This window comes from Rhizobium sp. AN80A (assembly GCF_030053015.1).
GTDB lineage: Bacteria > Pseudomonadota > Alphaproteobacteria > Rhizobiales > Rhizobiaceae > Rhizobium > Rhizobium metallidurans.
In genome coordinates, this window is the sequence record NZ_JASJPX010000002.1 from 627793 (window position 1) to 684350 (window position 56558).

A 56558-nucleotide genomic window follows, 5' to 3' on the forward strand; every position below is an offset into this window, starting at 1 on the left:
CCCGCGATGCGAAGGAGGGCAGCGACTGGCGGATGCCCGCGCAGGCGAGTGAACGATGCGAAAGTAGCGGTTGGTGAGCGGGGAACCCCGTGGTGGACCGATGGCGCTCCCGATTACAATCGCCACCTCGCACGCAACACTCCCTATGCAGACTGGCATCCCGACTGTGAGGATCGCGCACTTATCGCGAAGGAATCCTCGAATGTGAAACGCTAAGTAGTGCGGCCGGTGAGCGATACAGAATGCGGGTTAGCTGACGATCGGGGCGAAGAGAGCGCTTGATCAACGAGCACACATCCTTGTTTGGAGCGGTGTTCCAGCGAAGGGCCGTCGTTTCCAATTAAAGGAAAGAACTTCTAGCCACGAGCAGTCCGAGGCGGTGTTGCCTCCACTTGTCTGAAAATCTGTACGGCGCACTGCCCATGTTCGAGATAATCGCGAGAATCGAGCAAGCGGAGGGGTGGCCCCCGCCTGCTCTTGGTGATTACCGGGCGGCGGTAAGCTTGAGACGGGACACGCCCGCGGCCACGTTCAGACCAGTGTTCGCCTCGCCGCTCAATGGCTGCAACGCATAGTTCTTGGAATTTCCGCCCACGAGCGCATTGGCGCCCAAGCCCACGCCTACCGAGGCCGCGGCAGATGCGCCGACATAAGTTCCAGCCAGCGCTCTATCGCCAACTCGCGTTGGGGCAGTGTTGACAACGATCCAGCTAAGATACGACTTTCCGGTGATGCCGACATCGACGCCGAGCTTGCCGATCGTGCCGGTGTAGCGCTCGATTTTGCCAGTCCGCTGCTTGAAGTTGCAAGTCACGGCTTTGCTCGATCCAATGATCATTCCCATCCCACCCGCGACTTCGCATGAAAGGGTACCCAACCGTTCCCGTGGCTCGGTCGCGGCAATGTGCTGTGGAGAGTGCTTGGACTGTTTATGCATCGACGCGGCGTTCGCCTGCGGAACGAGCGCGAGCGATGCTAATGTGGTGATCAGGAGTGCGTTTCTCATCTTGGGGTCCTCTTGTTCAGCCCTCTCGATAAACGCCATCCCCGGCAATTCGTTCAAACGGCTCGTCGCTTTCCGGCATGATCGACGGCGATCAACTACACTCTGTGGATCTGTCACGATACCTTCAGTATTCATTCAACAATCCGATGAGTACGGAAATTAGAAGCTCGAAGCTTTCGAGTCGCACCGGCTGCGCAAGATCGGCAGCGGAGACGTGTTGTTTCTCGACCCGCACACGACTTTCAAACCGCAAGTGATGTCCCCGTGACCGGCAGCGATGAAAAGCCGCGACTCGCCAAATTAAGCTGGAGGTTTACTGCACCGGTGGCATCGAACCCAGTGATCAAATCGAGTGGGTAGCGGAGACACCAAGCAGACTGAATTAGGGTTCTAGCAGACGGTACGCTGTGACCTTCAAAATGATCGATGGTCTGAATCTTGCTATCCGGATGTAGGTCCGTTCGGATTTTGTGACGAGACGAACACGTTGAACCAGTCCGAGATTGGTGCGTCCATCTTCCTGTCTCACGATCAGACGAAACACAAGTCCGGACTATGACGTCCTTCAAGCCGAACAAGCGTGCATGGTCGTAGGGATGCGATTTTCCGGAGCTTCGAACCCTGGCTGCCGACACGTTGCGATGCGCGCGCCGTAGTCAGGTTTCGCCGCTTGATTAATCCCAAGACGTTCCGCCAGGGATAGAGTTTGGCGCGCAACTTCCCATCCCATCCCATCCCTCCATCCACGAGGAACGCAACCACACTCGCGAGCCGGCGGGACGCCCTTCGCGCGCCTACTCCATCGTATGGCCCGATATGACCCCATACCAACCCAAGACGGCACCATCCGCGCCAAGATGGGCGCGAGCACGGCTCAAGACTGGGCGGTATGTTCCATCGGGCCGGGCAATCCTAAACTGGATCTCCCACGGCTTTCCCGTCGGGATCCATTCCAACCAGGTTGATCGTACCCGCGCCCGGTCCTCCGGATGCATCTTTCCCATCCACCGATCAATGCGGTCCTGCATCGTATCGTTCGGGAGATCCTCGAATGTTGGGCTGATGTAATAAACAACGCCTTCTACCGTGGCAGCCCAGGCGATATCCGGATTGAGTTCAACGGCGCGACGAAAGTGCTCTTCGCTTTGCTGGAGCGTTTGGATGACGAGGTTCTGCTCAGTCACATCTATGGCGACGACCGAAAACCCTAGGTTCTCGCCGCCGATGTCACAAACCTTCTGCGCAAAGACGCGAAACTCCTTGCTGCCCATGCGATAGTCTTGAGGTGGAAGTGGATCCGTGCCCAGCGACCTGCTCAGGACGGTTTCCACGCGCTTGAGGATCTCACCCTCCATGACATCGTAGATCGTCTTGCCTTCCAGTTCGCGTCCGGTGAGCCCGTGCATTGCCGCAAAGATGTCATTCGCCCGCACGTGCCGGAAATGAAGGTCAAGGAAGCAGAGGCCGACGGGAGCCTGTTCATATAGAGTCTCCAGCTGATGGAGTTGCTGGAACGGAGACGTGTCAAGCAAGGAGGTTGGGGCAGGCATCTGTGGAAGACGCTGAAAAACGTCGAATGCCTGGGACGCGGGCACGCCTTTTCCAAAAAGCCAGCCTTGTGCCAAAGGACAGCCAAGCGCTCGCAGTATAGCCGCCTCGGTCTCCGTCTCGACGCCCTCGGCGACAACCGTTATGTCGAGACTCTGGCCCAAACCGACGACTGACGACACAATCCTGCGCTTACGGTTATCATGCTCCAGGCCGCGCACGAACTGAGCGTCGATCTTGAGCTTACGGAAAGGGAGGGACTCTAGTCGCGCAAGGCTGGAATAACCTGTTCCGAAATCGTCAAGCGAGATTGCGACTCCGATCTCATTGAGCCGGTTGAGTGTCCGGTAGGCAACCGCACTATCGGAAATCAAGGAGCTCTCCGTGATTTCCATCTGGACACGGCCGAGCGGGAACCCCGTTCGCGAAGCTATGGCGCTTAGCCAATCCGGCAAGTCATCGCGGAGAAGCTGATCGGGGGTAACGTTGAACGCAAGAAAAAACCGACCCTGCCATCTCGCCGCCGCCGCGCACGCCGATTGCAGTAAAGCCTCCAAAAGAATGTCAACGAGCTGATGTTTGTCGAGAAGGGGAATAAACTGCGCTGGGCTGATGTCCCCGAGTTCGGGATCGCTCCACCGAGCGAGGATCTCAAATCCAGCGAGAGATCCAGAGCGAAGGTCAACGATTGGCTGGAAGGCCGGCCAAATATCCTCGCGCATCAGCGCGATTTCGAGCCGGGACCGTAGCTCCCCGGGGGGCATCGTCATGTTGAAGTAAGAAACTTCCATCCCCCCGTCCCCATGAATTCAAAGCTCCCAAACATCTTGCGACAGTGACCTAGTGCAAGATCGTAGTCCACTCTAGTAAAATCGTCGAACCCGCATACAAGATCGCGAACGTCGATCCGATCTTTTATGTAACATGCCAGCGCTATCCGCCACGATAGCATTCGTGAAAATGGTTTGACATACAAGCCGACGCATTTGCGCACACCTGGTGCGGCTTTCATTATCTCGCTCCGTGGCGAGCTGGACAAAGTCTTTTAATCCCGTGGCCGCATCGCTTGTCTCCTCGATTTTACGCCGTGGGTGCCCCCGTGCACGGTTGACAAGAACAATTCGACTGGGACACGTCGTGCTGATCTCCCTTAGTGTAACGCGGTCGTTCATGTAGGTTGCCACGGCGCTAACGGCAGCGCAAAGTCTGGGCAGCCAGCACGTCAATGGGAGACGAGCTCGGCGAACTGACTGTCAGGCGCGCAAGTATCGGAGACATGGGATGAAAAGGTCGATCGACATCACCGCCTCGGGTGGCAAGGTTCCGTCATGGACCTACACCCCGGATACGGGCAACTTCGTGAAAGGTGCTGTCCTCTTCTTCATGGACGCCATGGGGCCTCGCCCCGCAATGGATGAGATGGCTCAAAAGCTGGCCAACGCCGGCTACTTCGTGCTACTGCCCGACCTATTTTATCGGTTCGGGGCGTACGGCCCTTTTAGTGGCTCCTCTTTCGGCGACCCTCAATCCCGCGAAAAACTTGTCAAGATGATCAACGAAACGACAACGGCGATGACGGTGGAGGATACATCCGCGTTTATCGCCGCTCTCGAGGGAGAAGGTCACTCAGGGCCGTATGGGGTGGTGGGGTATTGCATGGCTGGGCGACGCGCGCTCTCGGTAGCCGCCAAATACCCAGAAAGTTTCGCTGCCGTCGCCAGTTTCCATGGCGCGGGTCTAGCCGCTGATACACCGGACAGCCCTCACCTCTTGGCTTCGGACATCAAGGCGCGAATATATGTCGGTACCGCGTCGGAAGACGCCAGCTTCCCGCCGGAGCAATCGACACGTTTCGTCGACGCTTTCCGACGCTCGGGCGCGGATTTTGCGCTCGAAAGCTATGTTGGCGTTCATCATGGGTGGACAGTACCTGATCGTGACGGCGTCTATGACGAGTCAGGCGCCGACCGACACTGGCGGCGCTTACTACAGCTGTTTGATGAAACAATCCGGTAGGTGGGAGGAGGTTTAGATGCCAAGGATCCCGCCGCCCCCTAGCATTGTCGATCCGAAGCCTCACGTGGCCGGATAGTCATGACACGGCCCCGTTGGATGATGCGGTTTCGGACATTTGAAGTGTCGACGCGCCGCGCGTTTCCTCCTCAGACGTGCCGGAGTTGTGCCAGGCAATTCAACGATCGAAACCCAGGGGCGGCGACGCATGAGTTTGGCGGCACGGCCGCACCGTCCCGCCGCGCGAAAATAGGTCGACAGGAAGGACGGCAGTTGGACTAGTCGGGATTTGATCGTCGGAAGTTGGTCAAACCCGCGAGGTCTTGCCGTCCCGTCTCATTAGACGGAAATGGGCCGATGAAGACGTTAACGGGCGGTCGCGATCTCAACTCGCGAGGCATTCTTCGCAAATCCCGCACCCATCATCGTCGATCCAGGAGCGTGAACGCGGCTTGAGGCAGCACAGGCAGACCACTAAGTCCCCTTCTTGAACATCTTCCTTTTCAGGTGGCAGGATCTCAATCGGAATTTCACTGACTTGAACAACCGCGGGCTCCATCTCGGGTCTCCACTTCGAGGAACTTCACCTAAAATAGTTAGGCTTCGGCCCCCCAACAAGATCGAGGCCCCCCGACCGCACCGATCTTGGAACACCTCCTATTCTCCTCATCAGTCTCGTTTAGGGAGTGGGCGGGTTACGCTCCCATCTCATCGTCCCGACCTTAATTGTCGATCCGTGGCCGGTCCATCAAGTCATCTTCGCGCGTTAGTCGCGGCCCTCAAGCTGTGCTTGCGTGTTGGAGACTTCGTGTAAATTCTCGTGCGCGCCCGCGTTGAGGCCTTACTCGGAGTTTCGGTTTTTGGCGTCGCTTCCACTGACGCCCCCTCGCCTCGGTGGCGCGCTTCGCACTTTTCAAATGAATGAACGCCCGCGTTCGCCGGCTGAAGGTCCATCCCCCAGCTTATGCCATCGTTCAGGATGTTCGACCGACCGGGTTTTCAAGTCGGGAGCTTCCGTTCCCGCCAGCCGACATTTCGCGAGGCTATGTTGCATTCTGGCACTCGACTCTTGAACGAAAGCGCGATTTCCTGCGTTCGGATAGGAGATACTAATGTATTATGAGTGGAACGAGTTACGGTTTCGGCGCCAGTATCTCATCAAATTTGTTTCGGCATGGGCCATCGCGATAATCGTCGCCTTCCTGCCTGTCTGGTGGCTAGTCCAAGAGGCAACCTTCCCTTGACGCTGGAGATCCTTCATCGCCCTTAGTAAGGGCGAGGATCGCATGAATTTATTCCGTCAGACCATGCAAGCGGATGGTGCGAATCCGTCGTCCGCGGGACATAATCTTCTTGGATGTGGCAAATCTCCCTGGAGCGTGACCAATCACCGACTGGTCTTGGGCATCTCCTCGTCGAACCTGGTATTTTCACGGCCCGGATCCTCGGACAGGATTTCTTCCTCGACGTCCTCTGGCAGCGGCTCGTCCGGGTTCACGTTCGCCTCGTCGCGACTGGGAATCGCTGGGACAACACCCCCTGAGTGGTGGTGAGCGCCGCCGCCCAGCGGCGCGCTGTCAGTCGGCTCTGGCGCTTGGACTGGCTCGAGGTCCATTTCCGGAGGTCTGGGCTTCCAGGTTGGCGTGGGAATCGGTTCATTTTCTCGCTTGTTATTCGTATCGCTTGTCATTTTTTTACCTCGATCTTTCCAGGTAGGAACCTGTCTTAGCCCACAAGGTTCCGACGTGGCTCATGTCCGGATATATCGCGACGCTTGGAACCAATGTGTGCCGGCCGGTTTGAAATGTCGCGGTCATCTCGGCGGGACCGGGTCCGACGCTCCCGTGCGCCGCTGGTTGAAACGAGGTGCTGGGGACAGAGCCCGCTCGAAAAGCCTCGAACGGGCACGCAATCATACCGCGCAGTCGAGCGCCTATGAACCCACGTTACGATCGGACCGACGTTTCGCGACCAATGGAACTTCCTCGATGTTGGCAAGCAAGTGTCGCCTTATGAGGAACCGGCGGACGCCTTCCCGGATCGCGGGGAGCGGCACAATGCCTCGCGCGGCCATGCGACAGGCCTTATCGAGTAATTCATATCTTGTATCCCTGGCCTCTTCTGGAAACTCCTCCAAAAAATCGAAGACGTCCTCAAGACTGGCCAGTTCTTGAATGTAGTGGCGTTTCCTCAGAAAAAGTGGTGCGTCAAACAATGTGTTTGCCATCGTCTTCTCCTTTCTCAGACGCGTTCGGCGGCGCACGATTTGGGGACGGAAGCTTGAATTTCAACCCCCCCACTTTTTAGCGCAATCGGCTGGGATTCAAAAGCAAAAGGCGCCGCAGCGCGGCAATCATTTCGTCGCGCGCGCTTACCGCGCGCCGTCGCGCGAAGACCATCGGGGGCCGAATTAATGCAAGCGTGCGGGGAAAGGCCGAAGCCAATCCTTGTCGCGAGCGGAAGTAGGACTTCGGTCCGATAGCGGAACGAGCTCGAGCCAAATGCATTTTCCCTTTCAGGTACGAAAAGGAGTTATGATGAGCGAAGATCTTTGGGACAAGCCGGTCGAACTTATGGTCGATAGTGCCGATCACTTCCGTTGTGTCGCATGTAGCCGCGACGCGGTGGCATTTCTGATGACGTCTTGGCCGACCAAAGGTGGCAAATCCTTCTCGGCGGCCAGGCGGGCGTGTCTACAGGCGCTTGACGGACGGATCGCCACCGCCACGGCGAAGCTTGCCTTTGTTCAAGCGGCTGAGGAGGCGGGGATTCTCAGGCATTGATGTTCGTCAGTTCCCTTGCCCGTTTTGGCGGGTCCCAAGTGTCAAGCGTTTTTGTGGAACGTCGTGATGACAGCCGAAGGACGAGGAACTCGTCATAACACGACAGCTCTTCGGCGCGGGCTAAATGCTCAGGCCGCGTAACCATTGCCGCGATCGCAGGCTCTCGGGCGTGGGCGATGCGAAAAGCGTACGTTAGCGTACGAAAAGCTTTTTTTTCGCCCGACGCGCTATATCCCGTGAGTATGTTGATATTTCGCAATCGCTTGCTGAGCGTTCTGTCTCCCGAGGTCAGGCAGTCGTTGCAGCCTTTCTTGAAGCGACGACCGTTCCAACGCGGAGAGAAAGTCGAGAAGCCTCCTCACGCGGTTCAAAGCGCCCTTTTTGTTGAAGAGGGCGTGATTTCCGTTATTTTCCCCTTGTCGCCAACGGTGAATGTCGAGGTGGGCATGATCGGGCGAGAAGGAATGACCGGCACAAGTCTTTTCACTGGGGTCTCGCCAGCGCTTTTCATCGCTGAGGCGCGCTCCGCCGGCTGGGCGTTCGAACTTCAACCGGATGCGCTGATGGCGCTTGTGCGGCGAGACGAAGAGTTCGCGACAAGGCTTGAACGGTATCGCGCATGGCGAAATGTTCAGTCCGCAATGATCGCCGCCAGCGGCCGCGCGGGAAACATAGAGCAGAATCTCGCCCGCGAGCTGCTTATGCTGCATGATCGGATTGACGGCGATAAGATCGTCGCGACGCACGAGGAACTTGGCGCCTACATCAACGTCAGGCGCGCCAGCGTCACGGAATGGCTTCATGTCTTCGAAGGCGAGCACTGGATCAAATCAAGGCGGGGATATGTTGAAATAACCGATCGCCCTGGCCTCGAAAACGCGGCGGGAGACTTCTACGGCCCCGCCGAAAACGCGTGGTTCGATATGCTGGCGAAGCTGCCACCCGACGCGATGGCCGCGCAATAGGGGACGTTAAGAGGAACCCCTCGTGGATGTCGATGTTTGGGGTTGTCGCCTTAACGGCCACGCAGCTCCAATTTGCCGATAGGGCGAAGGGCTTTTCGTTTCTGGCGACCCTTCGCCACTCCCTCGTGATTGCGGCGGAACATGCCGCCTCATGGCGAGTTATTCCCCCGCCGAGCAGGTCTTCCATGCTTCCTCGGCGGGTGGAGGGCCAAAGTCCCTCAACGCTTGTCGGCTCTCCACATCCCCTTTCGATGGAACTCGCGGCCGCCGGCCGGACCACGCAACGACGAGCGGTCGCCGGTTACGTGGCGGGCTGTCCGCCCATTGGAGAGACGACAGGATCCAGCATGACCGTTTACGGCCCAAGCCTTCGCCTCGCGCTACTGCTTCAACACCTGACGACCGACCAGTTCAAGCCACTTCCGGTGGGTGTTGGTCGAAAGACGGTCAACTTGGCGGAAGAAGCAGGATTGGTTGAGGTCAGCGATCGGTCAGCGGCACCCAGGTGTCGCCTCACGGATGCTGGTCTTGCGCATAGAAGAGCGAACCCCTACCGCTTCGACGGATAGAGCGCGCCAATAGCTGGAAGACAATGCGCGAGGTCGCGGCTTGCGCGGTTGGCGAAACAGTCTTTCGGTCTCATCGTAAGCCGTCTTAAGATGATCGCGATCAACGCGGCTCGCCTTGGATGATCTCTCGACGGACAAGCCTTGGCCCGTGAGGCGGCAAGAAGCGTCATCATGTTGCGCATTGGCCGCACTCGCTAGGGAAATACCGTGGCAAGGTAAAACGGTTGCTTTCTCGGGGCCTTGCCGGTGCTATGTGTGCATGCACGTGTCGTGATTCGCCGACATCGAGCTTAGGGAATGGGTTTGAATATGAAAGCATTGGCGGGTCGCGTCTTGCTGTTCGCCGTGGCGGCTGTCAACATTTCGCTTTCGCCATTATTGGCCCACGCGGATGAAAAGATCTTCGACGAATTGCGCTTTGGTGCCTCGGCGTCGATCCAGGACGGCCACAGCCACGAAGATGGCGTCTTCCCCGAAGTCACGGTCTTCTTCGACCCGTTCGGCCAGGATACGGCAACGGACTGGAAGCAGACGCTCGCGCGTCCCCGCCTGAACCTAGGCACCTCGATCGGCACCTCGGGCGAAGCGACGCAAATCTTCGGCGGCTTGGCCTGGACCGTGAACTTCAATGAGACGGTTTTCGCCGAAGCCGGGTTCGGTGGCGTCTGGCACAATGGCGATCTCGATAACAGCGCCGATGGTCCCGATCTCGGCTGTCGTTTCCTCTTCCACGAATATGTCGGCGCCGGTTATCGCTTCGACGCGCACTGGAATGTCATGGCGCAAGTCGCGCATTCCTCGCACGCCAATCTCTGCGACGGACCGAACAACGGCATGACGCGCGCTGGCGTACAGATCGGTTACAAATTCTAAACGCCGATGGTGCTCGGCCCCGCTTGCCCGTGCGAGCGGTTCATGCCGCGCGCCGTTTGGACGTGTGCGATTGTCGTTGTCGTGAGAGCCAATACGCTCATTGACGGTTTGCGATTATCACCGCCACCGAACGCGCGGACTGACGAGCATCCGACGGCGGTTGGACCCGCGGGTTGCTCGATCGGCCCGCATCAGCTCCTCGCGGAGAAGAGCGCGTCGCCGTTGCAGGATCTGGTGCCTACTCCCTTCGGCCGGGGTGTCAATCTTGGGCGCTTGTGATTTACCTGATCGAGAACTGAACGGTCCCTGTCATGCCAAAGGCCCGCCAACGCCCCGGCGGGCTTTTTTCCTGTTGATATTAATCTCCCGCTAACCACGCCCGGCGTGCGTGCTCGACCGCCTACGTGGCCGGTGCTGAATGTTGCTTGCGCCGCACACCCCTCAATGCTTGCGACGCGAGAGATCCGGTGAGTGACTCACGAGGACAATGACCGGATCTCAATCCCCTCTCGCGGTTTCCTCCGTCGCGAATGATAGTCGCCGGGCGCCGCTCGTGTGCTCGTGTTCCGTTGAGCGCCTCGTTGTGGATGACCACGCTCCGGCACGCTGAAGGGCCCCAACGATATCGGATAATTGACTCGTCATATCGTGCATGGATTTTGCTATTTTGTCGCATCGGGGGCTCTGGCGGTGTCACGCGGCGGGGAAGCGGTGCGCTTATGCGAAGTTGGCCTCCGAATATCTGCTCCGATCGCCCAGGTAGCGCGCATCGCGACGCGTACATACCGAAACATTGCTTGGACGCATCCTTGTAGTCATCATAAGATGGACACGCAGGGCGCCCACACACTTCATTGATATCATGGAATTTTTCCTGAGGTAGGGAACTTTATGGTTGATCGTTCGTCTACCGATGGGGCCACTCCTATGCTTGTCCTCGTGGCTCTCTTCCCCAATTAGCCCCTGGCCTATGCCGGGGTTTTTTTTAGCATCGTTTCGAACGCTCTGTTGGAGGGGTATCCGCTCGAAAACTCATCTGGTCGCACCGCGGAGAGGACTGAAAGGTGAAGGAAATCGACGAGCAGGTCGAGAATTCATGGCGCGGATCGGCGTGAACCGATGTCAGGCCGCGGACAAACCATTTCTACAGCAGCAATTTCTTCAAAAACGGCGATCGAGAACGACTTGAAACCTAGAAAATCACATATTAGATTTTCGACATTGATCACAACTTGGCGCAGCGATGGAGGATGTTATGAGCCCCGTTGATGTTCTGTGGGCAAACCCTGTGACGATCAGGCTGACAAATGGCCTCGAGAGGTCGTTCAGCAGCATTTCGGATGCCCTGGATTTTCTGGAGTCCGAATGGCCATCTAGGCGTGGCGCATATCACGATGCAGCAGTTGTTACCTGCCGTAACGCGCTAAAGAAAATGACGCCTCCGACCGTGGCGCGTGAGTACTTTTCCGCAGCCTGCCTTGAGGCAGGCTTTGGACCGAAGACAGGTACGCGCGTGGGGCATGCAGCGACGGGTAGTTTCCATGCAAAGGCTCACAGCTCCCATCCGTGATCTGTTGGCGTCGTAAAAGTCTGCCTCAGCTGCTTTGGGAATTGGATGCGCGCACGTCCAATCCCTTGCATCAACCGTGTGTTGTCGGTGCGGAGAAGCTCGGGAAGGGTTTTCCGGGCTTCTTTTTCCCGACGGATGAAGTGGCTCAGACCGCACCATGGTCCTGCACCTCGTGCAGCCCCTTATACAAGGCATGGCGCAGCTGTCCGTCCCTCGTCAAGGACAACGCGGGTGCACCAGCCTATTTGATAGGATGACCACCGCGCCCCTCGCCGGTACATTGGCCAGGCAATCAGAGGTCACTTTGCTATGGCACTCGAAAACTCAACAATCAGAGACCATATCCAGCGAACGCTGGACACCATCAATCGCCTTGATACGTCTGCCGACATAAGCCTACGACATCAGTTCTCCCAGATGGTGGGAGATCAATATGAGGCGCTTATCGGCCTCAGCGTGGTCGAGTTGCGGCAGTTGGCTGCCGTAAGGGAAAGCAAGCAATAGACGGTGATTAGATCGCCTTCCGGATGTAGGCCATATCGTCGGGCAGGATGTGCATGCCAGCCGCGTGGGCGGCATCGACGAACGCAGGGCGGGCAGCGGCGGATCGGCGGCGCCATCACCATGGCGTCGATCGATCTCGCCAGCGCGCTATGAAATCCCGGCTTTGTCTTATCCGGCTGTTCCGATGTCAAGTAGCTGATCATTTCCTCGACGGTCTCGGCGGGAGCATACTGCCCAACGCGGCGGATCTCGACTTCGAGCGGCTCGATCGAGGTAACGGAAAAGCTGGCCATGACGCGTTACCTTCGACTGACGGGTTGATGCGCACGACTGACAGGTGATGCTCATGAACTGACCCCGAGGTGATTCGTTTCGCGTCAAATCAATGGCTTGCAGATATTGGCTTGAAAGCCTCGTCGGCGGCTATATGTAACCACTTGCTCTTCGAAGAATGGTTGTCACCTATCTTCTCTCAGTTTTCGGACAGCGCACCCAAAAGGAGCGATGAATGTCTGGACTGACCCACTTTTCCAAAATGTCGATAGCGCAGCGCGAGCTCTATGTTGAGACGTTGGCCAGGAGACTTCGTGTCTCTGCCTCAATCGCCAAACGTGATGGCGATGAGCTGTGGTGGATGCTGGATGAACTCGCGGACCAGCTAGACACGGACCATCTGGGTATGGCTGAGGACTATTCGGCAGCTGCCAATGATGTGATCGAAAAAGCGACCCTGTTACTCGCAAAGTTTGAGTGGGACCTTCTGAACGGTACGATTCATTAATCCATGGAACCAGTGGGCGCGATCGAAGTTGGCCGAAGCCGCGTCAACAGCCTTTCCGTTGCGGCTAATCTGGATACTCCTTGACCCCGGCTAAGAACGCGCCGCAACTACATTAACGATCTGCGCTGCAACGAGGAACTGTTTGCGAACGCGAAGCCCAGCAAGAAAATCATCGGACCCGGGAACGTTCCCTTCGATCACGTGTCTTAGCGACAGCCGCGTTTGTCCCCCGATTCCCGCGCGGCTACCCTCGCTCCAGTTAACCCCGCTTTGTGCGGGGTTTCTTTTATCACCGACACAGGCTCAATCTTGCTCTCGCTAGCAGATCGGCTACCATGGCCTGGTCGCTTGGGAGTGCCCTGACACGCTTGAGTGACAGGCGAAGGGCTTGTTGCCCCCTAAAACTCGAAGCCCTTCGCCTTTCCCAGCCGTCGTTACCGGCTGGCGCTGAAGGCTGAGGATCGGCTGGCGTGACCGTGGATTTGATCGGCGGCGAGGCGACGTGGGCCGGGCCTATCCACCCCTGTAGCGGATTACATATGTAGTCTAGCGTCACCTTGTACGTGCCGGACCAGGTGTAGCGGCCGCCGGCACTATGATTGCCCGCTCAAAGGGGCCATTGCTACCTTCAAAGATGGCCGAACTTGCTCTGCAGGTTGTCGTGGAAATCGGCGCACCGATCGGTTCGAGCATTTTGGCGATCGAGAGCGCCCCTCTCTCGCTTATGAGCCGAAGCCAGCTCGCCGTTATCCGGTAAACGCGCGTGCGCTTCCTTCTTGCGGCAGTCAGCCGGGTAGTCCGGCAGTGGGACGTTTGCCCGCGCCTGGCCCTTGATCTCGGCGCGGCGCTCGTCCTGTCACTTGGACTGTAACCACTCACGAAGACCGGGAGTAGCGGCAGCGGTTAGCGTCAGCCAGTTTTGCTTCATAATCCGCGATCTGCTGTTCCATGCGGTCATTGTCGGATTGTTCCGCGCTGAGAGCGGCTTCGGCGCGCCTCCGGTACTCGTCAAGGGCCTGAGAGCCTTTGGGACGAAGATCGCGCTCCTTGTTGAGCTGAGCTTGCAGGGCGTCGTGTCCGTAGGCTGAAACCATGGTGGCTATGGTGATGCGCACCTGCTCGGCCGCATACGATTCGACCTTGCCCGGCGGCTTTAACCGTCTGTTGCAGATCGCGAAATACAGGATGTTTCATGGCAAGGAAGCAGTAACTGCTGCTTGCCAAAGCGCCGTAGCAAAATTACAACCGTGATAATTGAAGTGTGTGAGACCTGCCTCTGTGGATCCTACCGTTAGAGTGTCTGTACCAGCGCCTGCGAAGACGTCGACACCACTACCTGGTCACACGCGGCTCGTATCGCGGGGGCTACCACACCCCTTGATATGTGCTTTTCCCGATGAACCATGGCGCCAGGCAATCTGCGTCACGAGATTTGGCAATGATGACCCTTAGGCAAGTGCTCGCCGATCCTAGTCACCGCTTCTTTCTCTTTTTCTTAACGGGTTTATCGCTGAGTTCGATCCAGACGGGAGCATGGTCGCTGGTGTGTTCCCAGCCGCGCACATGCTTATCTACCTCCGCCTTCGCCAATCTCTCGGCCGCCTCCGAACTCAGCAGCAAATGATCTATCCGAAGCCCGGCATCGCGGGCATACGCGTTCCTGAAGTAATCCCAGAACGTATAGATGCGTTTGTCTGGATGCAGATGACGAAGGGCGTCCGTCCACCCTTGGCCGACGAGGTTCTTGTACGCCTGCCGCACCTCGATGCGGAAAAGGGCATCGTCTGTCCAGCGCTGCGGCTTGTAGACGTCTAGCTCGGTCGGCATGACGTTGTAGTCCCCCGCGAGCACGACCGGCACTTCGAGTTCCAGCAGCTCGGCCGCGTAATCTTGGAGACGCTTGAACCAGCGAAGCTTGTAGTCAAACTTCGCGCTTGGATAAGGATTGCCGTTTGGAAGGTATAGGCCACCAATAACAATCCCATCGACGATCGCCTCGATATAGCGGCTTTGCTCGTCCTCCGGTTCGCCCGGAAGCCCCATCCTTGTGAGATGAGGTTCCAGTCCCTTGGCGAGGATCGCGACGCCGTTCCACGCTTTTTGGCCTTGCCAGACCGCGCCGTATCCGGCTGCCTCGATTGCCTTGATTGGAAACTTCTCCCGCGGCGCCTTCAATTCCTGCAGGCAGCAGACGTCCGGCTCGGCCTCTCCCAGCCATCTCAGGAGGATCTCGAGCCGGCCGTTTATGCCGTTCACGTTATAGGTCGCGAGCTTCACCGGCTAATGTCGGATTTCCGCTTCGACTTTCTTTCGGGAATTTCCAGCGTTCTTCACGGCCTTCTTGACCGTTTCCTTCGATACGCCTTGCTTCTTCGCTTCGTACTTGACTTCGTGATCCTGACCGCCGGCGACTTTCGCACGGTCCTGGGAGCGGCCTCTCGATGTGGTTGTCATGACAGCCTCCTAAGTTTCGACATCGAGAAAACGGGCATGGAATCAGGAAGTTCCACCGCCTAGGTCGAAAGTCACTCCCCGCATGCCGCGGCCATTGTCGCGCGCCGGGCAGGAGAGCCCCCGAGGAAAGCAAGGCGTGGTTTCCTGAGCCTCGCAGCCCGGGATACGCCACAGTTGCGAAACGCTTCGGAACTGGCGCTGAGTTGCCTTTGTCCCGAGCCGAGGCAAAATGTTGCTGGTCGGCGCGAATAAAAATTCATCCTTCAAGGAACGAGGAAACCGATCGCTGACCTAGCGCGGAGGATTGGTCGAGCATGGCTCGCGTCCAGTGGGGACACGAAGCCCAATCAGACGGGCGCCCAAGCACGCGCGCGAAGCGACAACAGTTCGAATTGCACGCTCTCCACACGAAGCGATTGGAAACCATGCGGTCGCGCGAAAGGCGTCGAAACTCGATTTTCTAATCTCATGTTCCGATTTTCGACCGGTCCACCGAATCCGGGATTACACGGCGACAATCATGGATTATTTATATCCACGATTGGGAGATGCAACATGAAACTGAGCGAAGGCGTTGAACAGGCCATTCATTGCACGGCATTCCTGGCGGGGTTGTCCGAGGAGGGCGTGCTATCGGCGGCGGCACTGGCCGAGCTCCACGGCATCTCGACAAGCTATCTGCTCAAGCACCTGCAGGCGCTGTCCGGCGCCGGCATGGTCGCGACCACACCTGGACCGAAGGGTGGCTATCGACTGGCCAAGGCGCCAAAGGACATCAGCCTGCTCGACATCGTCCTCGCGGTCGAGGGGCCGGCGCCCGCCTTCCGCTGCGCCGAAATCCGCCAGCGGGGGCCGAACCCTCTGCCGCGGCGCTACTTCACCAAGCCCTGCCAGATCAACGCCGCGATGCTGAAGGCCGAGAAGGCCTATCGCGCGGAACTCGCCAAGGTGTCCGTCGCGGACCTTCTGGCGGATCTCGGCGCGGACGACGACGGCGGTATCGCCGCGCGCGGATGCGCCTTCCTTGAACTCCACGAACGCAAGACGGGCAATCGCGCCTCGTCATAGGAGAAAGCACCATGACCAAGATGAAGAAGGTCGTCGTCATCGGCGGCACGGGCCTGATTGGCTCGAAGGCGGTGAAGCTGCTGCGGGACGCCGGCCACGAGGCCGTCGTCGCGAGCTCCCGTAATGGCATCAACGCCTACACGGGAGAAGGACTGGCCGATATGCTCGCGGGCGCCGACGCCGTCATCGATGTTTCGAACATGATGTCGTTCGACAAGGACGTGATAACCGACTTCTTTGGAACATCGAGCCGCAACCTAACGAGCGCGGAAAAGGCCGCCGGCGTGCGCCACCACGTCGTCCTTTCCATTGTAAACGCCGAGAAGCTCGCGGCCAATCCATACATGGCCGGCAAGTTGGCGCAGGAAGAGACCGTCGCGGCGTCGGGCCAAGGGTACACCATCGTCCGGGCAACGCAGTTCCACGAGTTCCTCGAGACCCTGGCTGGCGCTTATACGGCCGACGGCGCGGTGAAAGTTCCGAGTATCGACTTCCAGCCGATCGTCGGCCAGCGACGTCGCCGCCGCACTGGTGGAAATCGCATTAGGGCGTAGACTTATAACGACCTGATCCAGATGCGGGTGGCGAGTAGTTTTACGGCTGCTAGGAAGTTTTGAGGGTCCTTGTCATATCGAGTGGCAATCCCTCTGAACTGCTTGAGCTTGTTGAAGAATCGCTCGACGAGGTTTCGCTGCCTATAGACCCATGAGCTGAACGGAAAGCTCTCCTTGCGGTTTCGCTTTGCTGGAATATTGGCCCACGCCCGTTTTGTTTTTGCCAAGGTTCGAAGGGCGTTTGTATCATAAGCCCTGTCTGCCAAGCCGCCGCGGGAACGTCCCATGCAGCCATCGTCTTGATCCCCCTTTTTCCCGTGGCCGCATGTTGATGAACGCGGACACAGGAACTGTCGATCATGACAATATCGCCGTCGAAGGCCCTTGAGACCTCCTCCAGAACATGGTCCCAGACACCAGCCTTTCTCCAACGGACAAAACGATTGTAGCAGGTTGTGTAGGGGCCATAGCGCTCAGGAACATCCGCCCAGGGCGAGCCGGTCCGAAATCGCCGCAAGATGCCGTTGATTACGCGCCGGTCGTCAACTCGCGGGACGCCGCGAGGCTTGTTAGGAAGAAGCGGTTGGATAATGCTCCATTCGAAATCAGTCAGGTCGAACCGGCGACGGGTCATCTGAGGCCTCCAAATCAAAGCCTCATTGAATCAAAGCCATGCCCGCGTGTGAACCCCGTTTATGAGTGTAGGGCCTAGGTGACCCGAAGAACGGAACGGTCGACGATGCCGGACCTGAACGGGCGCCCTTCGGGTCCTTTATTCATGCGTATCTCGATGCGAAGGGCGACGGCAGGCCGGTGACCGCGGACGCCGGGGTTGACTACTTCGGAGCCCCTGTCGCCAGAGGCTCACTGGTTCCCGGTGGAGAGTACAGTGAAGGCCGGATCACCATTGCTGAATGGCTGAAGGCTTAAGAGGAGCGCACGATCATGAAGACCATTCTCCATGCTGCCGCGGCACTCGCGGCCTCCCTTGCCACCGCGTCCGGTCATGATATCGCAAGCCCGGACTCGCGTACGACACGAAGGACGCCAAGGTGACACTCGTCTACGAGCATCCCCTGCCCGACGTTCCCGGCAAGAGCATCAAGGGTGTCCTCGTCGAGTATGGACCAGGAGGCTACAGCTCCGCCCATACGCATGCGAAGTCCGCGCTGATCTACGCCACGGTCATCGAGGGAGCGATCCAGAGCGCCCTGAACGGTGGCGAGACCAAGACCTTTACCGCGGGCCAGAACTTCACCGAGCTGCCGGGAGATCGCCACGACGTCAGCGCCAATGCCAGCAAGACCGAACCGGCGAAGCTGCTTGCCGTCTTCGTCGTCGATACCGACGACACCGTCCTGACGACGCCGCGCAAGCCGTAGAGCGTCCTCCGAAAACCATTCGCTAAACCACAGATCACCTGACGACGGTTCTCCGGCGAACGGAAAACCGCGTCCTCAACAAAGGAGAACGAACATGTCCCGCATGAACTGGTCCGAGGTCGCGCCCGATGGTGCCAAGGCGCTCTATGCAGTCCACCATTACGTCACCGCCAAGACGAACCTGCCGGACGAGCTGATCCACTTGGTCTTCCTGCGCGTGTCGCAGATCAACGGCTGCGCCCACTGCATCGACATGCACAGCCGCGACCTGCGCAAGACGATGTCCGTCGACAAGATCACACTGGTTCCGGTGTGGAACGAGGTGCCTCACCTCTTCAACGACCAGGAACGCGCCGCTCTCGCCTGGGCGGAGGAAGTGACCAACGTGAGCCAGACCCATGCGTCGGACGAGGCTTATGCCGCTGCCGCTGCAGCTTTCGAACCGAAGGATCTGGTCGATCTGACGATCACCATCGCCGCGATGAACGCCTTCAACCGACTTGGTGCGCCGTTCCGTCTTCCGGTGGCGGCAAAGGTTTGAACAGGCCCGGAACACTCGAGAAGGAGGTAGCCTGCCGCCTCCCCGCAAAGGTTCGGCGGGCCACGCCAACTACAGCGGCGACGAGACCATCCGCGTCGCCATCTCCCAAAGACGGAAAGCGTTCTCCGGATCGACCGCGTATCTTGCCACGCCCTTGAACGGCCCGGCTCCGCGCTCGTCGACGACAGGGGATTCCTGGCAGTCGTCGAAATACCTGCCTGACATTCCCTCGACCAGAGGCGATCCCGCAAGTAACACCGACGTGGCCGCACCCTGCTCTCTTGTTTTGCGCAGATGCTCGGGCGTTCTAAGCCCCCCGGTGTGTTTCTGAAGTCCAGTCGCAATCGCTCCGGGGTTGAGAGCATTCGACGTGATGCCGTCGCATGCCCAATTCCTCGCTATCCCCACGGACATCAGAATGCAGGCCGTCTTTGACTGCCCATAGGCTAGCAGAGGATCGTATGGAATGAAGCGGAAGTCCGGATCGTCGAAGAACACCGGCGCAAACAGGTTGCCAGTTGAGGCGACGGATACGACGCGGGCGCCGTTCGCGCTGGCCAGATGCTTCCGCAGGCCGAGTGCGAGCGCGAAGTGGCCTACGTAGTTCGTGGCGAACTGCATCTCCCGTCCCTCCGCCGTTCTCCGCAGTTCCGGAATGGCCATCACGCCCGCGTTGTTGACGAGGACGTGCAGAGGCTCGTTCCAGCTCCTTGTGAATTCCCTCACGGAAGAAAGATCGGAGAGGTCGAGCCGGCGAACGCGCAGCCGAGCCCGAGGTGTTGTTCGCATCAACTCGGCGACAGCTCTCTCGGCCTCCTCCGGACGGCGGGCCGCGATCGTCACGGCCGCGCCCGCGGCGACCAGGGCGCGGCTCGTTTCCAGACCGATGCCGCCAGCCCCTCCGGTCACGATGATATTGCGGTCTGCAAGATCCACGCCTTCCAGAACGTCGGCGGCGGTTGACGAAAACCCAAACGGGATGGATGAAGTCATGGTCGTGCTCCTTAAGACATTCGACTTGCCGGGAAGATAAGCGCGTGGCATTCGTGAACTAGATGACCAACGGCACACGCAATGATGAGATAATTCGTACAGTTGGTTCGCTTCCGCCGGGCGAGCTGGCGGCCTTTCTCGCCGTGGCCGAACATGGCGGGTTTCGTGCCGCGTCGAGGACGCTCGGCCAGACGGCGTCCGCGTTGAGCCACGCGGTCGCTGGACTAGAGAGGCGTCTCAAGGTGAAGCTCTTCCACAGGTCCACCCGAAACGTTTCGCTGACGGAGCCGGGCCGTAGACTTGCCGAGCGGCTCATGCCAGCACTGGCGGAGATCGGTCTGGCCGTCGAGGAACTGCACGAACAAGCTACCTCGCTGTCGGGGCTCGTGCGGATAAACTGCGACGCCAACGCCGCCGAGCAAGTCCTCATGCCACTGCTGACCCGCTTCATGAAGCTTCAGCCGGAGATGCGATTTGAAATCCGGTCGGAGGGAAGAATGGTCGACATCGCCGAGGGCGGATTCGACTGTGGCGTGCGGGCGGCTGAACTCGTCCCGGACGATATGGTCGCGATCCCGATCGGTCCAGATCAGCAGCACATCGTGGTGGCGTCGCCCGCCTATCTCGCCAGCGCGCCGCCCATCGATAGCCCTTCGGATCTCGCTCTGCATCAGTGTATCCAGCTTCGCATGGCGGGCGGGTCGATCTATCGCTGGGAGTTTCAGCGCCGCGGCGAGGACGTTGTCATGGCCACGAGCGGCAAGCTCATCGTCGACCACTCCAGACTTCTGCTGGCCGCGGCACTCGACGACGGCGGGCTAGCATATGTGACGCGGTGGATGGCGGCGGACGCACTCGCCGACGGAAGCCTTCGGCAGGTACTTGACGACTGCACCCCACCTTATCCTGGCCTTTGCCTGTACTACCCGCGGCATCGCCACCTCGGTTTGGGCATGCGAGCCTTCCTCGACTTCCTGAGAGCCGAAGGATCGAGCCGTCGGACGCCCTGACGCCGGCCGGCGCCGCGTCAGTTCCTCGACATGCAAGCTGTGCGCGCTCTATCCCGACGTTCACTCAGGATCGCGTACCCGGTACCCGCGAGCGGTGTCGATGGACTATCGACGGTATCCGGCATTCCGACTGGCTGGCTTTCGAGGAAGTGGCCGCTGGGTCGACGAACCGAGGGGAACGCCATGCTCGCGGTCCTCGCCCCCCAAGACCTCGAACACCCCCCCCGTGTTCGGGAGACGATTACGCGCATGGCCGGAAGTGGCTTGGCCATATCTCATCACCTGGATGTTTCTAGAGCCGATCGTACGAAACGAAGGCTCCAGGCCGGGTACAGAAGAACTCGCCGAGACGCTCGGCACGGTCATGATGATCACCTGCATGAAAATACAGAGTAAGCGGATCAATGAAGCGAGACGTTAACGCCCCCTCGAAGCGGCGGGCTTGCGAAACTAAGAAGCCTCAAGCAGATTCCATTGATGATCGATACCGATGTACGATCCTCTTCTAAGGCTGCTGAAGGAAATGGTGCTTGAAACAGGCGTGACCCTCAGCCTCAATCAGGTCGGGCCGCCCCACGTCGGTCCGGGCGCGGCCAGGACATCATCGTCAACGCTCTGTACCGCTTAAGAATGAGAGATCGAACTGCCGGGCAACAGGTTCATGTTGTTGAATTGTTATAGGGGTCAGGGCCGCGGATGGTGGACAGGGAAGAGGAAAGAGAGCGTGAGCTTGGCCGCAAGAAGTTGATGTTGCGGATGCCGGCCTTCCGAGATCAGCTTCGCCACGCTTCGGGTGAACGCATGGAAGCGCTCTTCCTGGCCTACGAGAGGGCCTCCGTTCATCAGGATAGGATCTGATCTCAAAAACACGCTCCCGCGCAGTGGAAAGCTTATTACGAAGAGGTTTCGGGGGAGATAGAGGAAAGCGTTGGAAGATTTCTGAGCGACCAAAAATGACGGGACTTCAGCTAGGTCCAGGGAACGGAGCGCCGTTACGCACGTTGACCGACAGGTTGCGCGATGGTTCATCGCAGAGCCATCCTCAGCACAGCGGCCGAAGGTGGAGAGATTCCAGCGAGGTTCTCCCCACCGAAGCATTTAGCGAAGGCGACAGATATGCGGAAACAGAGGTTTAGGGTCAGCACTTCCGTGACAGTTGACGCCGAGACGCCCCAAGCAGCCGCGCAACGAGCATTAGAGCTGTTTTCGAAATCTCCGCCTGAACGGTTCGACGTCTTGGATGAGAGTGGATCGACATTCCACATCACCCGTGACCATCCGCAAAGGTCTGTTGACACGATCGAGAAAGAGGTCGTTCAGTATCCGGAGTTCATGGAGAATGACGCCCCTCCCGGTGCGGGCGGCTAACTCGATAGGGCCGATGGCCTTTTCTCGGTCCTTGCAAGGCAGGACAAGAACGTCGAGTAAACAGAACTAGGTCCGCCCCGGGAAGTGCATCGGAACTAATTGCGCTCATCCTTGTTCTTCCCCGCCGAGACGGTCTCCTACAGCAGCTTCCTCGGCACGTGGAGGGCCCGCGAGGCTCTGCGCTCCTGGCTCTCCACACCCCTTTCATCTACTCCGTTTAACGTTTCGACCGCGCTGCTGGCTTTGCCGACTTTGCCTGCGTGGTTAAAGGGGGGGAGCCCTCCCTCCCCACCGCTGTTCGGGGCGTACCAATAGGGGGCGAGGCGTGAGTAGTGCCAAGCGCACCGAGCAACCTTCTGGTTTAGACGCTTCATCAAGCGCGTCCCGAGCTCCCGGAAATCGCGTATCGGTGCAGGGTCATCATCTGCATTCGCTTTTCAGCAGTGAACGCCAAGACCTATCGTTTGTGCTTTAAATACTGCCGCTAACTCGAGGAACAGAACGACGTCCTCGATGTTTAAGGATATCGTCATGAAGAGTTAGACGTATTACATGGCGATAAGGTGAAGAGCTGGTTCCCCTCAAAGCGATCGGCTCTTCGCCGCTTATCATTCCGAAACCTCGCCAACGCGGTCGAAGGGTCAGAAAATGGCTACGAACAGTCGAAACCACACTGCGATTTACGTGGGTGGCTTGCTACTCACTGGGTTAATCATTGCTGCCGGGGCGCTCTTTTCTGGACATCCGCAGCCAAGTCCAGCGACCCGAACCGTCATCATGCAGCGATGAGCAATCGAAATGGGTTGTCCCGCTATCTCACTGCCGGAACATTTCGTCGCGGCCTGAATTTTGCCCCCCGAGATAGTGTCCCAACGTCTTGCTCGGCAAGTGGAGAGCCAAAAGGTCTCTACGCTCAGTCGGCTCTCCACACCACATTTGAAAGAGATAATGGACTGATCCGTCTCCAGTCCGGCTGTGGGGCGTTCTCGTTTACGTCCACCCAGTAGCTGGAGCGGAGAAGCACTCCGTTGCAAACGAACGAGCCGGACCCACGCATTTTTGTATGCGTCGGAGCGAAAATCTGTTTACGGCGCGCACGTGTGACAACGATTCTTTCGTGTCGTATTGTTATAGTCGCCGTCTGCTAGGCGAAATCGTTTTTCCGCGATGTTGCTGATATCGGTCGCGACATAACCGCTGTCCTACCTGGTGGCGGATATCTCATCGGTGATGCCGATCTGTCTCGCGAAGGATATGAGATTCCCGCGCCGAGGCTGCTCGAGATCTGCGACCGACATTGCCTTCGCGATCACCTCGTTCGCGAGATCGCGAAATCGGCCGATTCTATTTCAAAGAGACGGGTCGCCCCAGGTGCCGTCACCCCGTGGAACGCTAGATGGTTGCAAGTAAAGGGAAGATGCGCCACCAGGCGCGGGCATTGATACTTGCGTGAATTGCGCTATCTTCAACATGCTATTCGAAGGATGGTTGTCACCTCTCTTCTCGGTCAGTTTTCGGACAGCGCACCCCCAGGGAGCGAACCGATGTCTGGAATCAGCCAGTTTTCACAAATGTCCATCGAACAACGCGAATTGCACCTTGAAACGCTAGCAAAAAGGCTGCACTTACTGGCGTCCATTGCTCAGCATGACGGGGATAAGCTATGGACTATGCTTGAGGAATTAGCCAACCAGCTTGACCTGAATCAATTAGCTATCGCGGAGGACTACTCACCCTCCTCGAGCGCTGTCGTTGAAGAGGCCACACTGCTTCTCGGCAAATTTGAACTGGACATTCCTAACGCCACGCTTCATTGATTCTTAAGAACCTTTGCTACCTATCGGCGTGCATTGGCCTGTTCTCTAGATCGGCTAACATAGGTTGTCGCTCGAGAGTTCCAAGCTCGAGAGTTCGAAGCTCGAGGGACAGGCAAAGCGGATTTTCCCAAAGAGCCCTTCGCCATCAACTTTCTCGTATCCCAACGAGTGTAGCGAATATGACCGACATCGACCACGTTGCCCATGGTTGGACCTTACTCGCCTTGCGAAGACCCGAAATTATTTTGGAGCGCTTTCGAAGCGTCGCCAATCGATTGGCGATGACCTGAGACCCAAAACTCCCTCCAAATCTTGGGAGAGTCCGTCATTCTGAGGAGGCGGACAGCATGAAACATTCACGGTTCACGGATGAGCAGATCATCGGGATATTGAAAGAGCAGGAGAACGGCCCGAGGACGGGCGCAAGCACGGGATATCCGAAGAGGCTTTCTACAAATACAAGGCGAAGTTCGGTGGCATGGAGATTTCCAATGCCCGCAAGCTGAAGGCTTTGGAAGACGAGACCGCCAAGCTTAAGAAGCTGCTGGCCAGGCGGCGGCCATGGCGCGGCGCTGAGTTGACAGGGAACATTCTGGCGCGCGGGGAGTTCATCGACAGCCGCAGTTATACCCCATGCCCGCGCGGCTACCCTCTCTCCAATTCACCCCGCCCCGCGCGGGGTTTCTTTTTAGCCGTCGCGCTTGACGATTTCGATGGCGTCGTTTCGCTCGGCGTGATCGTGCACTTTATTGCCGGCGAGATGATGTGGGTCGGGCCTATCAGTTCCGCGAAGGGTTGCATATACAATCGAGGGTTACCTCATTCCGCGCTGGATCTCGCATGACGCCGTCGGCACCATGACGGGGCGCTTGTATGTTCGCCCGCCCGCCGGCAGCCTGAGACCGGTCGTGGACTGCGGGGATGGAGTGACGCTCGCGGGCAGCGTCATGGAGCCACCGCTTGGCGAAGAGCGGGTCGAGCCTTTTTGGAAAAGAGAGACCTCGATCTCAAGCCCCCGACGTCGCGGCACCGGCGGCCACAACGCGACGGCTCTCTCGCACTCGGCGGCGGAAGACTGTCAGCACCCCATGGCCCAAGGTTAACCGTGCCGAGGATGGCAAGTGAAGAGGCCACGACCTGGACGAATTTCCATGAAGGCCGCCTATCGGGCTGGATCTCCACGGATGTATCCGATGACCTTGAGATATTCTCGTGGAGCACCACGTTTCTAAAAAGACGCCTGTGATCCGCGCTTGTTTCGTCATGGACCAGGGCCTGCCGACCGTCGTACGTTGTTACATCGCAGCTTCCGAGGTGCGCCGCGGGAGGTGCTCCACGACCGAATGAAGACCGCTGTTGTCGGCGAGGGTCAAACGCAGGACATTATCCACAGCCCTGCTCTCATTGACGTGGTTCGCGATTATGGATTTCATCCCAACGCGTGCAAAGCCTCCGAGCCAGGGCAAAAGGCAAGGTCGAGCGGCCTTTTCGGCATGTTCACGAGGATCTCGTTGGTGGCAGCCTCGACGACATGAACGCCCAGTTCTGGCACTGGCTCGACACCGTCGCCAATCCAAGCAAGCACGCGATGACCGGCTTACGGGTTCCTCATCCGTCTTTCAGCCAGCACCTTTCATCTCTCGGAGGGGCTGCCCCACAGAAGAGGTCAGAGAAGTGGTCGGCTTGCACTGATATCCCTCATGGCATGCTTGACCGATGACACCCGATCGACTAGATGCGCCACCGTCCACTTCCTGGGACATGCGGCAAAGAGAGAATTCGGCCTCGCGAGGAGGTCGAATTCTTGTCACCAATAACTTCGACAGCGACCGCACGAATAAATTGCTTCTGATTGCCGAGCGATACGCATGAGGCGCCTTGGCGTCTCACACGATCGACCGCCGAGGCTTGCGTTCACTTCCATCCCCCGGGTAACGCGTAATGGGCAAGCACTCACCAGCGGGAATCCCGAGACACGTTTGGTGGGCGAAACGAAAAAAATAGCAAACGAGCACCAGTAGGCCTGGCTTGCTACCGAAGGGCGTGGGGTGGGAGACCCGAGTGTCAAGGTCTCCACCAAACCGCTCGGCCGGTGGGCTCGTGACGTGCGTAGCAGATAGTGGTGACGGTGAAGGATGTCCCGGCGAGGATCGCCACTATCATCAGCGCTTTCACTTTAGCCGCTTTGGACCGAACTGACCCAAGGAAAAAGCCCCGCCATTCATGACGGGGCCTCGTCATCAACTTCAAAGCCGTCTATCGGATGTAAAGCTGGAACACCGACCGCGGATAATAATATCCGTCACTATGTCGACGATAGCCCTTGCGGTACTCGCGATAGCCTCTGTGGCCGTTCCAGTAGCCCCTTCGGTCGTATCGGCGCTCGTAGCGATCTCGAGGGTGATGGTCGCGTCGCCAGTCACGCCGGTGATCGTCGCGATACTGGACAAGTTCCATCCCCGATGTCACATGCGTGTGGCGAGCCGAGAGCGGGGCGGCCGAAGCTAAGCCGAAGCTAGATGCGGCCATGACAACCGCAACCAAGGCAGTGCCGATACGCGAAATTTTTCTATCCATGGTTATGCCTTTCCACTGGTAATGTTAGGACCATGGACCTTGCGTCATGAACGGAACATGAACCATTACTGGGGGGGCGCCGGGTGAGGGCGCCGGGTCAGGGCGACGGGTCATCGCGCCGAGCCTCCCGATCGCGATGCTAGCCATCAAGGACGAGCATCGTATTGGTCAAACGTGTTCTCTTGCGGGTCCGCCTATTCGACGTCGACACCCGTCAATTTCGTCCGGCCGCTAATAACCGTTGCCGGTGGAATTTCCGGGCCTAACATTTCGACGTACTTAATGTTTCGCTGCCGTCGAGATAGTCCTCAACACTTCCCGACACGTGGAGGGCCTCGAGCCCCTGTAACTCTCCCGGCTCTCCACACCCCTCGCCTTCAATTTATCCGCGGCGACACTCCGGTGATCGCAAACCCCGCGATAAAAATGGCGGACATGTTGATGAGGCGCATCGCCGATGATGTTGGAACTCACTCGCCGCTGACAATTCGCGGTCAGGGAATTGGAGCGGGTAGCCGGCGCCTCACCCTTTGATGAAATTCGGGGACCAGCGGCATGGTGCGTTTCATTGGCTCCAAAATCCACGCTTTAATAGCGAAAGCCATCGGGTATTCGAAAAGTCCTTGAAGCGGAGTGAGACAGTGCTAGGATCAATCCGTCCGCTGCTCCGGGCAGCACCCCTGACCCCGCTTGAAGCGGGGTTCTTTTTTTGAAAGCACGAGGATCTCCCGCCGCGTCGCCACCGCGGGCGGTGGTCATTCGCGAAATTGAATTGAGAGCGAGCGCTCAAGCGATCGGCGGGCAAGACCGCCAAGTTTAATCAGGAGCGGCTCGGATGGAATTGATTTTGATGCCCATGAGCTATCAACGTGGCTCTCCTCGAGTGATCAGCTTGAGCTCGCGGTTCATTGTGATGGAGGCGGTCCCGACGCCACCTTGTTGTCTTTCGGATAGTCTAGGAACCGGGATCGTAAAGGCTCCTTTTAGGTAGCGACCGCTTAAACAAGTGACGTGCGGCCAACGTGGTTTCTTTGGCCACTAATCGCGGCGGGTGTCCCATCATCTTGCCTGTTCCGCCCGAGGGCGTCTTGGATATCAACCGGTCGGGGAGCAGATTTTCCCTTCGAGCGTGGAACAACGTGACCGAGCCGTTGTTATGCCGCGGTCAATAGCGCAGAATCCTGAGGAGGAAACACAATGCGTATGAAGATGATCGCCGCGGCAATCCTCGTGGCTGGCATGTCAACGGCGGCTTTCGCTCAGTCCAACCCAGCGCCGGCTGGATCGACGATGGACAAGAACCACGGTGATACCGGTGGCGGCGCCAACACTGACATGAAGAAACCAAAGGCAGTCGATAAAACGTCCACTGGAAGCACAATGAAGATGGACAAAACGAAGTGCGCCAATCCGGCGAGCAGCGCTGGAACCGGCAAACTTCAAACCCAGGGTGGCAAGAGCAACGCCACGCCAGAAGACGAAGCTTGCGCGGCCCACAATAACTGAGCCGCCACCGGCGAAAAAGCCGTCATCGTAAAGATGGCGGCTTTTCAATTCGCGCTTCAGCCGTTTCCACAGTTAGCCACCGCGAAACGGATGACGAACTCCGTACTTGGGACTTCTTGTGCGACCCATCCATGATGGCGCGTTAAAATCTCTCGCGCATCCGGCCATAGGCATCGCGTAATTCGTCCAACGTTTTGTCGTATCGCGAACGTTTCGGCAAGGACTTCGCGCCAGCGACCGTGAAAGCGACGGTGCCCACGATGGCGGCGATCGCGATCAGCGTTGAGAGAGGGTGAAGCTTGACCGTCGCTTCCGTCCGGCGGGCAACGTGGCGAGCGCCGCTCTTCATTGTGCCAGCGAGATTGAAAACCTGTTCATGCAACGCTTCCACCTGCCGCCGGAGTTGTCCAATCTCGTCTTTCGCGTCGAAACCTGGCTCAATCGGAACCCCAACTTCGGCCGTGCTCGTGTCGACTATGCCGCGAGGTACGGGTTCACCAATCTTAGCCGCGTGGTCGGTAAGGGTTCGGTGTTCTTTCTTGATTGGCATGATGTTGCTCCCTGCGAACGGTTGGCCGGCGCTTCCAATGACGGATTACGTCGCTGGGCTCGCTTTTGTTCCATTCGCTCTGCGCGCATGGGAAGTGCATGCTGCCTTCGAGCGGAGAGTGGCGAGGTGATGGGTTGGTTGAAGGCCCACGTGTAGTAATCGCTTGGCGAGCAGTTTCCGGCGATCGGATTAGTGAGAAGTTCGAAGGTAGCTGTTGGAGAGGCTGCTGCGAGATATGGTGCCTTGGCCTGATCGAGCTGGCGCGGCGGGTAAGACGGACGATCACGCTTGACGATCGATACTTCGTCCAGCTTTTGCCAGGGGCGGCCACAGGGCTACTTCCCCTTGGCTAACGGCGCGGCGTTGCCGTTGTCGCCGCTTTCCCTGGCTCATGCCGGAATAGCGATTAACGGGAGCGTGTCTTCGGCATCTTGCTCTACTCACTGTTGCATTGTCGCTACAGACATTCGCCTCGAAATACCTTAGGTTTAGCGCAGTGTTTAGTAGGGGAAGCGTCATGAAGAAGTTCCTTGTCGCGGCCATGCTCGTTCTTGCCTCGGGCACCACGGCTTTCGCGGCGGATTTGGTTGAGCAGCCTGTCGCAACCGCCCCACCCTTCACTTGGAGCGGTCCTTATTTCGGTATCGACGGCGGTGCCGGTTGGTTGAACGGTGATTTCTCCGCCGGCGGGCTATCGGATTCGGAAGACTTTAACGGCGGCATGTTCGGCGGGTTCGTCGGCTACAACTGGCAGCTCGACAATAGCATCGTCTTGGGCGTCGAGGGCAATGTTGAATACAACTGGAACGACAAGGACTTCCTGGGCGCCAATGTCGGGAGCGATTGGTCTGGCGCCGTGCGTGCCCGTGTTGGCTATGCATTTGATAATGCGCTGATTTATGGCGCCGCTGGGTGGACCGCGACGCGTGGATTCGTGGACGTTCCTGGCTTTGACAAGGAAACGAAGACATTCAACGGTTACACCGTCGGCGCGGGTTTGGACTACGCGTTCACGAACAACGTCTTTGGCCGCGTGGAGTATCGGTACAATGACTACGGCAGCAAGGATCTGCTTGGTTTCGATGTCGATGCCGATCAGCATGTGGTCAAGATAGGCCTCGGCGTGAAGTTCTAAAACTCCCATGGCGACATAAAGCCCCGCTTCCGCAGGGCTTTTTGTTCGCGGCTCGTAAATTCAAGGGTGCCGTCGTGGTGGCGCCAGTCTTTCTTTCCGATGACGCGACATCGCCTTGTCATGCGCCGGTCTCGGGGCTCCCTCCCAGCATCCACCAATTTGTTGGGAACCGATGCGGATTGGCTTGGAACTTCACGGGTCACCAAGCATGGTGAGCGCGTTCTCGATCGCCGCTCCCGAGGCCGTGTTGTCGAACACGCACCAGCCGTCCGACGCCACCATGCCCGAGAATGACCTAATCTCGTTCGCTGTATAGTTGGAATAGTAGGTTTTTGGCTTGCCGTGCAGGCGCAAGTATCTCGGCGCCCCTTCGAATTCCCCCGCCTCCCAGACCAGGGCGGGATCGGCGAAAACCCGATCAACCGCATAGGCCTTCAATAGCTCCAGTGCCTCGGCCGCGCCCAACTCTTGTGCCTGGCCTCGATGACGATCGGCCCGTCACAGCAATCCCGGATTGCCTGGAACGCGCTATCAAGAACACCAGCATCAAACGGCAGCGATGGCGGCAGTTGGCAAAGGAGCGGCCCGCGTTTTTCCCCGAGCGGCGCGATATCCTCAAGAAAGGTCCTGAACGGCTTGGCGACGTCTTTCAGCGCGTGGGTGTGGGTGATCGTCTTGGGCATCTTGACCGCGAACCTGAAGCGGGCCGGAACGGCGGCGGCCCATCGCGCGAAGGTCGATTTCCTGTGCCTGCGATGGAAGGTTGAGTTGATCTCGACACCGTTGAAGACCGAGGCGTATCGAGTGAGATTGCTTCCTTCCGTTTCGAAGCTGCCAGCGACATTTTTGGGAATGGACCAGCCCGCTGTGGCGATGATCGGCAAATCGTGCTCCTCTCTAGCTCGCAATCACCAGACTGAAACGACGAGGATGATTTCAAGGTTCCGCAATCCACCCAGGTCCCTGGCCCTAAAGCGAGGAACGTCTAGGAAAAATTGATTCCGAGATCAGCGTGAGCTGATCCCGTGGCAAGCAGCTCTTCCCAACACGGGGAAGGAAACGGGATATCGCGTCAGCGTCGGCTAACCGACGTCGCTAGGTTTGGGTGGTGGATGAGCTATCCCGCGCGCGACGTTAACGCTGCAATGTCGTCCGCGTGGGCGCAGCTTGAAATCGACGCGCGCTCCAGCCATGACCGCGACGACCTTTGGATCATACCACCGTCATGGAAATGGCCGGCTGCTGGGACAGGAGGTCCGCGAGGACTGTCATGCTCCGTCGCAATTCCTCGATGGTGGCGGGCGCGCCTAGGCCAAGCCGAATGGCCTCTGGAGCGTCCACCACCGCGAACGCGTCACTGGCCACGACGCCAATCCCAACCGAACGCAATCTCGAGACCAGTTCACCCCTGTTCCAGGGCTCCGGCACGTTTAGCCAGACATGGAAACCTCGAGGGGAAGTCTCGGCAAAGGTGGATAACGTTTCAGGCAAGACGCGTAGCCTCGCGGCGGTTTCCCGCATGATTTCCTTGCGCGCGGTATCCGCCAGGCCGGTCTCTATCCATCTAGAAGCCGTTGCGCTCGTGAGAGGCGAGACCAGGGAGGCGGATGCGCGGATGGCGTTGGTGACCCTATGGGCTCGCCCCTCAGGTACCGCGATGTATGCAACGCGCAAGGCGGGAGACAGGCACTTGGACAGGCTCGCGAGGTGGTAGACGCTGTCCGGCGCGAGCACGGCGAGCGGTGTTGGCGCGTCGGGAGCCAGGAAACCGTAGGCATCATCCTCGATAATCGGAACATCGTTTACTCGCGCCAACTCGACCAGCTCTCGGCGGCGCGCCAGGGGCATCGTGCGTGTGGTCGGGTTGTGCAGGGTCGGCATGCAATACAATGCCTTCGGCTTCATTGCCTTGCATGCTCTCGCGAACGCTTCCGGGATAAGTCCATGATTGTCCATCTCCAACGGAGCGAGCTTGAGCCTAAGGTGTGACGCGACGGCGCGGAAACCTGGATACGTCAAATGCTCCACGCAAACCGTGTCACCCGGTTCCACGAGAACACTCAGAACCGCATGGAGAGCTCCTTGAGCGCCCGCCGTGACGAGGACGCGATCACGAGTGACATCAGGCAGCCTGCGCGAGAGCCAGGAGGCAGCGGTGGCTCGATCGTCGATGATGCCTCCGGGCTCTTGGTAGCGCATCAGCAAATCGAGTCCACGATCCCGTAGGTCGCCAACCGCCTCCCACATACGCTGCTCGATGGAGCTGTTGGCGAAACGAGGTGGCAGGTTCATGGTCATGTCGACCAGACCCGAAGGTTCGGCGCGCGATGCAAGGCTCCGGCCTGCCGTGACATAGGTTCCCTGACCAACCCGTCCTTCGATCAAGCCGCGGCCGCGAGCTTCCGCGTATGCCCGACTAACCGTCGTGAAGTCGATGGCGAGGTCATCGGCGAGCTTGCGTTGTGTTGGAAGACGATCGCCTCGCGCGAGACGTCCACTGGCGATGTCAGCCGCGAGCGCGTCGGCGATCGCGAGGTAAATCGGTCCCCCGCTGTTGTCTAGCCGCGGTGCCCATGTCGTTTTTGCCATCGGTTCCATCGTGATCCAATCAATTCCGTAATATATGGATCTAAGATGGAAAGCCTTGTCAAGCGAACTACCGGGGACGCGCGTTCGGGCACCCGCCTTTGGCCAATTTTAGGGCGAGCTGGCGGGATTTTCGTTTTGATCGGCCGAACATCGCTCCCCGTTCAACGAGCTGCGACAATTTGGATAATATGCGATTTTGATCGGAGAATGTATGTAAGCAGCATCCCATCAATAAGTGGAAGTCGAGCCATGAGTTATGAACGGTCGCCGATATCGCCGATGAACGAGCGGGCATCCACCCAGCCATGGGATCATTTGACGCTGTGTGTTTACTGCTTCATCGGCCTGGGCCGCGGCGGCGCTGGCGTTGCGTATCCAGGTCGTTTACGCGCCGTCCCCGTGGACCCACCTTCTCGTCGCCCTACCCCCTGTATTTGTCGCATGCATCCTGCCCTTGCGACTGCTGAAGGTTTGGCTTTCACGCGCCAAGGAAGCGCCGGAACGCGCGACCCCTGACCGCGACGATGCGCCCACGGTCGCCGCGATAGGGCCGTTCGTCGTTACACGAAAGCCCAGCTGGAAGTTTTCGGCGTCCGCGGATGAAGCCAGGACGCGCGAGCGCAAGGAGTCTTGATCATGGAGTGGATACCCATAGCCCTTGGAACCTTCAAGGCGCTCGCGCTGGGCGTGGCAATGTATTATGCAATCAAATGGCATTACGACCAGGGCGAGAAAGGCGGGACGCGGGCTCTGCTGCGCATGGGCGGAAAGGTTGCTGGCGCATTCCTATTGACGCTCCTGACCGTGGTGCTCTTCGCGTTCGTCTTGAGCAACATGCTCGGTCTGGATCTGAGTTATCCCTGAGCGCGTGGCGGACAGGCGTTGTCTGGCGGAAAATGTCGAAGCCGCCGTGCCTGCTTGATCCCGCCAGGCGGGCGAGCCCTGGTACCCGATTTAGGGTTTGCATCTGGCAAATATAGTTCCGCCATCCGATGTCACGTTTGTCCCACGTTCGGCCTCGGAACTTTTTGGCCTGGATCCGCGTCAAACCAAACGAGGGCTTCCACTTAAGGAATACCTGTCTCGAGTGCACCCGGACGACCGACCCCAGTTGGCGCAAGTAATCATCGATGCAATTATCGCGGACATCCCGCAACAAGACACTACCGCGTCCAGGGGGACGACGGAGATTTCCGCTTGTTTGCCGCTTACGGCAAGGCCCTTCGTGGCCCGGAAGGTGTCGCGGTGCTGTACTCGGGGATTGTTGTCCCCGCTCAGGCAACGAGTGCTCATTTCCTGAACTAGGTTCGTTGGTTACCACGCCAAAGCCACCTGCCCTAGGACGGATCAAGTCGGAAAACCGAGGAACCAGGTCTGCTAGCGCCGGGGCGAGCGCGGCATGACAGGTCCCGCGTGAACGGATCCTCGAAACAGATCGTATCGCAGCTTCCGGTCGCGGCGTCGGGGTTAACCCGCGCGAGACCCGATGGCGCACGCACGCCCAGGCGTTCGTTGTCTCTTGTCACTATGAGGAGCATCAAGGAGCGCCTAATCGCCCTGACCGAGCCGCGCGGTCACTGCGTCCTCGCGGAATCGCCAGGCCATCCCGAAGACGTCCGTAAGCGGTTCTCATCGCCACGACCGCCGTCTGATCGTCCCGAGGCTTCATTCCGAGACGGGGTTGCCGAACAGGTCGGTTGGAACAGCTTTTGAGCGGATGGTCGAGGACGGTTCGTCGATCCTTCCGCCGAACGACCGAGCGCTGCCCTTTCGCCCGGACCATAACACGAACTGGATTTTCTCTCCCGCCTTGATGTCGCGGTGCGCCACGAAATAACCCCGGTGGTCAGGTGCGTCCTCGTGTCCGGCTTTTTCATTTTCAAACAGGCAAACGTCGCCGCTGCGTGGTTTAAATGGCATGGTGCTCCTTTTTTTGTCTCGCGGCATGAGCGTCAGGGCAATCCTCTCGGACGCTGCGAACCAATCTGGGTCGCGATGCCTCACCCGTGCCGATGATCTTTTCTGGTTTAGGCAATTCCCGGACGTGGCGGCCCTGCCTCCATAAGTGGCGATCGAACATGGCACCGGCAAGACCGAGAAGGACCGCCATGCGGCCATGCCCATCGGCTAGCGAATGGGGCGTCAAAAATCTCACATGACCTTCCCCTAGTATCACCCCGTAACCTAGGGAGACAGGATGCGCGAGAAGAAGCTTCGAGAAACAGAGTTTGTGGCCGAGACGATCAGAAAATTGGCGGTCCCCGGTATGAAGCCAAAAGCGTTGATTGAAGCGGTCAAGGAAAGGCACCCCAATGCCTCCAAGAAAGACATAGCACGGGCGGCGTTTTTGACCGTTATCATGTCCGCGGAATATGATCCGGAGGACACGCAGGCGCTGCACGACCTCGCGAGTGGTACTCGTGACAGCGATCTGATCGGTCGTTAGACGGAGGTGGAAATTGACCCCTTGATGTTACCGGGGGCCACCGACCCGGACCGATCCATGGCTTGGACAACCATCAATGGATAGTCACGCCTGGGGGAGATTTCGTGACTTGCTCGCGTATCGCGGCGACCAAGCGCGCGGCCGATTTCACGATTTCGACCGCGATATCCGGATCGCCGCTACCCACGTCGTGCGCAAGTTCCTTGATGGCGGCGGCGGCGTCCCTGACCAGCTTGGCGAGCAAATTCTTATCAGTCGGAAGTTGCAACGCGAACCCATCCAACAATTTCCCGAATCTAACTAGGACAGCGGTGATCTCCCGCGGTGTCATCAAGGATGGTTTGAGATCTTCGGACATTCTCCAGGCTTTCTGGAAGCGCTTGTTTCGAAAATGGCAAGGTCGGGCGGATCTCTCGCGCCCGACCTTCCCCTGCCTCAACGACGACCTCCTGACCTCCGTGAAGATCGTCGGAAACAATTCAATGGGGGATTTAGCGCGAACCCTCCGGACTTCAAGTTTCGTCTCGTCGAAACCGTGAAAGGCGGGCCTCACGGCGAGGTGCGGTTTCCAGTCTCGGTCGCCGTGCCATCTTGGCGCTCTTGCGCTTGCATCCGCGCTGCCCGAAGGCGCCAGGTCTTAGCTTCACGTCGGCGACGCTCTTCCTCGATTGTCTCCCGTGCGACTTCATCGGTTCTGTCGCGCGCCTCCACCCGCTGGGCCTGGCTCAACGACCTTCGGCGTTTGGGCTGATCTTGGGTCATAATGACATCCTCCTATAAAGGAAACGCCGAAGACGAAGATAGGTCGCCGTACGAAAGCGTACCCTCGTCTTGATCGAGGCCATTCGGGAACCCGACCTTGGTCGCTGAAAAGCGGGTCCCGGGTCGGTGGGACGATGTCGACTTCGCCACGCGTCAATGAGGAATGCGCGGTGGCCAAGGGCAACCCATGGCCTCGCCAAGGTATTCAGTGGAACGCGATAAAAGGGTTTTTCCGAGAGGCTCCTGACGCCGCCCGCGGCTTAGCCGCGTCCCGCCACCGGCTCCATGCCGAAGGATTTCGAGGTATCAAGGTTCGCGAGGCTTTGCGCGCGGCAAGCAAGACGCTTTCAGAGGAGGATTGGCCGTCGATCACCTTGTGGACGGCGCCGATCTCTCATGGCAATGTTAGCGAGGGGTCGGAACCACGGTGGCACTCACCCTGGTCACCATGATGTCGACCTGCTCTCCGGCGGAGGGCATACTTTCGATCCTTGAATGTTTTTCTTTTGGCGCGCGGACATTTACGGGTCGGTAACCGTTAGGTAATGGCTAGGCCGCTATGGTGGCCAGCAGTGTGATGTGAAATGGAAAATGCATGCTTAGAGTTTGGCGCTGCCTGAGTTTTCCGGTTCTCCTCTTGGTGAGCGCTTGCTCGACGACCGAGCCTCTTGTCACGGCCTCCACGACGCAGCCCCAAGCCCCGCGCCAAACTGATCAAGCGGTGATCGCCGAGACGGTTGGACGTTCCGACGCTGGCTTGCGCCCCTTGGCCTGGGCGAACCCTTCAACTGGCAGCGCTGGCGTCATTCAGCAAGTGGGACCTGTCCTGGATGGGGGGCAAGGCTGCAGGCAATTCATCAGCACGCATCAGACGATCACCGGAAGCTCAACGTTGGACGGCATCGCCTGCCCCTCGGGTAACAACCATTGGAAAATCAATGGCTAGTCGGGTTTCCCGCCTTGTAGAAGACATGGGCGGAGGGTACCCGGCTCACGCAACCGATCACGCGATAAGCTCGAAAGCCGCCGGCGACCTCATCACCACTTCCCGATACACCCGCCCTGTTTATTTGAGGTCGCTTCGGCGGAGCGAATAGACTGCGCCGGAAAAAGCCAGCGCCGCGCGATTTCCTGGAAGGCGAAAATTCTTCCTATCGCCGTCCGCGATCGTGCCGCGGCATATTTCGTCCCGCGACTGGGCAAATACAATCCCGTCTGAAGATTTCGTGTCAACCGGCGCTGCCTCCGCACCAGCTGCAACTCCCGAGAGCTGAAGCGCCCTGGACGCCACAGGTCGCTTTTTTCTCACTCGTTCTGCGTCAAGGTGTCATGGGGATCGGGACGGGGCCGCGCTCGGTGGATTTGATATCGAAAAGTCCGCCATTTTCTTCACGAAACCAGCGGACTCTCACCTTTGAAGATCCATCAAGATGGCGTGGACCACGGGAACGGTAGGTTCAGTGCGCTTTGCCACCCGCCTCGCCGACGGCTTCCACGAAAATCACGCGGGCGGCATCCGCGCTCATGCGGCCGTCCAGAGCAGCCTTGCATGCCATGCGGGCGCGCAGAAACTTGAGACCACTCATATTGGGCCATCGGTCGATAAGGCACGTCATGGCTTCAAACGGACCGCCAACTATCTTCCGCTCTTGGTGCGGGAAATCGACGGCAACTGGTGCATTCCAAGCATTATTCGGCATCCTATCCTCCTCGCGACGCTGAACATTCGTATGCAACTTTATTTAGGGAGCGGAGCGGTCTAGAAAAGCATCGAGTTCGTGTTGGTACGGTCCCGGACGGAGGTCTCCTCCAGAGGCTTCCGGGTCTTGTCCTCATCAAGATATTGGCTCCGGCAAGAAGGAGAACATAAAAAGAACAGGAAAGGATGCTGGTGATGACCAGGACGCCGATCAAGAAGCCATGGGCTGAGGACGAGATAGGGACCTATTGGACGACCCCGGGCGAGGCATCTCTCGCCGAGGCCCATCCGCTTCTGATGGCCGTTCTCCTTATGATGCCAGGGCACCAGGAATGGTCTGTCTTATCGGTCGAGGCCTATGACATGGGGTCGGGCGGGCCGATTGGCTCGTTTGATATTGCTTCGACCCAAGGAGCGGCGGGGCGTGCGGCTACGTCAATGCCGTTGGTTGCAAGCAGGTAATGGACAAGCCCCTGTCGTGGCGCCGTTGAAAATCTCCGCTGTCGGGCCGAAGCGAGAATTGCGAACGAATGCGCCGGCCGCTGATATCTAAGCCACGGAGGAGAGGCTGATGTTCAACTGCTTACCGAAAGGCAACTTAACCAGGCTCGAAAGAAGCATGAACCGCGCTCAGCGAAAACAATTCGTCCATCGGAGCCTCGAATAGAGAATCCGTGTCGCGGATCAAATCGATTTAGGCCTGAGCTTAGATGTCGAGAGCTGCTCGAAGCGTCTCCAGCCGTTCCATTGCGATTACTCCGTCAGCAATACCAGGCGCCGGAGTTGATGCACCGGCGAGCGCGGGAACAACGTCTGCCAGTAGTGAGTGATAACCCTTCGGATCTTCATTTGCCGCCGCGGTGAAGTTTGGCTTCCACGTTAGCGTGTCGCTATCGTCCTTGAGCGTCGCGCCTAGGTCGTCGATCTTGAATGGGGGATCGCGGTGCCATTTGATCTCGATCACGTCGTCGACCTCAATTCTCTGGTGATCGCTCATCAACTCAATACGCTCCACCGGCGTTCCGCGGACTGAATGGTCCCCATCGCAATGTTGCCGATCGCTCCGCATTCGAATTCGAACCCGACATGGAAGAGCACGCGGCCGGGCGTTTTCTCGACCTTGCGGGCCGTAATGGCGCGCACGGGCGAAACGAGGAATGAAACAAGGTCCATATAGTGGACGCAGTGGTGCAGGAAGAAGCCGGTGTAATCGACGTTTCCGGCGAAGTATCCGGGCGCCGTCATATAATAGCCGGTTAGTCCCATCACCTCACCGAAACGGCCAGATCTGACGATGTTCGCAGCCATCCGGTTGCCGATCGAGTATCGCTTCATGAAGCCCAGCAGAAGCGGCTTCCTCGCCTTCTCGGAGGCGGCCAGCAGTTCGCGTGCGCCTGCCGCGCTTCCCGATGGCGGTTTTTCCATGAAGACGGGCAAGCCCCTCTCAAGCGCCGCCTTGCCGAAGGCCAGATGCTGGTCCGGGCCAACCGCCATGCCGATGGCGTCGAGGCCAGGCGTGCGCAGCAGATCCTCGACATCGGTCACGAGATTGGTGACACCGAACTGGCGGCCGGCGCTCTTCAGGCGCGCGCCGTCAATATCGCACAGTCCGATCAGCTGTACGTCATGACGGACGAGCTGCGGGAGAAGCATTTGTGTTGCGTGAATGCCGCAACCGATCCAACCGATTTTCATGGTCATCGACGATATTCCGTAAGCAGGAGGTGGGATTTCATGAAGGCGCTCGATGCCGAGAGGCGATCGCTTTCGTCTTCGTGGGGTGCGCGCCACTGAGCGAAGGGCACGCCGAAACGGTCGTCCGTCCGTCGGAAAGGCTCAAGCGATATCGGGCCAGTATAGCCAACCTCGTGCAGCGCCCGGCAGACTTCCACCCAGTTGGTCATGCCGGTGCCGGGAAAGCCGCGGTGATTTTCGTTCGCCTGGAAATGCACGATGCGATCACCACCGAGCCGGATGGCCTCGGCGAGAGAGCTCTCCTCCATGTGCATGTGGAACGTGTCCAGCATAAGCTTCACGGCGGGATGATCGACAGCGTCGAGCAGTTCCATGGCCTGCTGCGTCGTGCAAAGGACGTCGCTTTCGAACCGGTTGAGCGGCTCGACCGCAAGGGCAACGCCGGCATTGCGGGCATGGTCCCCCGCCTCCCTCAACCCCATGACGCAGCGATCCTTGCGCGCCAGCCGCTCGTTTTCGTCAATGGGCTGCGGCGGTCGGCCCGCGAATACCAGGGGGTTGCCGGTCAGCGGTCCACCGACGATCTTCGCGCCGAGCCCCGCGGCGCAATCGATCGTGTATTTGAGATATTCGACCCCGGACCGATGAGCCTTGATCTCGGCCGATGCGAGATTGCGCTGGAGGTTGACACGGGCTGCGAGCACTACGCCCAGCCCGGCGTCTTCAAGTGCCTTGCGCGTCTCCTTGATGTCGAGCTCACCGACCTCGGGAACGAGAAGTTCCACGAAATCAAACCCGTGTTCGCGCATCTTCGCAAACAGCTGAAAATGCTCGGCTGTGAAAGGTCGCGCATACTGCATTGAAATCAACCCGATCGGGTTCATTCGCCATTCCTTTTTATGAGCGGGGTTCGAACTTTCGAACCGTATGGAGAATCGATGGACATCAGCCCTTGACTGCCCCCTGGGTCAGGCCGCCGATCAGGCGCCGTTGCACGAGAAGGAAGAGGATGGTTGCCGGCATGGCGCCGACGACGGCGCCCGCCGCGAGCAGACCCCACTCGATCTGGTATTCTCCGATCAGGGTCTGGATCGCGACGGTGACGGGGCGCACGTTTCGGCCGCCGAGCGTCAGGGCGTAGAGATATTCGTTCCAGGCGGTGATGAAGATATAGATGCCTGTCGAGACGATCCCCGGCATGGTCAGCGGCAGCACCACCTTCCGCAACGCCGTCAGCCGCGAGGCACCATCGGTCATCGCCGCTTCGTCGAGGCTCTTCGGGATCGCCCCGATATAGCTCGTCAGCATCCAGACGGCAAAAGGAATGGCGACGGTCGCGTTGGCGAGGATCAGGCCAAGATGCGTGTCCAGTATTCCGAACTTTCTCATCAGCACGAATAGCGGAAGAATAAGGAGCACGATCGGGAACATGTTGATCAGCAGGAACTGGAGCATCAACAATTTCCGGCCGGGAAAGCGAAACCGCGAGAAGGCATAGGCCGCCGTGACCGAGACGATCAGGCCGACGACGACAGTCCCACCGGCGATGATCAGGCTGTCCATCATGTTCTTCAGAAACGACGTCTGCTCGAAAAGCCTGACGTAGTTGTCGCCACTCCATGCCGCCGGCGACAACGACACTCCGTTGGCGTTGAGCGCCGCGGTCGGCGTCAGGGACGTCATGATCATCCAGGCGAACGGCGCCATTGCGAAGATCACCAGCAACGCGACCGGCACGTCGGTCGTCAGGATGCGCCGAAGGGTTCCGGGTTTTTTCACTTCTGCACCTCCCGCATCGTCCGGGCCAGATAGACGGCGACGAATGCGCCGAGGAAAAGGGTGAAGGTCACGGCGATTGCCGTTCCGTAGCCAAAATCGAGATTCTGGCGCGCTTTGATAAAGGCGTAGAGAGGCAACGTATGCGTTGCGTAGCCCGGCCCACCGCCGGTCATAACGAAGATCACGTCCATCGAATTGGCGACCCAGATCACCCGGAGCAACCCGGCGGTCGCCAGAACCGGTGCGATCCCGGGCAAGGTGATGTGAAGAAACTGACGCCACGGAGACGCACCGTCGATCGACGCCGCCTCGTATTGGCTTTTCGGAATTCCCTGCAGGCCAGCGAGGATCATCACCGCGAAGAACGGGAATCCCTGCCAGGTCAGGGTGGCGATGATCGCGTAGATCGCGACATTGGGATCGGCAAGCCACGGAACCGCTGCCTTGACGATCGAGAGGTAGATCAGGATGTCGTTGAGTACGCCGGTATTCGGATCGTAGATCCAGCGCCACATGAGCGCGATGACGACACTCGGCAGAGCCCAGGGAATAATGATCAGTGCCCGGGCGAGACCTCGCCACGGAAATTCGCGATTGAGCAGCAGCGCCGTCAACAGGCCGAGCCCCATCTGTAGCGGCACGGTCAGGCCGATCCAGATGATCGTGTTCCAGAGCGCCACCCAGAAGACAGGATCGTTGAACAGCTTCACATAGTTTGCGAAGCCGACGAACTTGCTGGCATTCGGCCTGAAGAGCACGAGATCGTGGAAGCTCGTCCATACCGCCTGGATCATAGGCATGAAGACGATGACGAGCGTGACGAAGACGGCCGGCGCCAAGAGCATGTATGGAAGTACGCGTTCCGAACGCCATTGGATTCGGCTTCGGCGCATCGGGGGAGAGGTCGTCGATAAGGACATGATCGGCTCCGGGGACGAACTGCGGTGGACGGCCCCGGAATAAACCGGAGCCGTCGCCCATGGACTACTCGGCGAAGAGTGTTTGCAACTGTTCCATCATCTGCTTCGCGGTGATCTGTCCGGTGAGAGCCTGCTGCATGTTCGTCTGCCACGCGGTGTTGACGAACTCCGTCACGGCCGACGTCTGCGGCAGTACCTTGGCGAAGGGCAGCGACTGCACCGTCGCGTCGACAAAGCGGCGCTCATGCAGTTTCCAGTTCGCCGAACCACTCTTGGTCACGGTCATCTGGCCGGTCGCACTGTTGAACGCGACATTGTTTTCGCCCTCTGCGAGGAAGGAAATCCACTTCCATGCCGCATCTTTCACCGCCGACGACGAAAAGATCGCCAGCGATTCATCGCCGTAGGATGTCCACTGTCCCTTGCCGCACTTCGGCACCGGCACGGCTGATACCTTATCGCCCAGCGCCGCCACGAGATCCTTGGAGGATCCGATGTGATGGATGGTCATGGCCGTCTTTCCGGATTTGAAGGCGGCTATGATTTCCTGGAAGCCGTCGTTCGGTGCCGAGGGAGGGATGACCTTGTCCTTCTGGAAAAGGTCGACAACCCACTGGTTGGCAGTGATCGCTTCCGGGGTCGTCAGACCGCCCGGCTTCAGTTCAGCGCCTTGCGACATGACGAAAGAGCCCCACTGGTCCCATCCGCCCTTACCGCCACGCAGTCCGAAGCCGTAGGTATCCGGTGCCTTCGTCAGCTTGATCGCGTCGTCCCTGAACTCCTCGCAGGTGGTCGGCGGTTTCAGGCCCGCGGCCTGAAAGAGGTCGGTGCGATAATAGAGGTAGAGAACGACATACTGGATCGGCAGATAATACTGCTGGCCGTCAGGTCCCTTGTTCAGCTCGAGCAGGTTGTCGAGCAAATCGGCCTTGCCCTTCCAGGCATCGATCCGCTCGCCGAGCGGCTCCAGCGCGCCCATCTCGACGAGCCTCGGCTGTGCGAACAGCTTCACCATGGCGGCGTCAGGCGCGTTGCCGCCCACGATCGACGTGTAGAGATTGTCGTAATAGCTGTTCCATGGAACGTTTTCCGCTTCGATCTTGATATCCGGATTCGCTGTTTCGAACTTCTTCACCAGATCCGACATCGGATTGGCGGGATTGTCGAAATGGTACCAGAAACGGACGGTCTCCGCCGCCATGGCCTGGCTAAAGGCGGCCGAAGCAGTCAAGGCGGCGCCGAGCGCCAAAGTCTTCAGAATTTTCATGCCTTCCTCCTCTTATTATAACGCTATTGGCGGCCGGTCAGAAGCCTTGCCGCATTTCCCGCCGCATGAAGCGCCTCCCGCGCCGCGGCCAGTTCACGAGTGTTCTGCAAGAACCCGTGCATGACGCCCGGGACGATTTGCAGTTCGTCGTCACGGCCAAGCGCCCAAAGGCGCCGGCCAAGCTCAAGTGTGTCGGAGAGCAGGGGATCTACGGCCGCCGCCATGAGATAAAGCGGAGGCAACGACGCCAAGTCGGCATCGTCAGCCATCAGCGGGCAAGCCAGGGGATTGCCGTCAATCGTCTGCCCGCCGGCATAAAAGCTCCAGTAACGCTGCATTTTCGGCCGCGTCAGGCCGGGGCCATTCTCGAACCGGATATAGGACGGGGTCTCGAACGAGCGGGCGTAATTTCCGTAGAACAGCAAGGCGCCATCGGCCTTGGCTCCGCCGGTTGCCTGCTCGTGCAGCATCGCGGCCAATGCGAGGTTCGCCCCGGCCGAGTCACCCGAGATCAGAACCGGCCCGCTCCTGACGCCTGCCTCCTTCGTCGCGGCAAGGACGCTTCGCAGCGCCGAGACGACATCCTTGAGCCCGGCGGGAAACGGATCTTCCGGCGCCAACCGGTAATCCGGCAGGACCACGGGCATTCCGCTCTCGACAGCGAGCACCCGTGCACAACGTTCGTGCGTTTCGGGTGAACAGAAGGCGAAACCGCCACCGTGGATGAAAAGAATGACACCGGGGCGAGCGTCTCGCGGAACCAGCACCTTGAGACGGGTCCGCCCCGCTCCCAGGCTCGCGTCTTCGTCCACCCAGACATCGCCGGCGAAATCCATTCTCGGCAAATCGGTATTGCACCGCGCGTTTGCGGCGAGCGATTGAGCACGCCCTTCAGCGGGCGGCAGCGTCGTCGGATCGGGCAGAGCACCGAGTTCCAGGTAAACCGCCTCGATCAAGGCGATCGACTCCTCGGACAGTTCTCCCGACAAATCCACTGACGAGCTCACTGCGTCGCCTCCGGAAACACCTCGGGGCCAAGATCGACAATCGTCGCGATGTGATGCTGCATTGCCTTGGTGGCTCGAAGCGCGTCGCCGCTTTCGATGCAGTCGATAATGCTGCGATGGCGCTCCGCCGTTGCGGCAAGATCCCGGCCGCGGGGCTGCGGGAAATCTTGAAGCGATGGTTATGAACAAGGCAGCGATGCAGGATCGGGTCGAGGGCCGGAAGGTTTGCGTCCTCGAAAACGCGGCGATGGAAATCCCTGTCGAAGGCGGCCAGCTCCAGTTCGTCACCCATCCTTGCCGCCGACACCATCTTCTCGAACAGCTCGTTCAGATCCCTGATCAACGTCCGGCTCGGCGCCCGCATCACACGCGCCATGCCGTTTCCTTCGATCTGCTGGCGAAGGCGGAACATTTCGATTGCTTCGTCTTCGGTGCATTCCGAGACCTGCGTGCCTCGCCGCCCCTTTCGCAACACGAGTCCCTCCTCCTGTAGCTGCAGCAACGCTTCGCGAACGGTGCCCTGGCTGCATTGGAAATGCGCGGCCAGATCCAGCTCCGTGAGCCCCGTGCCTGGCTCCAGTACGCCGAGCATGATGTCGCGCTTCAGGGCATCGAAGGCGGCCCCCGCCTTTGCCGGCCTGCTCGCTGTCTGCCTGGGAGGAAAATATGCCATGTGCTGGTCCGAAGAGTTGCCAATCTAATCAAGTATCATTATCGATATTGATCTCGATAATTAGCGTCAAGTCAGAAATTTCGATCTGGGAGGAACATGTGGCCGGAATCGAACTGAAAAGAATTAAAAAGTCGTACGGCGCGCTGAAGGTCATTCACGACATCGACGTGACCATCAGGAGCGGAGAGTTCCTTGTGTTGGTCGGACCATCCGGTTGCGGGAAATCCACGCTCCTGCGGATGATCGCCGGCTTGGAGGAGATATCCGGAGGCGACCTGATCATCGATGGCGCACGCGTGAACGACCTTGCGCCGGCCGAGCGCAATATCGCGATGGTGTTTCAAGACTACGCGCTCTATCCGCATATGACGGTCCGCGAGAACATGTCCTTCGGCTTGAAAATGCGGGGCGAGAAGGACGATCGAATATCGGGCCGGGTGGGACAGGCAGCCGATGTGCTGAAGATCGCCGATTACCTCGAGCGACGTCCAGGCCAACTCTCCGGAGGACAGCGCCAGCGCGTCGCCATGGGCCGGGCGATCGTCAGGGAGCCCGCGGCCTTTTTGTTCGACGAGCCTCTATCCAACCTCGATGCGGCGCTCCGTGTCGAGATGCGGCTCGAGATCGCAAAGCTGCACAACCGCATGAAGGCAACGACCGTCTATGTCACCCATGACCAGGTCGAGGCGATGACACTGGCGGATCGCATCGTCGTCATGAACGCCGGCGTCGTCGAGCAGATCGGCAGGCCGCTCGATCTCTACCACAAGCCCTCCAGCCTCTTCGTCGCCCGCTTCATCGGCAGCCCGACCATGAATACGATACCCGCGACGCTGGCAGCCGATAGCGCGGGCATTCAGATCCTTGGCCGGCATCTACCGCTTCAGTTGCCCGTTGCGTCAGCACCCTCGACACGGGACGTTGTTGTTGGCGTCCGGCCGGAAGATCTCAATCTATGTTGCGAGGAGGAAGCCTGGTTCAGCGGTGAGTTGATGGTCGCCGAGCGACTGGGCAGCCAGACTTACGGCTACGTCGAAATCGGCCACTCGAAAATGTTGAGCGTCGAGTTTCCGCGAAACAGCGAGCTCACTGTCGGCGACACGATGCATTTCAGCTGCTCAAGCGGGACCATCCACCTCTTCGACGCGAGCAACGGAGCGAGGTTGTCGGTGTGAGGTAAGACGGTAGGGCCGCCGCGTCGGGCGCATATGCTCTGCTTCACCTACCACAGGGAATTGTGGAAGAAACTTTCTGAGCGTGCATCATGAGGCTGGTCCCATTGCGCCGACTGGCCAGCCGGGACATGCCTCGCATGAGTCTCTTGCACCCAGCTTTGGACGGGGCTTGTGGCATGCGCAATGGCCTAGGCGCGCCCTTCCCTCGCCTGCAGCATCATCAGCGTAAGGTCATCGACCTCACGGTTCTCGGGAACATTGCTAGCCTTCGGCGTTGCCTGGCCGTAGGCTGGATTGCCGCCTTGAGCGAACTGTCGGTTGGAGGACTTTGTTCCGGTGGTAGTCGATCGAGTGCTGCCACTATTAGCATGGGACATTTTCAAGCTCCGTTGGCGCGACGTGAAATCTCCACATCAAATGACGCCGCGGCCAAATGGTTCCGGCTCGAAGATCAGGGCTGGAGAGATTCCGCCCGGCGGCGTATCCGGATTTCAATGCGTCGACGCTCTTGGACATCCCCTGCTTGTCCCGCGGTGAGCTTGTCACCTGGGACGACAAGCTGAGCCGCCGACATCGGCAAGACCGTGACGTCCTTTAGGTTCGCATTGGCTTTCAAGACATTGGCAACCGCGATTGCCCGGGCAAGCCCGAGTCCGGCGTTATCGGCCGGCTGGAGGGCGTCGACAGGGAGTCGGCCGTCGATGACGCCGATCGACGCGTCGTCGAGATTGGAGCTGCTCCTGGCGACGCGTTGCTCGTCAGTGTGACCGATCACCTCGACAACGTCGACCTTGTAACGCTCCAGGTTGTCGGAGATCTGTTCAGCGATCGAAGTCTCAAGCTTTCCCGCGAACTCGGGTGTCAGCGCCGCGCTGCCCGATGTGAAGTAGTAGCCTCCCGCTTCTGACAGATTTATGATGGGAGGCCACTCGCGCGGCTGGACGTCGCCCTTGAGGACCTCCTCCAGTTTGCCTGGTGCTTGGTCGAGGGGAATGTTGTTCTTGGCGAGAACCTTCGCCACGGCCGCGAGCTTTTCAAGATCGGCGGCGCTAGCGTCATTCATCTTGAGCCGGTCCATGATCTGCCGAGCGGACACCAGTTCACGCCATTGGCTCTCGAACTTGGCGCGGTCAGCTGGTGTGATATGCGAGCCAAGTTTCGACTGCGCCTCGACAAGGCGTGCCGACAACTCCATGTTCTGTGTCTCCAGCTGTACCAGCCGCTGTTCCGCGACCATGCGTTGTTTGCGCTCGGCGGTGATCATCGCCGCGGCGACCAAAAGCAGGCAAAAAACAAGCAGGAGCATGGACTCGGCCATGGTGAGGCCGAGGATGAGGCCGCGATTATAGCCCTTATGTTCGAGCTTGGGGCTCGCTTCCGCCCTGGTCACCATCTGAACAGCCGCCGTTTCGGTTCGGTGTCCGGACCCGGTTGCCCGAAGCCGACATCCTCCAACGTGCCGCTCGTGGCGTCCGCGTTCGTTTGATCGCCCGCCCCGGCGTCAATGTTATCAGTATCCGGCGGAGACGAGGTAGGGGAAAGCGGCTCTCCCTGGCGTTCCAGGGCTTCGGCAATTCGATCCAGTTTGCTGCCCATGCCATTGAGTGGTTTGAGAGCCTCGTCGATCTTGATAGCCTGGGAACGGGCCTCGGCGAGCCCCTCCTCCATCCTGCGCGAATGTGCGTCGGTCATGTCCTTGATCGCATCGACCGCGGGGTTGAGCTCCAATCGGATGAGGTCCTCCGGCTTCCTGATTTCGCCAAGGCGCGCGCCGACGCCCTCGACGGCCACCCCAAACTTGTCGATGATGGTGGAGAGCTTGTCGGTCGTCTCGGTTAGTTTCCTTGTTGCTTCCGCTGCCTGATCGGTGACCGACCTATTGTGGTCCTCGAGAATTGAAGAGAGTTTGGTTGCGGCTTCCTGGATTGGGATGATCGCCTCCTTGGAGATCGCCTCGATCACCTTGCGGATTTCCTCGCCGTTTTTCTCCGCCTGGCGGCCGATCTCCTCGAAGCCTTCCGTCAGCATCTGGTTGCTGACGCGACGGTAGTTCGAGAACTCGCGAGCCGAAGTGTCGAGCTCGGTGCGTACGCGTCTCGTCATCTCCGCCAGCTCGTGGCGGGCGCTGCGTTCGATGTCGATCGGATCGCGGCGCATCTGGTTGAACAGAATGCGCAATGTCACGCCGGCGATCGTCGACGTCACCGCGATACCGAAGTTGCGGACGATCGTCTCGATGGAGGTTTCGCCGGCAAACAGGTAGAGCGACACGCCAAGGCTGGAGAGCGTGAAGAGGAACCCCATGTAATAGAGGTTGTCGCCCGCTTGCTCGTTGTGGAGACGAAAACCGGCGAGCGCGATCGAGGCCAGGAAGTAGATGGCCATCAGCGCCAGTGGAACCGCGGTCACGACTAGGGTGGACCAAGCGGCCAGTTTGGCCGACCAGATGAATGCCATCCCTCCGATCGTCACGGCGGCAAACAACACGATCGGAGCCCAGTCTCGAAGAGCGGTCCTTCCGGTATCGTTCGTCGCCATTACCGTAACCCCTCCAACCGGGTGAAGCCCGCGAACTCCCCGTTGTTGTTCTCCACCCATGATTTCCAAAACGTGGCGAGGTCCTCCATCTTGAACTTCTGCCCCGGTCTTTGAAAAGCAAGGATTTTAACCTGCACTCCATCCAGGGACGTCCGGAACTTCTCCCTCGCCGGGCTGGCTTCGAACTTCGCTACCGAAACCCCTTCACGGTAGCTGGAGAAGTCAGCTGTATGCTCGACCATGTCCGAGGCTATGTACAAGGTTTTATTAATCCCGGCGGGCAATGGCTGAAACGCCTCGAGGTTTATCCGCTGGATGCCCGCCATGATCGGGGAGAACTCGCCCGAAGCACCCGAGTCGAGCTTGCCCGCGATGTTGTCCAGGGGCTTCTGGAAACCCTTCTCCCAACGCTGCTGCACGAGCTTGGGATTGCTCGTCCATTCGTTGGCGAGAGCGCCACTACCAGGATTGCAACCATGAAAAGTCCGCTCAAGCTTGCCCTCCTCGTCGGTCAACGCGAAAACATCGATCGCGCCGTTGACAGGCACGCTTGAAACCAATCGCTGGAACTGGTTTTTCAGATCGATTGATGTCGCTTCGGAGATCGGATCGGTCACATCCAGCAGGACCGCTATCTCGCTCTTCGGCCCCATAGTTGGGCAAAGGGACGCCTTGTCCAACGAGATCGTCGACATCGCTTGATACTTGAGCCACCCGAAGGCTCCGACCATTCCCAGCGCCACGGCCGAAAGCGCAATCGTTCCAATCACGGCGCCTGTCGAGAAGCCGCCTTTTCTTGATCGACTGCTACGCCGCCTGTTGCGAGCCAACGCCTGCCTCCGGGAATAGATTGTCTAGTTTGTGATATTGCGCGACCGCGGCCTCGAAGGCGAAGCCGATCTTGCTGATTTGATCGTTGAGTTCAGCCTGGGCGATCTGGATTCGTTCGGTCAGAACGCGATCGTCCCAGTCCTCGCTCGTCTTCACCACCGGGTTGATCCGCTCGAGCTTGTAAGCGACGGCGAAATACTGGGGCTCGGCGTCCGTTCTCGCGGCACGGTTGGCCTCCCGATACGCCGTGAGGACGGAATTCGCCGTCCGCTCCAGATGACCTTGATATTCGGCGAAAAGCCCCATGGTCCGTGTACGATGGGCGATGATGGCGGCGGATTCCCGACGACGCGAACTCAGGTCCCTGACGATCTCCTCGATCTTTCCGTTGTGCTCGTCACGGATTTCGCGAAGGTTGTCGATGAGATCAAGCTTCCCGGAGATGTAATTTTGTCTCGCCTCGTCCAACCGCCTTTGGACCCCCGCGAAACCTGGATATGCGTCGGTCAACATGCACCCGTCGATGAACGCCAGGATCGAGAAGAAAATCCCGATGGCAAACAGCATCCAGGAATTGAGCTCGACCAATCCGAGCGGATTTTCCCGAATGCGGCGAATGACCTCCGTCCCCGCCCCCTCGATGATGGTGGCTGAAACCTCGCGGTAGTGGGCCAAGGCGAGGTTGACCGCGAGCGCGACCGCGATGTAGCCAGCCAGGCCGACCAAGCCGAATAGCTTCATCAGCCAGGATCGATGCACAAGGTTGCGGACGCAGAAGATGGCGAATAGCAGTGCCGAGCCGATATTGAGGACAGCGAAGACGACTGCCTCCGTAATGCCACCGATAATACCTTGCTCGCTGCCCTTGGCGAGGAAGTTGCCGTTCATGACGATTTCGACGAGGATGAGGACGACAAGCAGGGCAATCTTGACGCTTGTCGCGCCCGCGCTTGGGACCTTGGCCGCGCGATCGAGCCCATGGCGACGCTTGAACGACGTCATTTCGTCTTCCGCGATCTTGAGGTCGCGGCGCAAGCCATGCAGTTCGTCGACCCCACTGGCGATCTCGGCCTTGAAGTCCGAGAGGCTGGACGCGTTCGCCTGGCGAATGAGCCCGAACTGACCCTCGAAGTCCAGGTTCCGCAACCTGGTCTCGAATGTCTGAAACTGATCCTCGAGGACTTGATAAGCCGATGCCTTCTCCTGCTCGATGCGGCCCACCACCAGCTGCTCCACTTCATCCAGGGATTGTGCCGAGGTCGCGGGGCGGTTCGCCCGTCCGTTTGCCTCGCCCTTCTCACGGACATTCAGTGCGTGGATAAGCTTGTCCGTGTCGAGCTGTGGGAAAATCTCCGTCGAGGCGCGGAAGTCGTGGCTGGATTCACGAACGCCGGACCAAAGCTTGTTTAGTGCATCAAACGGCAAGGCATCCTCGTCGGAAACATGGTTGCTATTGTGTGACCTTGAAAGGCGTATCTCAGAGGTTTTAATCGGTCCAGTGACATTGCCGCCGAAAGACTTTAATCACCGAGCACGGTTAATCTGTGTCCTGTTCGTTCGCCCCAAGGCAAGATGCGACCCGCATTGCCGCGATTGTCCGGGTCGGTGCCGCCGTCCAAGACGTTTCCAGTCAGCCGATCGAGGCAACCGGCGTGGAGGCGGAACGTGTCCGCGCCAGGCTCCAGGAAAATTCCCGCGAAGGTGAGGAAGGAAACCGATGGCGGGAGCGTAGACATCAATCAGCATGCTCACTTTCGTCCTCGAGGACCGCCTGGAGCCACTCAAAATTCGGGAGATGGTTGTCGAGGCGGGCGGGACGGGATCCGCCGAGGAAGCGGAGGCATTCGCTCCCCGACCCGATTCATGTGATCAGGATCGATGCACGCGAGGCCCTGATCCTGGTGGAGCGAGATCGAGACGGTATTTTCAGCATGCTTGGAGAGGTTGGTGGTGGCGAATAGACAAAACACGGGGCCCCGGTCCCAGCGGGGCGGCGTGAACTCGCCGATGGGACGTGGTAAGGCGGTGCCGGAATGCCCTCCGCCATGACGCACTCGTCGGCATAAGTAATGATCGATCGGTCTTTGAGCGTCGTCGGCGTTGAGGAAACACTCCAGGATTCGAGCTCCATGCGCTGGCCCACAATCAGCGAATGGACGGCGGGAGCTCCACGGCGTAGTGCCGCGATCCGCGCCCGCAAAGATAGACCTCACGTTCGGGATTGCTCTCGATCGTGAAACCAGAACTACGAAGCATCGCCTCCATCGCCGCCTTATTGGGAACAAACCAGTTCGTGGGATCGGAAGCATAGCGTTCTTCCACGAAGAAGAGTTTTGGATAGTCGGGTCGGTCAAACATCGCCCACTCCGAAAACTCGTAGTTCTCCTGGAGGTCTGGAATTCGTTCGTCGCCACGTTGCAGGCATTGAAATAGCATCTGGTCGCCCACGACATGCTGATGGAGAAGATCAAGCGCGAGCAGCGGATGGCGCAGATGGTAAAGGACGCCCATGAAGATCACGAGGTCGAACGTGTCGCCGAGTTTACCGACATCGTAGACCGACATTTGGCGGAACTCCACGTCGAGCCCCGATTGTTCAGCGGCGAAACGAGCCTGGCGAAGATAGCGCGGGTCGGAATCAATGCCCACCACCCGGCCGGCATTCCGTCTCTTCATCTCCAGTGAGTAGAAACCGGCATTGCACCCCACGTCGAGGACACTCCGCCCTTCAAGATCCTCGGGAATGATATTTCGAAATCCCTGCCATTTGAAGTTTGGGTAGTCGCCAAGAAAGTGGTTCGGTGCCGTCTTCACACCCTTGATGTCCAGGTTGTGAAACCAAGGGCCGAGTTCGATGATCCTTGCTTGCAGGTCTTCTTGAGGCAGCGTGCGGTGGGTATCCATGCCTCATACCCCCATGCGCAGGTCAGCGGCTTGAACGGCTTGCCCGCTGGGAATGGCCGCCCCAGCACGCCCAACCTCCTTCACGAACCAGTCCGCCGTCATCCTCAGACCCTCGGCCAGCGGCACGCGCGGCTCCCAGGAGAGCAGTTCGCTCGCGCGGGAAATATCCGGACGCCGCCGCCGCGGATCGTCCTGTGGTAGGGGCCGATAAACGATTTGCGACGCGGAAGGAACCATGTCCATCACCTTGACGGCCAGCTCGTTGATGGTGAACTCGCCAGGGTTGCCAAGGTTGACCGGTGCCCCCGGATTGGGATCGACATCCATTAGCGCCATCAGCCCGGCGACCAAATCGCTGACAAAGCAAAAGGAACGTGTCTGTTCGCCGGTGCCATAAATCGTTAATGGCTCACCGGAGATCGCCTGAACGAGCAGGTTTGAAATGATGCGGCCGTCATTGGGCTGCATGCGTGGACCGTAGGTATTAAAGATTCTCGCCACTCGGGCATCGACGCGACCGGTGCGTAGCATGTCGAAGCATAACGCCTCGGCGGCTCGTTTCCCCTCGTCGTAGCATGCCCGAGGGCCGGTGCAGCTGACATTGCCGCGATAGTCTTCCCGCTGCGGATGCTCGGCCGGATCGCCGTAAACCTCGCTGGTGGAGGCCTGAAGGAAGGAGGCGCCATTTTGTTCGGCGAGCTTCAGGAGATTGCCAGTGCCACCCACGCAGGTCATCATCGTATGAACGGGGTCGGCCTGGTATTGTGGCGGGGAGGCCGCGCAGGCGAGGTTATAGACCTGGTCCACCGGCTCGTCCAATTCCGACAGAGCACAGATGTCCTTCTGAATCAACCGGAAGTTCGCGTGGTTCATCAGCGGGCGGACATTGTGTCGCGAGCCGGTGATATAGCTGTCGACGCAAATCACTCGATCACGGCGGGCGAGCAGTGCGTCGCAAAGATGCGAGCCCACAAAGCCGGCGCCACCGGCGACAACAACGGTCTTGCCTTTTTCATTTCGGGTTCCAAGCGGCATTTTGCCTCTCCTCTAAGCTGAAATACGACGCGGCTGCTCCGGCTGGCCGGGTTGCTCGGGCACTTGTCCAAGATCAGCCACAAGCCCACGGGCGCGGGCCAGGCCCGTGTGGTCCCGCGAAACGATTTCGTGGGCCGCGGCGGCGAGAAGTCGTCGGTCGGCTCCGACAATTCCTTCCAAGGCGTCAACCACATCTTCCGTGCGATGGGCGATGACGATGGCTTGCCCGTTCGGCAGAAGCTCGTCGAGGCCTCGCCAATGGTCGCTAATGATCGGCGTCAGGCAGGCTGATGCCTCGAACAGACGCACGCTCGGCGACCACCCGGCCGCGATCATGTCCGCGCGGGTAACGTTCAACGTAAACCGTTGGCGGCTGTAGAAGCCTGGATGGTCGTCCGGCGGCAGATGCTCGATGCGCTCGACGTTGGCGGGCCAATCAATCTCATCTGGATATTGAGGACCAGCCACCACGAAGCGAAGATGCGGCAGGCGGCGCGCGGGCTCGATCAGAAGCTTGTCCAACGTCGGCTGCCGGTCGGGACTGTAGGTGCCGAGATAACCAAGGTCCCAACGATAGTTTTCGCTGGTGTTTTTGTAGCGTTCGGCGTCCACGGAGCAGTAGAGCGCTAGTGCCTTGCGGACGCCGTACTCGTTCTCCAGCCGGGCCAGCACTTGGCCGCCCGAGAATGAGAAATAGGCGTCGAACAGTGGCATCTGGCGTCGGGCGAGGTATTCCTCCTCGCCGCGATCGAGCTTCGCGAGCGTCACGGGCGTGTCGATATCATAAAAGCAAAGGCGCCTGAGGCCCATCCGCGCCAGCTTGTCGATGAGCTCGACACCCGACGGGACATAGGATCCGACGATCACAGCATCGGCGAGGCGCAGGCGATCCTGATGGGACGTGAGCATGACGTCGATGTCGGAGTAATAGGAGAGCTCGCAAAAGTCCGGGTCGGCAAGGTCGCGGTTGCTAGCATACCAGGGTACATCGCGCTCGAGGAACAACACGCGATGCCCTTGCGCGTCGAGCCCGCGGATAAGAGCGCGAAACGTCGTGGCGTGGCCGTTCCCCCAGGACGAGGACAGGGTAAGACCGATGAACACGATATCGAGAGAGTTGGTCATTCGGCCGCCTCCTTCCGGCTCGCGGCGTATGCCTTGAAGATGGCATCCGCTTCTCGGGCCCGATGATCATAGGTGTGTTCGGCAAGCACGCGGGCCAGCGCCCGTTCCCCGATCGCGGCTGCCCGCCGCCGGTCAAGACCGGCCATGATGTCGGTAACGTCCCGGCTGTCGCGGGCAACCAGCACTTCTTCATCCGGCCGCAGGAACCGCTCGATGCCTTCCCAGTAATCAGTGATCAGGCAAGCGCCGGCACCGGCGGCCTCGAATACGCGTGTGGCGGGTGAGAAACCATTTTCGGCCATGCTCGCACGGGAAATGTTGAGCACGGCTTTCGGCGTGACGTTAAAGGCATTGTGGTCGCGTGTCGAAACGTGGCCGATATACTTTACGTTAGGTGACATCGGCTTGTCGTGCCAGCCCGAGCCGCCGAGCAGGAAAGAGTTCTGGAGCAGGCGCGAGGCGGGCTCCAGGAAGAAGTGTTCCACTCGGGCCTCGCGGTCCGGAAGGCGATTGCCGAGGAAGCCGAGATCGGCCTGGAAACGCGGATCGGGCCGCACCGGATGGTGGGTTTGCGGGTCGAGCGCGTTATAAATCGGGATGCACTTTGCCGCGCCAAGGTCGCGATAAGCGGAAACAACGGGGTCGCCGCCGCCATAGGTGAGAACCAGGTCGAGCTCGCGCAGCGCTTGGTGCATCGGATGATCGGGCGCCGCACGCAGTTCAGCGAGTGTTGCTGGCGCGTCCACATCCCAGAACACCTTCAAGGCGTGCGGACGGGCATGGCCTAGGACTTCCCGCATCAGGAGATTGTCCTCGAAGCCGACGCCGCTCGCCTTGACCACCACATCGGCCAGGGCGGCGTCCGCCGTCACCTTTTTAAGCGCGTCGATCGTTCCATCATAGACCACGACCTTGCACCATGCCGGCGGGTCAATATCGCGGTTCTTCTGGCGATCATAGACGTCGGGTTCGTAGAAGGTGATTTTGTAACCCTTGCCCGCCAGGGCTCGCAACAGGCCGCGATAATAGGTGGCGGCGCCGTTCCAGTAGGCGGAAACGAGACTTGATCCATAGAACGCGATCTTCATTCGGCGGCCTCCCGTCCGGCGCTGGCCTGAGTGGCGCCAGGCGTGCCGCACCGCGCCAAGATGGCAAGAAGCTCGTCGACGCGATGGCGGCAGGTGTGGCGGGCACGGATTGTCTCCAGCCCCGAGGCGATCAGGCTGTCGCGAAGCGCGGCATCCGACAAAACGTCCTTCAGCAGCCCCTTCATGTCCGCGCCATCGCGTGCGATGAGGTAGTCGGTTCCGGTCCGGAACAAGTTTTCCGCATCATCCCAAGGTGCCGAGATTAGCGGGATGCCGCAAGCCATGGCCTCGAACGGACGAATGGTTGGGATGCCGGGCAGGTGCTCGACGTAGGGGCGGCGCGGAATGTGAACGGTCACCTGGTGTCTGGCGAACGCTGTCGCTGCCTCAGCATTGGCTATCCAACCATCATACCGAATGCCGGCGTCGTTCAGAGCATCCAGGGCATGCTGGGGATAGCGAACGCCCCGCACCGTCGCCTTCAGCTTCAGGTCCTTCACCGGCTGAACCAGAAACTCGTCGATCTCGGCGGACCGCTCGTCGTCTCCCCAGTTTCCGATCCAGATGAGATCCCCTTGCTTGGAGACCTCCGGCCGCGGTTTGAACAAGCTATCGTCCGCGGCTTCATGCCAGGTAAAGACGTGTTTGCCCCAACCAGCCTTGAGATAACGCTGGCGCAGGGTTTCGCCAAAGGCGAGGATGGCATTGTAATCGCCAAGATCGAGCCCGGCGATATCCCCTTGCGACGAGACGGCGCGATGGTGGGTGTCGTGGAACAGGAGGGTGAAACGGCCGCCGTCGCGCTTGGCCTTGCCGATGCGCTCCACCAGCGCCGGCTCTGTCCATTCGTGCACTATAACCACATCCGCGTCGGCCATGGCCGCTTCGTGATCGAAATCCGGTGGATAAATCTGTGAGCGGAGGTCGGGAAAGGTGTCCTTGAACCTGTCAAGAACCACCCGCCCCTGATCGTGAACAAGGTTGTCGCGGCTCCAGCTTCGCAGCGGTTCCAGCGCCAGTGCCTCATGGCCGCGCCGTACGAGATCACGCATCACACCGCGTAGGAAATGGGCGTTGCCATGGTTCCAGTCAGAGATCAACGAATGGGTGTAGAAAACGAATTTCATCATAGCTCCGCTGCGTTTAGGGCGTGGGCTGGTGCAAGAAGGCGGTCATAGATTCCGCTCATCGCCTGGGCCTGCCTCACGGGTGAAAAGGTAAGAGAACGCGCTTGCGCTTGTTTGCCCAAGGTGGCCCGTAGGCTTTTATCGGCGATCAGGCGGTTGATCGCCTCTCCGAAGGCGGCGGGATCGCGAGGATCCGCGAATAAGGCGGCGCCGTGCCAGAGCTCGCGATAGGTTGGTATGTCAGCCAGCACGAGCGCGCCGCTGGATCGAGCAGCCTCCAGGGCAGCCAGTCCAAACGGCTCGTAAAGCGACGGCGATACCACAATCGCGG

The 56558-nt window shown here is 59.1% G+C and carries 53 protein-coding genes and 4 pseudogenes (1 of these 57 running past the window's edge); 20 read left to right on the forward strand and 37 right to left on the reverse strand.

The features are described from left to right. Positions 1–484: 484 nt before the first annotated feature. Entirely contained in the window at positions 485–1006 is a 522-nt protein-coding gene (locus tag P3R82_RS09395) for a DUF992 domain-containing protein (protein ID WP_112436295.1), read from the reverse strand. A 794-nt stretch (positions 1007–1800) separates the two neighbouring features. Next, entirely contained in the window at positions 1801–3345 is a 1545-nt protein-coding gene (locus tag P3R82_RS09400) for an EAL domain-containing protein (RefSeq protein ID WP_112436278.1), read from the reverse strand. Between the two features lie 490 nt (positions 3346–3835). Here P3R82_RS09400 and P3R82_RS09405 point away from each other — a divergent pair, with 490 nt between their 5' ends. Continuing rightward, positions 3836–4570 carry a dienelactone hydrolase family protein gene (locus P3R82_RS09405; protein WP_111563965.1) on the forward strand — a complete coding sequence of 245 codons (735 nt, stop codon included), beginning with the start codon at positions 3836–3838 and terminating at the stop codon, positions 4568–4570. 1384 nt (positions 4571–5954) lie between these two features. Here the strand turns inward: P3R82_RS09405 and P3R82_RS09410 are convergent. Both P3R82_RS09410 and P3R82_RS09415 read right to left on the reverse strand, forming a co-directional pair. After that, complete coding sequence (locus P3R82_RS09410) at positions 5955–6257, reverse strand: hypothetical protein (protein ID WP_162718122.1); 303 nt, start codon at positions 6255–6257, stop codon at positions 5955–5957. 243 nt (positions 6258–6500) lie between these two features. Further along, positions 6501–6794: a DUF982 domain-containing protein gene (locus P3R82_RS09415; RefSeq protein WP_111563963.1), complete on the reverse strand. Its 294-nt coding sequence runs from the start codon at positions 6792–6794 to the stop codon at positions 6501–6503. Positions 6795–7104: 310 nt separating this feature from the next. On the opposite strand from P3R82_RS09415, the gene P3R82_RS09420 reads away from it, so the two are divergent. The 4 genes from P3R82_RS09420 (at position 7105) to P3R82_RS09435 (ending at position 11327) form a co-directional block, all read left to right on the forward strand. Then, a complete protein-coding gene (locus P3R82_RS09420; RefSeq protein ID WP_111564032.1) occupies positions 7105–7350 on the forward strand; it encodes a DUF982 domain-containing protein in 246 nt (81 codons plus the stop codon). A 242-nt stretch (positions 7351–7592) separates the two neighbouring features. Continuing rightward, positions 7593–8315: a Crp/Fnr family transcriptional regulator gene (locus P3R82_RS09425; RefSeq protein WP_283193922.1), complete on the forward strand. Its 723-nt coding sequence runs from the start codon at positions 7593–7595 to the stop codon at positions 8313–8315. Between the two features lie 866 nt (positions 8316–9181). Continuing rightward, positions 9182–9757: an acyloxyacyl hydrolase gene (locus tag P3R82_RS09430; protein WP_113012525.1), complete on the forward strand. Its 576-nt coding sequence runs from the start codon at positions 9182–9184 to the stop codon at positions 9755–9757. 1255 nt (positions 9758–11012) lie between these two features. Further along, the gene (locus tag P3R82_RS09435) at positions 11013–11327 is read left to right on the forward strand and encodes a DUF982 domain-containing protein (protein ID WP_112436281.1); all 315 of its coding nucleotides are present in this window, start codon (positions 11013–11015) and stop codon (positions 11325–11327) included. 428 nt (positions 11328–11755) lie between these two features. Here the strand turns inward: P3R82_RS09435 and P3R82_RS09440 are convergent, their stop codons facing one another. Then, entirely contained in the window at positions 11756–12124 is a 369-nt protein-coding gene (locus P3R82_RS09440) for a hypothetical protein (protein WP_283193711.1), read from the reverse strand. A 215-nt stretch (positions 12125–12339) separates the two neighbouring features. On the opposite strand from P3R82_RS09440, the gene P3R82_RS09445 reads away from it, so the two are divergent. Further along, on the forward strand, positions 12340–12612 hold the full coding sequence (locus P3R82_RS09445) for a hypothetical protein (RefSeq protein ID WP_112436283.1): 273 nt from the start codon (positions 12340–12342) through the stop codon (positions 12610–12612). An 875-nt stretch (positions 12613–13487) separates the two neighbouring features. On the opposite strand, the gene P3R82_RS09450 is transcribed toward P3R82_RS09445, so the two are convergent. Continuing rightward, positions 13488–13706: a hypothetical protein gene (locus tag P3R82_RS09450; protein ID WP_112989369.1), complete on the reverse strand. Its 219-nt coding sequence runs from the start codon at positions 13704–13706 to the stop codon at positions 13488–13490. Here P3R82_RS09450 and P3R82_RS09455 point away from each other — a divergent pair. Then, on the forward strand, positions 13705–13863 hold the full coding sequence (locus tag P3R82_RS09455) for a hypothetical protein (RefSeq protein WP_162724714.1): 159 nt from the start codon (positions 13705–13707) through the stop codon (positions 13861–13863). The genes P3R82_RS09450 and P3R82_RS09455 overlap by 2 nt on opposite strands. 222 nt (positions 13864–14085) lie before the next feature. On the opposite strand, the gene xth is transcribed toward P3R82_RS09455, so the two are convergent. Beyond that, on the reverse strand, positions 14086–14889 hold the full coding sequence (gene xth, locus P3R82_RS09460) for an exodeoxyribonuclease III (protein WP_112436285.1): 804 nt from the start codon (positions 14887–14889) through the stop codon (positions 14086–14088). 3 nt (positions 14890–14892) lie between these two features. Continuing rightward, the gene (locus P3R82_RS09465; protein WP_112436286.1) at positions 14893–15066 is read right to left on the reverse strand and encodes a DUF3606 domain-containing protein; all 174 of its coding nucleotides are present in this window, start codon (positions 15064–15066) and stop codon (positions 14893–14895) included. A 555-nt stretch (positions 15067–15621) separates the two neighbouring features. Here P3R82_RS09465 and P3R82_RS09470 point away from each other — a divergent pair. Continuing rightward, positions 15622–16134: an Rrf2 family transcriptional regulator gene (locus P3R82_RS09470; RefSeq protein ID WP_112436287.1), complete on the forward strand. Its 513-nt coding sequence runs from the start codon at positions 15622–15624 to the stop codon at positions 16132–16134. A gap of 11 nt (positions 16135–16145) precedes the next feature. After that, on the forward strand, positions 16146–16688 hold the full coding sequence (locus P3R82_RS09475; RefSeq protein ID WP_283193712.1) for an NAD(P)H-binding protein: 543 nt from the start codon (positions 16146–16148) through the stop codon (positions 16686–16688). A 2-nt stretch (positions 16689–16690) separates the two neighbouring features. Here the strand turns inward: P3R82_RS09475 and P3R82_RS09480 are convergent. Further along, positions 16691–17322 (reverse strand): annotated as a pseudogene (locus P3R82_RS09480) (IS5 family transposase). 406 nt (positions 17323–17728) lie between these two features. Here P3R82_RS09480 and P3R82_RS09485 point away from each other — a divergent pair. Together P3R82_RS09485 and P3R82_RS09490 are read left to right on the forward strand one after the other, a co-directional pair. Continuing rightward, positions 17729–18070, forward strand: a pseudogene (locus tag P3R82_RS09485) (cupin domain-containing protein); the annotation flags it as partial. A gap of 94 nt (positions 18071–18164) precedes the next feature. Continuing rightward, positions 18165–18611: a carboxymuconolactone decarboxylase family protein gene (locus P3R82_RS09490; protein ID WP_112436013.1), complete on the forward strand. Its 447-nt coding sequence runs from the start codon at positions 18165–18167 to the stop codon at positions 18609–18611. Positions 18612–18680: 69 nt separating this feature from the next. Here the strand turns inward: P3R82_RS09490 and P3R82_RS09495 are convergent, their stop codons facing one another. After that, the gene (locus P3R82_RS09495; RefSeq protein WP_112436014.1) at positions 18681–19604 is read right to left on the reverse strand and encodes an SDR family NAD(P)-dependent oxidoreductase; all 924 of its coding nucleotides are present in this window, start codon (positions 19602–19604) and stop codon (positions 18681–18683) included. Between the two features lie 62 nt (positions 19605–19666). On the opposite strand from P3R82_RS09495, the gene P3R82_RS09500 reads away from it, so the two are divergent. The 3 genes and pseudogenes from P3R82_RS09500 to P3R82_RS09510 form a co-directional block, all read left to right on the forward strand. Further along, on the forward strand, positions 19667–20614 hold the full coding sequence (locus P3R82_RS09500) for a LysR family transcriptional regulator (protein ID WP_112436015.1): 948 nt from the start codon (positions 19667–19669) through the stop codon (positions 20612–20614). A 2912-nt stretch (positions 20615–23526) separates the two neighbouring features. Further along, a complete protein-coding gene (locus P3R82_RS09505; protein ID WP_112436017.1) occupies positions 23527–23799 on the forward strand; it encodes a hypothetical protein in 273 nt (90 codons plus the stop codon). 347 nt (positions 23800–24146) lie between these two features. After that, positions 24147–24349: pseudogene (locus P3R82_RS09510) on the forward strand (transposase); the annotation flags it as partial. 1706 nt (positions 24350–26055) lie between these two features. On the opposite strand, the gene P3R82_RS09515 reads toward P3R82_RS09510, so the two are convergent. Then, on the reverse strand, positions 26056–26376 hold the full coding sequence (locus tag P3R82_RS09515) for a hypothetical protein (protein ID WP_162718085.1): 321 nt from the start codon (positions 26374–26376) through the stop codon (positions 26056–26058). A gap of 1197 nt (positions 26377–27573) precedes the next feature. Between P3R82_RS09515 and P3R82_RS09520 the strand changes: the two genes are divergently transcribed. Next, on the forward strand, positions 27574–27882 hold the full coding sequence (locus P3R82_RS09520) for a hypothetical protein (protein WP_112436019.1): 309 nt from the start codon (positions 27574–27576) through the stop codon (positions 27880–27882). A 142-nt stretch (positions 27883–28024) separates the two neighbouring features. Here the strand turns inward: P3R82_RS09520 and P3R82_RS09525 are convergent, their stop codons facing one another. Continuing rightward, positions 28025–28432 carry a hypothetical protein gene (locus P3R82_RS09525; protein ID WP_112436020.1) on the reverse strand — a complete coding sequence of 136 codons (408 nt, stop codon included), beginning with the start codon at positions 28430–28432 and terminating at the stop codon, positions 28025–28027. Positions 28433–28949: 517 nt separating this feature from the next. On the opposite strand from P3R82_RS09525, the gene P3R82_RS09530 reads away from it, so the two are divergent. Beyond that, a complete protein-coding gene (locus tag P3R82_RS09530) occupies positions 28950–29567 on the forward strand; it encodes an outer membrane protein (protein ID WP_112436021.1) in 618 nt (205 codons plus the stop codon). A gap of 192 nt (positions 29568–29759) precedes the next feature. Here the strand turns inward: P3R82_RS09530 and P3R82_RS30280 are convergent, their stop codons facing one another. From P3R82_RS30280 to P3R82_RS09540, 3 genes are all read right to left on the reverse strand, one after another. Next, the gene (locus P3R82_RS30280) at positions 29760–30032 is read right to left on the reverse strand and encodes a DUF72 domain-containing protein (protein ID WP_349294055.1); all 273 of its coding nucleotides are present in this window, start codon (positions 30030–30032) and stop codon (positions 29760–29762) included. Continuing rightward, positions 30002–30451: a DUF72 domain-containing protein gene (locus P3R82_RS09535; RefSeq protein ID WP_349294056.1), complete on the reverse strand. Its 450-nt coding sequence runs from the start codon at positions 30449–30451 to the stop codon at positions 30002–30004. Before P3R82_RS09535 ends, P3R82_RS30280 begins: the two co-directional genes overlap by 31 nt. 328 nt (positions 30452–30779) lie before the next feature. Beyond that, a complete protein-coding gene (locus tag P3R82_RS09540; RefSeq protein ID WP_112436071.1) occupies positions 30780–32156 on the reverse strand; it encodes a PLP-dependent aminotransferase family protein in 1377 nt (458 codons plus the stop codon). 636 nt (positions 32157–32792) lie between these two features. Here P3R82_RS09540 and P3R82_RS09545 point away from each other — a divergent pair. Continuing rightward, complete coding sequence (locus P3R82_RS09545; RefSeq protein ID WP_181459301.1) at positions 32793–33020, forward strand: hypothetical protein; 228 nt, start codon at positions 32793–32795, stop codon at positions 33018–33020. 801 nt (positions 33021–33821) lie between these two features. Here the strand turns inward: P3R82_RS09545 and P3R82_RS09550 are convergent. Next, complete coding sequence (locus P3R82_RS09550) at positions 33822–34076, reverse strand: hypothetical protein (protein WP_112980671.1); 255 nt, start codon at positions 34074–34076, stop codon at positions 33822–33824. A gap of 277 nt (positions 34077–34353) precedes the next feature. On the opposite strand from P3R82_RS09550, the gene P3R82_RS09555 reads away from it, so the two are divergent. Further along, entirely contained in the window at positions 34354–34602 is a 249-nt protein-coding gene (locus tag P3R82_RS09555; protein WP_112950591.1) for a hypothetical protein, read from the forward strand. A gap of 73 nt (positions 34603–34675) precedes the next feature. On the opposite strand, the gene P3R82_RS09560 is transcribed toward P3R82_RS09555, so the two are convergent. Beyond that, positions 34676–34960 (reverse strand): hypothetical protein, encoded by a 285-nt coding sequence (locus P3R82_RS09560; RefSeq protein WP_111563937.1) that lies wholly within the window; start codon positions 34958–34960, stop codon positions 34676–34678. 999 nt (positions 34961–35959) lie between these two features. Here P3R82_RS09560 and P3R82_RS09565 point away from each other — a divergent pair. Next, a complete protein-coding gene (locus P3R82_RS09565; protein ID WP_111563935.1) occupies positions 35960–36310 on the forward strand; it encodes an RT0821/Lpp0805 family surface protein in 351 nt (116 codons plus the stop codon). Between the two features lie 511 nt (positions 36311–36821). Here P3R82_RS09565 and P3R82_RS09570 read toward each other — a convergent pair. The 10 genes and pseudogenes from P3R82_RS09570 to P3R82_RS09615 all read right to left on the reverse strand — a co-directional run. Continuing rightward, on the reverse strand, positions 36822–37064 hold the full coding sequence (locus P3R82_RS09570; RefSeq protein WP_111563934.1) for a DUF982 domain-containing protein: 243 nt from the start codon (positions 37062–37064) through the stop codon (positions 36822–36824). A gap of 705 nt (positions 37065–37769) precedes the next feature. Beyond that, a complete protein-coding gene (locus P3R82_RS09575; protein WP_283193714.1) occupies positions 37770–38060 on the reverse strand; it encodes a hypothetical protein in 291 nt (96 codons plus the stop codon). Continuing rightward, entirely contained in the window at positions 38060–38764 is a 705-nt protein-coding gene (locus P3R82_RS09580; RefSeq protein ID WP_283193715.1) for a Gfo/Idh/MocA family oxidoreductase, read from the reverse strand. The genes P3R82_RS09575 and P3R82_RS09580 overlap by 1 nt, the downstream gene beginning before the upstream one ends. Next, entirely contained in the window at positions 38761–39642 is an 882-nt protein-coding gene (locus P3R82_RS09585) for a sugar phosphate isomerase/epimerase family protein (RefSeq protein ID WP_111563932.1), read from the reverse strand. The genes P3R82_RS09580 and P3R82_RS09585 overlap by 4 nt, the downstream gene beginning before the upstream one ends. A gap of 61 nt (positions 39643–39703) precedes the next feature. Then, complete coding sequence (locus P3R82_RS09590; RefSeq protein ID WP_112950588.1) at positions 39704–40537, reverse strand: carbohydrate ABC transporter permease; 834 nt, start codon at positions 40535–40537, stop codon at positions 39704–39706. After that, positions 40534–41382 (reverse strand): sugar ABC transporter permease, encoded by an 849-nt coding sequence (locus P3R82_RS09595; RefSeq protein WP_283193716.1) that lies wholly within the window; start codon positions 41380–41382, stop codon positions 40534–40536. The genes P3R82_RS09590 and P3R82_RS09595 overlap by 4 nt, the downstream gene beginning before the upstream one ends. A gap of 139 nt (positions 41383–41521) precedes the next feature. Next, positions 41522–42724 carry a sugar ABC transporter substrate-binding protein gene (locus tag P3R82_RS09600; RefSeq protein ID WP_111563929.1) on the reverse strand — a complete coding sequence of 401 codons (1203 nt, stop codon included), beginning with the start codon at positions 42722–42724 and terminating at the stop codon, positions 41522–41524. Between the two features lie 23 nt (positions 42725–42747). Next, positions 42748–43680 (reverse strand): alpha/beta hydrolase, encoded by a 933-nt coding sequence (locus tag P3R82_RS09605; RefSeq protein ID WP_283193717.1) that lies wholly within the window; start codon positions 43678–43680, stop codon positions 42748–42750. 47 nt (positions 43681–43727) lie between these two features. Next, entirely contained in the window at positions 43728–43841 is a 114-nt protein-coding gene (locus P3R82_RS09610) for a hypothetical protein (protein ID WP_349294067.1), read from the reverse strand. Positions 43842–43948: 107 nt separating this feature from the next. Continuing rightward, positions 43949–44404, reverse strand: a pseudogene (locus P3R82_RS09615) (GntR family transcriptional regulator); the annotation flags it as partial. A gap of 98 nt (positions 44405–44502) precedes the next feature. On the opposite strand from P3R82_RS09615, the gene ugpC reads away from it, so the two are divergent. Beyond that, positions 44503–45579, forward strand: a complete 1077-nt coding sequence (ugpC, locus tag P3R82_RS09620) for a sn-glycerol-3-phosphate ABC transporter ATP-binding protein UgpC (RefSeq protein WP_112950587.1) — start codon at positions 44503–44505, stop codon at positions 45577–45579. 451 nt (positions 45580–46030) lie between these two features. Here ugpC and P3R82_RS09625 read toward each other — a convergent pair whose 3' ends face one another. The 10 genes from P3R82_RS09625 to P3R82_RS09670 all read right to left on the reverse strand — a co-directional run. Continuing rightward, entirely contained in the window at positions 46031–46972 is a 942-nt protein-coding gene (locus P3R82_RS09625) for an OmpA family protein (RefSeq protein WP_112436032.1), read from the reverse strand. Next, on the reverse strand, positions 46966–48117 hold the full coding sequence (locus P3R82_RS09630; protein WP_112436033.1) for a hypothetical protein: 1152 nt from the start codon (positions 48115–48117) through the stop codon (positions 46966–46968). Before P3R82_RS09630 ends, P3R82_RS09625 begins: the two co-directional genes overlap by 7 nt. After that, positions 48117–48947 carry a hypothetical protein gene (locus P3R82_RS09635; protein WP_112436034.1) on the reverse strand — a complete coding sequence of 277 codons (831 nt, stop codon included), beginning with the start codon at positions 48945–48947 and terminating at the stop codon, positions 48117–48119. Before P3R82_RS09635 ends, P3R82_RS09630 begins: the two co-directional genes overlap by 1 nt. Beyond that, positions 48925–50373, reverse strand: coding sequence for a hypothetical protein (locus P3R82_RS09640; RefSeq protein ID WP_283193718.1), 1449 nt, complete (start codon positions 50371–50373; stop codon positions 48925–48927). The genes P3R82_RS09635 and P3R82_RS09640 overlap by 23 nt, the downstream gene beginning before the upstream one ends. 720 nt (positions 50374–51093) lie before the next feature. After that, positions 51094–51852, reverse strand: a complete 759-nt coding sequence (locus P3R82_RS09645) for a TIGR04290 family methyltransferase (protein WP_112436036.1) — start codon at positions 51850–51852, stop codon at positions 51094–51096. Positions 51853–51855: 3 nt separating this feature from the next. Beyond that, entirely contained in the window at positions 51856–52887 is a 1032-nt protein-coding gene (locus P3R82_RS09650) for a UDP-glucuronic acid decarboxylase family protein (RefSeq protein ID WP_112436037.1), read from the reverse strand. Between the two features lie 12 nt (positions 52888–52899). Then, positions 52900–54012, reverse strand: coding sequence for a glycosyltransferase (locus P3R82_RS09655; RefSeq protein WP_112436038.1), 1113 nt, complete (start codon positions 54010–54012; stop codon positions 52900–52902). Continuing rightward, entirely contained in the window at positions 54009–55100 is a 1092-nt protein-coding gene (locus P3R82_RS09660) for a glycosyltransferase (RefSeq protein WP_283193719.1), read from the reverse strand. Before P3R82_RS09660 ends, P3R82_RS09655 begins: the two co-directional genes overlap by 4 nt. Beyond that, positions 55097–56227 (reverse strand): glycosyltransferase, encoded by a 1131-nt coding sequence (locus P3R82_RS09665; RefSeq protein ID WP_283193720.1) that lies wholly within the window; start codon positions 56225–56227, stop codon positions 55097–55099. Before P3R82_RS09665 ends, P3R82_RS09660 begins: the two co-directional genes overlap by 4 nt. Continuing rightward, positions 56227–56558, reverse strand: the end of a protein-coding gene (locus tag P3R82_RS09670) for a glycosyltransferase family 4 protein (RefSeq protein ID WP_349294057.1). The gene runs 790 nt beyond the window's last position; only the last 332 of its 1122 coding nucleotides appear in the window; the start codon falls outside the window, past its right edge — the gene reads right to left on this strand; the stop codon is at positions 56227–56229. The genes P3R82_RS09665 and P3R82_RS09670 overlap by 1 nt, the downstream gene beginning before the upstream one ends.

Bases quoted from the DNA above. Each gene is read 5' to 3' on its own strand.
- P3R82_RS09395 (WP_112436295.1), bottom strand. From the start codon at position 1,006: ATGAGAAACGCACTCCTGATCACCACATTAGCATCGCTCGCGCTCGTT.
- P3R82_RS09400 (WP_112436278.1), bottom strand. From the start codon at position 3,345: ATGGAAGTTTCTTACTTCAACATGACGATGCCCCCCGGGGAGCTACGG.
- P3R82_RS09405 (WP_111563965.1), top strand. From the start codon at position 3,836: ATGAAAAGGTCGATCGACATCACCGCCTCGGGTGGCAAGGTTCCGTCA.
- P3R82_RS09410 (WP_162718122.1), bottom strand. From the start codon at position 6,257: ATGACAAGCGATACGAATAACAAGCGAGAAAATGAACCGATTCCCACG.
- P3R82_RS09415 (WP_111563963.1), bottom strand. From the start codon at position 6,794: ATGGCAAACACATTGTTTGACGCACCACTTTTTCTGAGGAAACGCCAC.
- P3R82_RS09420 (WP_111564032.1), top strand. From the start codon at position 7,105: ATGAGCGAAGATCTTTGGGACAAGCCGGTCGAACTTATGGTCGATAGT.
- P3R82_RS09425 (WP_283193922.1), top strand. From the start codon at position 7,593: ATGTTGATATTTCGCAATCGCTTGCTGAGCGTTCTGTCTCCCGAGGTC.
- P3R82_RS09430 (WP_113012525.1), top strand. From the start codon at position 9,182: ATGGGTTTGAATATGAAAGCATTGGCGGGTCGCGTCTTGCTGTTCGCC.
- P3R82_RS09435 (WP_112436281.1), top strand. From the start codon at position 11,013: ATGAGCCCCGTTGATGTTCTGTGGGCAAACCCTGTGACGATCAGGCTG.
- P3R82_RS09440 (WP_283193711.1), bottom strand. From the start codon at position 12,124: ATGGCCAGCTTTTCCGTTACCTCGATCGAGCCGCTCGAAGTCGAGATC.
- P3R82_RS09445 (WP_112436283.1), top strand. From the start codon at position 12,340: ATGTCTGGACTGACCCACTTTTCCAAAATGTCGATAGCGCAGCGCGAG.
- P3R82_RS09455 (WP_162724714.1), top strand. From the start codon at position 13,705: ATGGTGGCTATGGTGATGCGCACCTGCTCGGCCGCATACGATTCGACC.
- P3R82_RS09450 (WP_112989369.1), bottom strand. From the start codon at position 13,706: ATGGTTTCAGCCTACGGACACGACGCCCTGCAAGCTCAGCTCAACAAG.
- P3R82_RS09465 (WP_112436286.1), bottom strand. From the start codon at position 15,066: ATGACAACCACATCGAGAGGCCGCTCCCAGGACCGTGCGAAAGTCGCC.
- P3R82_RS09470 (WP_112436287.1), top strand. From the start codon at position 15,622: ATGAAACTGAGCGAAGGCGTTGAACAGGCCATTCATTGCACGGCATTC.
- P3R82_RS09475 (WP_283193712.1), top strand. From the start codon at position 16,146: ATGACCAAGATGAAGAAGGTCGTCGTCATCGGCGGCACGGGCCTGATT.
- P3R82_RS09490 (WP_112436013.1), top strand. From the start codon at position 18,165: ATGTCCCGCATGAACTGGTCCGAGGTCGCGCCCGATGGTGCCAAGGCG.
- P3R82_RS09495 (WP_112436014.1), bottom strand. From the start codon at position 19,604: ATGACTTCATCCATCCCGTTTGGGTTTTCGTCAACCGCCGCCGACGTT.
- P3R82_RS09500 (WP_112436015.1), top strand. From the start codon at position 19,667: ATGACCAACGGCACACGCAATGATGAGATAATTCGTACAGTTGGTTCG.
- P3R82_RS09505 (WP_112436017.1), top strand. From the start codon at position 23,527: ATGTCTGGAATCAGCCAGTTTTCACAAATGTCCATCGAACAACGCGAA.
- P3R82_RS09515 (WP_162718085.1), bottom strand. From the start codon at position 26,376: ATGGATAGAAAAATTTCGCGTATCGGCACTGCCTTGGTTGCGGTTGTC.
- P3R82_RS09520 (WP_112436019.1), top strand. From the start codon at position 27,574: ATGCGTATGAAGATGATCGCCGCGGCAATCCTCGTGGCTGGCATGTCA.
- P3R82_RS09525 (WP_112436020.1), bottom strand. From the start codon at position 28,432: ATGCCAATCAAGAAAGAACACCGAACCCTTACCGACCACGCGGCTAAG.
- P3R82_RS09530 (WP_112436021.1), top strand. From the start codon at position 28,950: ATGAAGAAGTTCCTTGTCGCGGCCATGCTCGTTCTTGCCTCGGGCACC.
- P3R82_RS09540 (WP_112436071.1), bottom strand. From the start codon at position 32,156: ATGGCAAAAACGACATGGGCACCGCGGCTAGACAACAGCGGGGGACCG.
- P3R82_RS09545 (WP_181459301.1), top strand. From the start codon at position 32,793: ATGGAGTGGATACCCATAGCCCTTGGAACCTTCAAGGCGCTCGCGCTG.
- P3R82_RS09550 (WP_112980671.1), bottom strand. From the start codon at position 34,076: ATGCCATTTAAACCACGCAGCGGCGACGTTTGCCTGTTTGAAAATGAA.
- P3R82_RS09555 (WP_112950591.1), top strand. From the start codon at position 34,354: ATGCGCGAGAAGAAGCTTCGAGAAACAGAGTTTGTGGCCGAGACGATC.
- P3R82_RS09560 (WP_111563937.1), bottom strand. From the start codon at position 34,960: ATGTCCGAAGATCTCAAACCATCCTTGATGACACCGCGGGAGATCACC.
- P3R82_RS09565 (WP_111563935.1), top strand. From the start codon at position 35,960: ATGCTTAGAGTTTGGCGCTGCCTGAGTTTTCCGGTTCTCCTCTTGGTG.
- P3R82_RS09570 (WP_111563934.1), bottom strand. From the start codon at position 37,064: ATGCCGAATAATGCTTGGAATGCACCAGTTGCCGTCGATTTCCCGCAC.
- P3R82_RS09575 (WP_283193714.1), bottom strand. From the start codon at position 38,060: ATGAGCGATCACCAGAGAATTGAGGTCGACGACGTGATCGAGATCAAA.
- P3R82_RS09580 (WP_283193715.1), bottom strand. From the start codon at position 38,764: ATGACCATGAAAATCGGTTGGATCGGTTGCGGCATTCACGCAACACAA.
- P3R82_RS09585 (WP_111563932.1), bottom strand. From the start codon at position 39,642: ATGAACCCGATCGGGTTGATTTCAATGCAGTATGCGCGACCTTTCACA.
- P3R82_RS09595 (WP_283193716.1), bottom strand. From the start codon at position 41,382: ATGCTCTTGGCGCCGGCCGTCTTCGTCACGCTCGTCATCGTCTTCATG.
- P3R82_RS09600 (WP_111563929.1), bottom strand. From the start codon at position 42,724: ATGAAAATTCTGAAGACTTTGGCGCTCGGCGCCGCCTTGACTGCTTCG.
- P3R82_RS09625 (WP_112436032.1), bottom strand. From the start codon at position 46,972: ATGGTGACCAGGGCGGAAGCGAGCCCCAAGCTCGAACATAAGGGCTAT.
- P3R82_RS09630 (WP_112436033.1), bottom strand. From the start codon at position 48,117: ATGGCGACGAACGATACCGGAAGGACCGCTCTTCGAGACTGGGCTCCG.
- P3R82_RS09645 (WP_112436036.1), bottom strand. From the start codon at position 51,852: ATGGATACCCACCGCACGCTGCCTCAAGAAGACCTGCAAGCAAGGATC.
- P3R82_RS09650 (WP_112436037.1), bottom strand. From the start codon at position 52,887: ATGCCGCTTGGAACCCGAAATGAAAAAGGCAAGACCGTTGTTGTCGCC.
- P3R82_RS09655 (WP_112436038.1), bottom strand. From the start codon at position 54,012: ATGACCAACTCTCTCGATATCGTGTTCATCGGTCTTACCCTGTCCTCG.
- P3R82_RS09660 (WP_283193719.1), bottom strand. From the start codon at position 55,100: ATGAAGATCGCGTTCTATGGATCAAGTCTCGTTTCCGCCTACTGGAAC.
- P3R82_RS09665 (WP_283193720.1), bottom strand. From the start codon at position 56,227: ATGAAATTCGTTTTCTACACCCATTCGTTGATCTCTGACTGGAACCAT.